Genomic DNA, 55,190 nt, shown 5'->3' with positions numbered 1-55,190 from the left:
GGCCGTGGCCGACAGCCACAGCCAGCGCATCGCCCAGGCCATCGGCTGGCTGCGGGGCAACTTCGACAAGCCCCTGTCCATCGACGAGCTGGCCAGCACCGCCAACATGAGCAAGTCGTCCCTGCACCAGCACTTCAAGGCGCTCACCGCCATGAGCCCGCTGCAATACCAGAAGCACCTGCGTTTGCAGGAAGCACGGCGCCTGATGCTGACCGAAATGCACGACGCCGCCTCGGCGGGCCATCGGGTCGGCTACGAAAGCCCTTCCCAGTTCAGCCGCGAATACCGCCGCCTGTTCGGCGCACCGCCCTTGAAGGACATGGCGCGCCTGCGTCAGGGGGCTTAGGTATTGAAGAGGAGCGAGTGGGACTCAATGGTGAAGTGAACTTGGTCGCAGAGATTGCTGGGAGTCGTCACTTCTTACTGCTCTTTCACGAAGATAGCTGTTTCAAAATGTGGAAGCTGTGTTGGTTCGGGGCACATAAAACTTGATCCATGCCATGGCCCTGAAAAGTCCCCGCCACCACGTCCATAGATGACTAGTTCACCCAAAATCTTCCCGTCCGAGCGTCGCACAATCCAACATTTATCACGGGAAAGTTCCGGGTTTCCTTTCATGTAGTAATGAACTTCGCATTCATCGTAGTATTCATCTGATGCTTTTGCCTCGTTTTTTCGTGGAATCTTGAGGCGGCCAAATTTATCCAGCAGCTTGTTGTATTTCTCTGGCGGTAACTTCACTTTTTCATAAACCTTTACCCCGCCATCCATGGCGCACAGCCGCCTGACCTCGGCATCCAGTTCGGCCTTGGAAGGCGACGTACTGCATGCGGCAAGACCCAGCAGCAGAAGGATTGAAATCAATAGCCTCACAAGGCGCCCCTTTCATTTATGCCATGCCAATGATCCTGGCGGCCATGTTACTGCCCGGCTGGTGGCGATGGGCCGCGCTGCAAGAATCGATGCGTGGGTCCGTGCGGTGGCGCACTGATCGGTGCCGGGTCTCATGGATGGCGAGGGGGATGGCCTGGACCTACAATGGCGGCGATCCCCACCGCTGCGAACGGGGACGTCGACGCCTTGAGGAGAATCGTCATGACCGTTCTGTCCCGCATCTTGCGCCTGCTGGTGCTGTTGTCCTGTTGCGTGTTGTGGTCCGCCGCCGGTGCCGCCGGATCGGTGGGCGTGGTCTTGCTCCACGGTAAGGGCGGTACGCCCGATAACGTGAAGGGCCTGGGCGAGGCCTTGAGCGCGGCGGGCTATCGGGTGGTGGCGCCGGAAATGCCCTGGTCGAAGTTCCGCCTCTACAACCTGCCCCTGGCCCAGGCCCAGGAGGAGATCGACCGTGCTTGCGAGCATCTGCGTCGCCAGGGCGCCCGGCGCCTGGTGATCATCGGCCACAGCATGGGCGGCAACATGGTCCTGGCCTACGGCGCGGTGCGTCCTGGCCTGGCCGGCATCGTCGCCCTGGCGCCGGGTCATACCGTGGAGCGGGCGGAAACCCGCAGTCTGTTCGCCGATAGCGTGGCCCGGGCGCGGGAGCAGGTGCGGGAAGGCAAGGGCCGCGAGCCGGACGAATACGACGACATCAGCCAGGGCAAGGTGGTGCCGGTGGTGACCAGCGCCGAGGCCTATTTGAGCTATTTCGATCCCGAGGGACAGGCCAACATGCCCGCCGCCGCGAGAAAGCTGACGGCGCCCCTGCTCTGGGTCGCGGGCAGCCGCGATGCGATGGTGATGAACCTGGGGCCCGACTATGCCTTCGCCCTGGCGCCGAATCGGGGTCTCAACCGTTACGCGGTGGTGGACGCCGACCACATGGGCACGCCCGATGCGGCCAAGGAAGTGGTGTTGGCCTGGTTGAAGCGGGTGCTGGCGAAGCGCTGAAGATCGTGAGACGAGGACGGTCGTCGTCCCCGCGCAGGCGGGGACCTGGTGACTTGGCGGAGAGAGGACACGCCCCTGGATTCCCGCTTGCGCGGGAATGACGGACGTGGAGGAATGACGGCAATGGTTGGCGTGGCGGCAAGCAACGCTACGCGCCTATTCTTTTCCGCGTTCGCTGGATGGACGCGAGCCTGGACGGCGTTCCGTTTCGACCTGCTGATGAAAGCGTCGCGCGGGTGTGACGGGCTTGATTCGGGCCTTATTCAGAGCGCAGGGCCTCGATGGGGTCGAGACGGGCGGCGCGGCGCGCGGGCATCACCCCTGCTGCGAGGCCCACGGCCACGGCGCTGATTTCCGCCACCAGGGCATAGGCCCAGGGCAGTTGCACCGGCAGGGCGGGAATCAGCAGGTGCAGCAGGCGGCCGATGCCCCAGCCCAGCAGTAATCCGCTGGCGCCGCCCAGGGCCGCGAGGGCGGCGGCCTCGCCGAGGAAGAGGGCGAGGATGCGCCGTTGGGTGGCGCCCAGGGCGCGCAGCAGGCCGATTTCCGCCGTGCGCTCGGACACCGCGATGGTGAGGATGGTGAGGATGCCGATGCCGCCCACCAACAGCGAAATGCCGCCGATGGCGGCGACGGCGAAGGTGATGGCGCCGAGGATGGTGTCGAAGGTTTCCAGCATCTTGGCCTGGGGCGTGATGGTGAAGTCCTCGCGGCCGTGGCGCGCGATCAGGGCGTGGCGCAGGCTGGCCTCCACTTCCGCCAGGGGCGTCAGCGGGTCGTAGCTGACGTGGATTTCCGCCAGGCTTTCCCGATTGAACATTTCCAGGGCGCGGCCGACGGGGATGTACACCATGTCGTCCAGGTCCATGCCCAGCACCTGGCCCTTGGGCGCCATGACGCCGATGACGCGGTAGCGTTCGCCGCCCACCCGCATGCGCTGGCCGAGGGGGCTTCGCTCGGGGAACAGTTCCTCCGCCGCCTTGGCGCCGAGGACGACGAAAGCCCGCGCAGCGCGGGGGTCGTCGTTGGGTAGGAAGCTGCCCTGGGCCACTTCCATTTTCACTACGTCGGTCATGGCGTGGCTGACACCGTAGATCATCACCCGCCGCGAACGGCGGCCACTGTCGCCTTCCACCGCGATTTCACCGTTACCCTGCACCGTGGGGTCGGCGGCAAGGATGTGGGGGGCGCGACGCAGGGCCAGGGCATCGTCGATGGACAGGGGGCGCACGGTGTTGATGGCGCCCACCGGCCCGCCCCGGGTGTCGGTGTGGCCCGGGGCGATGCCGATGATGTTGGTGCCGAACTGGGTGAATTCGTCCACGATGAAGCGTTGCAGCCCCTGGCCGATGCTGGTGAGCAGGATCACCGCGGCGATGCCGATGGCGATGCCGAGGGCGGACAGGAAGGTGCGCAGCCGGTGGGAAGCCAGGGACTGGAAGGCGAAGCGGAAGAAGTCGGCGCCGCGCATGGGAGGGGGTCAGCGCACGTCGTACTCGAAGGTGGCGGCCAGGCGGCCTTCGACGAAGACTTGCAGGCGCCGGTGGCCCGCCGGTTCGTTCTGGCCCACGGACCATTCACCGTAGATCTGGCCGTCCACCGGCGCCAGTTGGCGCTGGCTGACCTGGTTGCGGCGCTGGGGCGGCTGCTTGAAGCCTTCGAGGAACTCGTCCTTTGCCGCGCCCTCCGTCGCCTTGGCATCGGCCTTGGCGGGCAGGGCGATCAGGTATTCCTCCCGCACCGAGACGTTGCGCTTGGCGGTTTTCAACTCGATGATCCAGCCGTAGCGCTGGCCCACGATGCGGGGCACCAGGTTGGTGGGTTCGAAGGACAGTTCGTTGGGGGTGCTGGCGTCGAACAGGCCGAACTGGCTGGAAACGATTTCCACCGGCCCGTCCGTCGGCGGCGCGGCGAAGCCCGGCGCGGCGAACAGCCAGCAGGCCAGGGCGAGGAGGATGGCGAGGGGATGGAAGGGGCGATGCGTCATGGGCAGTGGTCGGCGCGATTGCGCGGAGTGGGATGTCGTCCGCGATGATAGCCGAGGCCGGGGCCTGACCGTCCGTGATCAGTCCTCGTCGCCGCCCGCCACGGCGATGGCGTCGGCGATGGGCACCGGCACGTCCTTCAGGCGGCTGATGGTCTCGCCTTGGCAATAGCGCTTGCCGCGCATGACCCGGTCTTTTTCCACCACCAGGCCATCGCCCCGGCCGGGAATGCTGAAGACCACGAAGCCCATGTTTTCGACGCCGAAGCGCAGGTAGGCGCCCAGATGGCCGTTGATGAAGACCGCGCCCTTGGTCACGGACTTTCCCTTGTCCCCGGCCTCGGGCAGTTCCAGCAGCAGGGCGTCGCTGGTGCCGTAGCGAAAGGTTGGCCGGGAAATTTTTTTGCCCAGGCTGTGGGCGCAGACGGACACCAGGCGCTGTTCGATGGCGCAGGCGAAGAGGACGATTTCGCCGGTCTGGCACAGATGCCCGGCCGCCCGCGCCGGCGTCGCCCAGGCCAGACTGCCGGCCACAAACAGGGCCGGGAGCCAGGACGATAGGAAAAGGGGAGCGGCGGGCATGGTGCGGATGGCGGGCGAAATCCCCACGGGCAGGATGCGCTGTGCGGCGGACTGCGGTGAGGAAGAAACGTCGGAACCGGCATTGTGCAGCGGATCGCCACAAACAAAAAGCCCCGGCCGGGGGCCGGGGCTTTTTGTGGTGGGCCGTGTCGCGGCCGTACCGGGGGCGCGTGGGCTTAGCCGCAGGCACCCACCGCGCCGCAGGCGGAGCAGAAGTCGCAGCCGTCTTTGCGGATCACGGTCATGTTGCCGCACTCGCTGCACAGGGAGCCTTGCATCACCTTGACGCCGCCCTTTTCGGGCGCGGCGCCGGGCACTTCAAGGATGCCCATTTCCCGGGTGGGGTAGCCGTGCTCGTCGAGGATGCCCAGCATGGCGTAGCGGTGCATGATCAGGCGGGCGATGTAGGCCACGGTGGAGGGCCAGTTCTGCTGCTTGTTGCTGCCGGGCACGCGGGCCATGAAGTCGCCCAGGGGCTCGGCGTAGTTGGTCAGCTTGCGCAGCTTCATGCCGATCCAGGCCGGATCCACGACGCGCATGTCGAGGGACAGCAGCTTGGTCAGGCCGTCCAGGGCGCGGGGATAGTGGCCGGACAGCCACACGGAGTAGGGCCGGGTGACGCCGTCGGGCAGGGTGATTTCCTTGACGCCCAGGACGAACTCCTCGCCGGAGGCCGGGTTGGTGATGTCCACCGTCCAGGACAGGGTGCCGTCGGTGCCGGTCTTGGGCTCGTCGCGGCTGAACATGGCGTCCAGCACGGGGGTGGCCTCGTCGCCTTCCAGTGCGCCGAGCTTTTCGCAGCGGTAGCGCACGGCCTGGGCGAAGGCGGACACCACGCCGGGCATCAGCTTGAGCTCGCCGACGGGCGGGAAGGGCATTTCGAAGGATTCCTCGCCCACGGTCTTGGCCAGCACGTCGAGCTTGAGCTTGAGGAAGGCCTTGTCGTTGGCGCGCATGTCCATGGACAGGGTCTTGGCCACGGCGCCCAGGCCACGGGGCTGCTCGGTGCCGTTCACCCACACTTCGAAGGGCAGGGCGCGACCCATGTCGTTCTCGGTCTGGCCGACGAACAGGGCGAACTCGCCTTGCGGGGTTTCGATCATGTAGGACCAGGCGGTGTTGCCGTCGGTCATGCGGGGACGGCCGGGCCAACGCAGGGAGGCCAGCACGGGGGCGGGCAGGGCGCCGATGGACATGCGGCGGTTGGCGCTGTCGATGGTGACGTCCTGGGGCTGCTTCTGGGTGCTGGCGGCACTGGCGTTGCTATCCACGGACAGCACCGAGCCCAGCACGCTGTTGGGACGGTAGGTGGCCAGGCCCTTGAGGCCGGACTTCCAGGCCTTCATGTAGAGGTCTTCGAAGTCGGCGTAGGGGTAGTCGGCGGGGACGTTCACCGTCTTGGAGATGGAGGTGTCCACGTAGGGGGCGACGGCGGCGACCATTTCCTCGTGGGCCTGGGCGGAGATTTCCAGGGCGGTGATGAAGTACTCGGGCAGCTTGCTGGTGTCGCCGCCCATGTGCTTGTACAGGCGCCAGGCGTAGTCCTCGACCGCGTATTCCTTGTGGGTGCCGTCGGCCATGCGCTTCTTGCGGGTGTAGGTCCAGGAGAAGGGCGGTTCGATGCCGTTGGAGGCGTTGTCGGCGAAGGCCAGGCTGATGGTGCCGGTGGGGGCGATGGACAGCAGATGGGAGTTGCGCAGGCCGTGCTTGCGGATCTGGTCCTTCACGTCCTGGGGCAGGCGGGAGGCGAAGTTGCCGCCGGAGAGGTACATGTCGGCGTTGAACAGGGGGAAGGCGCCGCGTTCCTTGGCCAGTTCGACCGAAGCCAGATAGGCCTTGTCGCGCATGAACTCGGAAATCTTGGTGGCCATGGCCTGGGCTTCGGGGGTGTCGTACTTCAGGCGCAGCATGATCAGGGCGTCGCCCAGGCCGGTGAAGCCGAGACCGACGCGACGCTTGTTCATGGCTTCCTGGTGTTGCTGTTCCAGGGGCCAGTGGGTGGCGTCGAGCACGTTGTCCAGCATGCGCACGGAGGTTTCGATCACCTTGGCGAAACCGGCGAAGTCAAAGCTGGCCTGGTCGCTGAAGGGGGCTTCGACGAACAGGGTCAGGTTGATGGAGCCCAGGCAGCAGCAACCGTAGGGAGGCAGGGGCTGTTCGGCGCAGGGGTTGGTGGCCTCGATGGTTTCGCAGTAGTAGAGGTTGTTGTCCCGGTTCATGCGGTCCAGGAACAGGATGCCCGGTTCGGCGTGGTCGTAGGTGGAACGCATGATCTGGTCCCACAGGTCGCGGGCGCGCACCTTGCGGTACACCCACAACCCGTCCTCGCGCTGGTAGGCGCCATCGGCCATCACGTCGGCGGAGGGCACGGCGCGGTGGCTCAGTTCCACGTCGCCGTCGGCTTCCACGGCCTTCATGAAGACGTCGGTGACGCCCACGGAGATGTTGAAGTTGGTCAGGTCGCCGCCATCCTTGGCGTGGATGAATTCCTCGATGTCGGGATGGTCGCAACGCAGCACGCCCATCTGGGCGCCACGACGGGAGCCGGCGGATTCGACGGTCTCGCAGGAGCGGTCGAACACGCGCATGTAGGAGACGGGGCCGGAGGCGCGGGACTGGGTGCCCTTGACGTGGGCGCCCACGGGACGGATGGAAGAGAAGTCGTAGCCGACGCCACCGCCGCGACGCATAGTCTCGGCGGCCTGTTGCAGGGCGGTGTAAATGCCGGGGCGGCCGTCCACCACTTCGGAGATGGAATCGCCGACGGGCTGCACGAAGCAGTTGATCAGGGTGGCGGTCAGGTCGGTACCGGCGGCGGAGTTGATGCGGCCGGCGGGAACGAAGCCCTGTTCCTGGGCTTCGAGGAAACGGGTTTCCCAATACACACGCTTGTCGTCGGCTTCAAGGGAGGCCAGGGCGCGAGCGACACGGGCGCGGACTTCATGGACATCGCGTTCATTGCCCTTGGCGTATTTTTCCAGCAGCACTTCGCCGGAAATCTCTTGGGGCAGGGGCAGGCCCAGTTGGCCGGTGTGTTGGTCTTGAGACGTTTCGGCAGTGTTCAGTTCTGTGGTCATCGATCAATCCCAAAGAAAGAAAAATTCTGGAAAAAAATGAAGCCGAAAAACAGCTAGGCGGGGGAGGATAGCCCGACCTTTTTTTGAAGAAAAGGAAAAATTTCTGCTTCTCGACAAAACAAAGACTTGCACTAAATATTGTGAGCGTTTGTAACGCTGACACTAGATATAGTAGGTTTGGTCGGTGAAAGCTTAAGGAGAAAAAGCCGGGAATTCAGGGGGTTGATCGGTCGACTTAAAGGGTCTTGGCAGGCACGAAAAAAAGAGATTCGTGCAAGTGTTTGATTTGACGGGATGCCGGCGCTGGCCGGAGAGGAAAAACCGGGGTGTGAATGCGGGTTTAGCGTCCCATGCGGGCACGCTCTTCCCGTTGGACGTGGGTGATGAGCAACTGCAATTCGGTTTCCTGGGCGGCGGTGATGTTCTCGAAGTTGCAGCCGAGGCGGATGGCCTGGCGGACGCCCCGGGTCACTTCGCCCATGTAGCAGACCTTGATGTCCACCTGGAGCACGCCCTGGTCCTTGATGTCGATGCGCGAGTCGGGAAAGACCGTGCCCAGTTCGCAGGGGATGGTCAGTTCCGGCGCTTCCAGGCCGATGCCGCCGATGCCGATGTCCACCGCTTCCAGCTCCATGGACTGGCCGTCGGCGGTGGTCAGGGTGCACAGCGGGCGCATGGTGAGGGGCAGGGACAGGCGGAAGAACTCGCGCCGTTGCAGGCGGATGTATTTTTCCGGTAGGTCGGCGGCGAAGGCGCGCCGACCGTTGTAGCTGATTTCCCGCACCGGGCCGGTGGCGAACTGGTTGCGCACGCCCTGGGGGCGGGAGATGAAGTAGTTCTTCGGGCTGTTCAGCAACAGGGCATTGGCTTCCTCGCTGCCGCCCCAGTCGAAGATCACCAGGTTCTCCTCCTCGTCGATGTCCAGCAGCACGGTGAGCATGGTGTTCTTGCCGCCGTCGAAGACGATGCTGGTCTGGGCGGCCTCGTTGATCAACTGGCGCATGTAGAACAGGATTTCCCGGCGAAAGGTGATGGTGTATTCGTCCAGGTTTTCTTCGGTCAGGATCATGGCTGGGCTGCGCGGGCGATGAAGCGTTCGGTTCGGTCGAGAATATGCGATTGGGTTGCGGCGTCGATGCTGTCGAAGAGTGTAACGTCGGACAGGGTATTGAACCAAGTCAACTGCCGCTTGGCGAATTGGCGGGTGGCGAAGATGCCTCGGTCGCGCAGTTCGTCGGCGCGCATTCTACCTTCCAGCAGGTCCCACACCTGGCGGTAGCCGACACTGCGCATGGCGGGCAGGCCTTCGTGCAGGCGGTATGTGCGCCGCAGGTTTTCCACTTCTTCCACCAGGCCGGCGGCGAGCATCGCCGTGAAGCGGTCGGCGATGCGCTGGTGCAGCCAGCCCCGGTCGGCGGGGACCAGGCCCATGGACAGGACCCGGTAGGGCAGGGGATTGCGCTTTTGCGCGGCGTAGAGGACGCCCATGGGTTGGCCGGAAAGGGTCACCACCTCCAGGGCGCGCTGGATGCGCTGGGCGTCGTTGGGGGCCAGGCGGGCGGCCGTTTCCGGGTCCAGGGCGGCCAGCTCGGCGTGAAGGGCGGGCCAGCCCCGGTCGGCGGCCCGGGCCTCGATCTCGGCCCGCAGCGCCGGGTCGGCCTTGGGCAGGTCGGCCAGGCCGTCCATCAATGCCTTGAAATAGAGCATGGTGCCGCCCACCAGCAGGGGCACCTTGCCCCGGGCCGTGATGTCGGCCATGAGGGGCAGGGCATCCTCGCAGAACTTGGCGGCGGAGTAGCTCTCTTCCGGGGTGATCAGGTCGATCAGGTGGTGGGGGTAGCGGACCAGGGTTTCGGCATCGGGCTTGGCGGTGCCCAGATTCATGTCCTTGAATACCTGGGCCGAATCGACGCTGATGAGTTCCACCGGAAAACGGTCGGCCATGTCGAACGCCAGGGCGGTCTTGCCGCTGGCCGTGGGGCCCATGAGGAAGATCGCCGGCGGTAGCCGACGATCTTCCTCATGGGGGCCTGGGGCCCCATGAGAAGGTGATTGCCCATCCCCCATCCCCTTCCCCGGGGGAAGGGGCGGCTGATTGGCGGCATCCAGCGGATGCCGTGGTTTTGCTTGTTCTGCCACGCTCTACTGCCCCCGCATGAACAGCTTGTCCAGGTCGGTCATGGACAGTTGCACCCAGGTGGGGCGGCCATGGTTGCACTGGTCGGCCCGTTCGGTGGCTTCCATGTCCCGCAGCAGGGCATTCATCTCGGGAATGGTCAGGGGGCGATGGGCGCGCACGGCGCCGTGGCAGGCCATGGTGGCCAGCAGTTCGTTGCGGCGGGCCTCGATGACCCTGCTGGCGGGGAACTCCTTGAGGTCCGCCAGCAGGGCGCGGATCAGGGTGGGCAGGTCACCGGCCGCCAGCAGGGCGGGCACGGTGCGCACCGCCAGTTCCTGGGGGCCGGCGGCGGCCAGTTCGAAGCCTAGCTGCGCCAGGTCCGCCTGGTGGTCGGTGGCGGTGGCCATTTCGCTGCTGCTGGCGTTGAGTAGCAGGGGCACCAGCAGGGGCTGGGTGGGGGGCGGGCCGGCGTCGAGCTGGTTCTTGATGCGCTCGTAGAGTATGCGCTCATGGGCGGCGTGCATGTCCACCACCACCAGGCCGGCGGCGTTCTGGGCCAGCACGTAGATACCGTGCAGTTGGGCGATGGCGTAACCCAGGGGCGGCGGACCGTCGGCGCCGGTGTCGGGCAGGCCCTGGGCAGGCGTCGTCGTGACGGGGGCGAACGCGGCCCTGGCGAAATCCAGATAGGACGCGCTGGCGGCTTGTTCCTGCACGCCCAGGCTGCCCTGATGGGGGCGGTAATCGGCGGAGAAGCTGCCGGCGGTGGGGTAGCGCACACCGTCTTCCTTCGCGGTGACGTCATCCGGGGTGGCCGCCGCGGCCACGGCGCTGACGGCGGAGCTGAGGGGCGCCGCCAAAGCCCGTTGCACGGCATGGAAAACGAACTGGTGTACGCCACGGCCATCGCGGAAACGCACCTCGGTCTTGGCCGGGTGCACATTTACGTCGACGCCGGCTGGGTCCATGTCCAGGAACAGGGCGTAGGCCGGGTGGCGAGCACCGTGGAGCACGTCGGTGTAGGCCTCGCGCACGGCGTGGGAGAGCAGCTTGTCGCGGACGAAGCGGCCGTTCACGTAAAAGAACTGGTCGTCCCGGGAGGCCTTGGAATAGGCGGGCAGGGCGGCAAAGCCGGTGAGGCGCAGGGGGCCGGCACTGACGTCGATGGACCGCACGTGGCCGAAAAAGTCTTCGCCCAGCAAGTCCCGGGTGCGTCGTTCCAGGTCGCCCTGGTTGTAACGGCGGCGCGGCGTGCCGTTGTGGCTGAGGCTGAAGGCCACGCCGGGGTTGGCCAGGGCCATGCGGCGCAGGGCTTCGTCGCAATGGGCGAATTCGGTGGCCTCGGTCTTGAGGAACTTGCGCCGGGCCGGGGTGTTGAAGTACAGGTCGGCCACTTCGATGACCGTACCCGCACCCAGGGCGGCCGGCTCGATGGTCATGGTTTCGCCGCGGATGCGGCTGGCCCGCTGGGCCTCCGCCGTGCGGGAAGTGATGCTGACCCGGGCCACCGAGGCGATGGAGGCTAGGGCCTCGCCGCGAAAGCCGTAGCTGGCGACCCGCTCCAGATCGTCCAGGCTGGCGATCTTGCTGGTGGCGTGGCGGGCCAGGGCCAGGGGCAGGTCCTCGGGGGGCATGCCGCAACCGTCGTCGGTAATACGCAGCAGCCGCACGCCGCCTTCCTCCAGGGCCACGTCGATGCGGCGGGCGCCGGCATCGAGGCTGTTTTCCACCAGTTCCTTGAGCACGGACGCGGGCCGTTCCACCACCTCGCCAGCGGCAATCTGGCTGATGAGCAGGTCGGGCAGGGGGTGGATGCGGGGGAGTTGGGAAGGTGTCGCCATGGAGGCCGGATTATCCCAGAGTCTCCGCGCCGGCGGGCTGTTAAGCTGTGCATCCCGCCATAGTTCTGAGAGGAATGACCATGCGTATTCTCCTTTGTGGCGCCACGGGGTTCATCGGACGCCATCTGGCCGAGCGGCTGCGCCGGGCCGGCCATGACGTCGTGCCCGCCAGTCGCCATCCCTTGCCCGGGGGCGTGGCCATGGACTACATGACGGATACCACGCCAGCCGCCTGGCTGCCCCGCTTGCAGGGCATCGACGCCGTGGTGAACGCCGTGGGCATCCTGATCGAATCCGCCACGGCGACCTACGACCCGATCCATCACCGTGGTCCCTCGGCCCTGTTCGACGCCTGCGTCCAGGCCGGGGTGCGGCGCGTGGTGCAGATCTCCGCCCTGGGGGCGGAAACCGCCACGACACCCTATTTCGCCACCAAATTGGCGGCCGAGTCCCACTTGCAGGGCCTGCCCCTGGATTGGCAGATCGTGCGTCCCTCGCTGGTCTATGGGCCCGATGGCGACGCGGCGCGGATGTTCCACCTGTTGGCGGCCCTGCCTGTGGTGAGCCTGCCGGCGGGGGGGCATCAATCGATGCAGCCGGTGCATGTGGACGACCTGGCCGAGGCGGTGCTGGCTCTGCTCCAGGCGGACGTCCCGGCGCGGCAAGTGGTGGAGGCGGTGGGCGCCCGCCCGGTGTCCTACCGGGAGATGCTGGCCTGTTACCGGCGCGGCATGGGCTGGGGCCCGGCCCTGGGGGTGCCGGTGCCGGGCTTCCTGGTGGCGCTGACGGCGAGGCTGCTGGATTTCGTGCCCGGCTCGGTGCTCAATAGCGACACTTGGCGCATGTTGCAGCAGGGCAGTGTCGGCGCGGCGTCGGCGCTGGCGACCATGACCGGCCTGCTGGGGCGGCTTCCCCTGGGGGTGGATCAATTCATCACCGCGGACAACGGCCCCGCCCTGCGCCGGGAAACCCTAGCGCGCTGGCGGCGTGTGCTGATACCGGCCCTGGCCGGCGCCTTTACCCTGGTCGTGCTGCTGGCCTGGCTAGCGTCGCGGGCGTCCTGAGGCAGAATGCCGGTCTTTGAAACCAAAACAATCAGGAGACATCATGAGTGACGCGAACTTCGCCACCTGCGACCTTTGCGACGAACACAAGAACGACAGCGACGGCGCCTTCCGCGTGCTGCCGCCGATCTTTCGCGACTTCGGCAAGCGCATCAAGTTTTCAGGTCCCGTCAGCACGGTGAAGTGCTTTGAGGACAACACCCTGGTCAAGGCCGCCGTGGATTCTCCGGGCAATGGCCGGGTGTTGGTGGTGGATGGCGGCGGTTCCCTGCGCCGCGCCCTGGTGGGCGGCAACCTGGGCAAGGCGGCGGCCAAGAACGGCTGGGCCGGCGTCGTGGTGTATGGCGCCGTGCGCGACAGCGCCGAGCTGGCCGAGTGCGACACCGGCATCCGCGCCATGGCCACCATGCCCCTGCCCACCGAGAAGCGCAATGAAGGGCAGAAGGACATCGCGGTGCAGATCGAGGGCGTCTGGATCCGTCCCGGCGACAGGCTCTACGCCGACGAGGACGGCATCGTGGTGATGCCCGCCTAATCCACCTAACGCCTCAAACGCCCACCCTGCGCGGAGCAGGGCGGGCATTCTCAGTGCTTGGCCGGGTACATGTAGTCCCGGGTCAGGGGTAGGTGGGGCTGGGCACCGGCCGCCGACTTGACCGCCAGGATCTGATGCAGGGCGATCCAGTGATGGCTGAAACCGTAGGTGCAGCCGGCCAAGTAGGCGCGCCAGATGCGGTAACGCTTTTCCCCCACCATTTCGCGGATCTGCGCGCCGTGGTTTTCGAAGCGCCGGCTCCAGTGGGCCGTGGTCAGGGCGTAGTGGCGGCGCAGGTTTTCCACGTCGCTCACTTCCAGGCCGGCGGCGGCCATTTCCTTGAGGGCGAAGCTCAGATGGGGCAGTTCGCCGTGGGGGAAAACGTAGCGCTCGATGAATTCGCCACCGCCCAGGGGCGTTTCGGCGGAGTCGGGGTCGGTGGAGGTGATGCCGTGGTTGAGGCAGAGGCCATCGTCCGCCAGTAGGTCGTGCAGCTTGGCGAAGTAGCCGCGCAGGTTTTTGAGGCCGACGTGCTCAAACATGCCGACGCTGACGATGCGGTCGAACTTGCCCGTCACGTCGCGGTAGTCCTGGAGGCGGATTTCCGCCCGGTCCGCTAGCCCCGCCGCCGCGATCCGCTGTTGGGCCACTTCCCGTTGGTGCTGGGACAGGGTGATGCCCACCGCTTCCACCTTGTAGTGTTCCACCGCCCGCTTGACCAGGGCGCCCCAGCCGCAGCCCACGTCCAGCAGCCGCTGGCCGGGTTTCAGGTGCAGCTTGGTCAGGATGTGGTCCAGTTTCTGGATCTGGGCCTGCTCCAGGCTGTCGCCGGGGTGGCGGAAGTAGGCGCAGGAGTAGAGCATCTCCGCGTCCAACCAGAGCCGGTAGAAGTCGTTGGAGACGTCGTAGTGGTAGGCGATGGCCTCGGCGTCGATCTTGCGGGTGTGGCGCACCATGCGCGGCCCGTGGCGCACCGGCTTGCCGCCGTGGGCGGAAATGCCCACCGCCACCGCGATCACGTCGTCGATGGCGCCCTCCACGTCGATCTCTTCATCCACGTAGGCCTGGCCGAGGGAGGCCATGGAGGGCCGCAGCAAATGGCGCAGGGCGGCGACGGACTTGAGGTGGATCGTGACCTTGGGTTCGGGGCCGAGGGCCACCTCGCCGCCGTTCCAGAGCTTGAGACGCAGGGGCAGGTGATGGTGGGAGAGGCGGGCGACAAAGTCGTTGAACCGTTTTTGCCAGAACATCCTGCGCTCCTTTACGACGAGCCCAAGCTTCCACCGGCCGTGGTGGGCACGGCCGGCGTCGGGTTTATTTCACCGGGCCGAACTCCACGGGGATCCAGCTATAGACGCCCTTGCCCTCGGCCCGGACGTGGCCCAGGCCGGGGAAGGGCAGGTGGGCGCCGGCCACCAGGGTGCGTTCCGCGGCGGTCTGGGCGAAGGTCTTGCGGCGGCTGGCGGCGGCTTGTTTCTGGTCGGTGTCGAACTCGATGGTCACGTCGGGCTTGGCGAACTGGACCGCCGTGCTGTGCACCAGGTCGCCCCAGAGCAGCAGTTTTTGTCCTTCCGATGTCAGCAGGTAGGCGGTGTGGCCCGGAGTATGGCCGGGGGTGGGCACCGCCGTGAAACCGGGCACCAGTTCGTCGCCCGGCTTGAAGGTCTTCCATTGGCCGGCGGCCTGCAAGGGCGCCGCGGCGTCGCGGGCCAGCTTGAAGAAGCCGCGCTTGCCCTCGGGTGCCTGGGCGGCGCTGTCGGCGGACAGCCAATAGTCGGCGTCGGCCTGGGGCACCAGGACCTTGGCCTTGGCGAAGGTGGGCTTGCCGTCGGCGCCGATCAGGCCGCCGAAGTGGTCGGCGTGGAGGTGGGTGATCAGCACCGCGTCCACCTGCTCGGGGCCATAGCCCGCCGCCTTGAGGTTGCCCAGCACCTGGCCCAGGGTGGGACCAAACAGCTTGGCGGCGCCGGTGTCCACCAGGACCAGTTGGCTGCCGGTGTTGATCAGGAAGGCATTCACCCCGGTCTGCATCTTCGGATAGTTGGCGAACAGGCGGGCCAGCAGGTGCTGGATTTCGTTGGGCGTGGCGTTCTTGAGCAGGGCGCTGTCCAGTTCGATGGCGCCGTCGAAGAGGGCGGTGACCTCGGCCTTGCCCACCATCAGCCGGTAATAGCCGGGGACCTGGGTCTTCACCTGGGGGGCTTCGGCCCGCACCGGGGCGGTCGCGAGCAGGCCGGCGGCGGCCAGGCCGAGGGAGAGGGCGGCGGCCTGGGCGAGTCGGGCGAGGCGGGGACGGAAATTCATGGCGGTCCTTTCTTGGCGGGGTGGGGAGGGGGTACTGTATAGCCTCACCATGACAGGAGCAATATGCCGGCGGCCAGCGGCCATCGGGTAAACTCCCGGGGTTTTATTTCTCGGCCCCACCCCGTGGAACTCATCGCCCAATTCTTCGACATCATCCTCCATCTGGACAAGTACCTGCCGCCCTTGATCCAGCAGTACGGGCTCTGGATTTACGCCATCCTGTTCGCCGTGATCTTCGCCGAGACCGGCTTCGTCGTGTTTCCCTTCCTGCCCGGCGATTCCCTATTGTTCGTGGCGGGACTGGTCTGGGTCCAGGCCGACATGGACATTGTCGCCCTGATGGCGGTGTTGTCTTTGGCCGCTGTCAGCGGCAACTCCCTCAACTACGCCATCGGCCGTTACCTGGGCAACAAGGTGTACCAGTGGCCCGACTCCCGTTTCTTCAAGCGGGCGGCCCTGGAAAGGACCCACGCTTTCTACGAGCGCCACGGCGGCAAGACCATCATCGCCTCGCGCTTCCTGCCCCTGTTCCGCACCTTCGCCCCCTTCGTGGCCGGTGTCGGCGCCATGCCCTTCGGCCGTTTCAGCCTGTTCAACGTGACCGGCGGCGTGCTCTGGGTCGCCTCCCTGACCCTGGCCGGGGTGTGGTTCGGCAACATTCCCGTGATCCGCAACAATCTGTCCCTGATGGTGGTGGCCATCGTGGTGGTGAGCCTGTTGCCCGCCGCCATCGGCTGGTGGAAGCACACGCGGCAGGTGCGCGCTTGAAAGCGGCGCTGCCCTGGGTCCTGGTCCTGGCGCTGGGGGCGTGCAGCACCAATCCCCAGCCGGGCAAGCCGTCTTCCCGGAGCGCCGGGATGGAGCCCAGCCAGCTGATCAAGTCGGACCTGGACCGGGTGTCCGAGGCCCATTTGCAAGATGCCCTGGCTTCCCTGCGGCTGCTGACCGAGAAGCTCTACAAGCGCAACCCGCGGGAGCTGAAAAAGAGCGGCTTCGCACGCGCCGAGGACGCGGTGGAGCGCCTGTTCGGCAGCCAGCACAACTGGCGCTTCCCCGAGTTGGGGGGTAAATGGGGCACCGACGCGATGCAGCTGGCCTTCAAGGCCGATTACGGCGGCGACCGGGTCTTTGCCCTGATGGCCGGCCTGGGGGGCATGACCCTGGCGGCCTTCGGCGACCGCTACGAGTTCTACCTGTTCAACGAATTGAATGCCCAGCGCTTGTACAACGCCGCCCGCAACGTGGAAATCGCCGTCTGGAAAATGGGCCATGACCGGGACGCCGAGGGCAATCTGCTGCTGCTGTCCAACGAGCTGGGACCGACGCCGAACCTGAGCTTCGAGCGGGAGTTCGGCAAGGTGATCGGCAATCTGGACACCCTGTCCCGGGTCATCGAGGACAAGACCAACCGCACCGTGGTCAAGGTGGTGCAGAGCATGGCCTCGGCGGTTTTCCTGCCGGTGGCCGCATTGAAGTAAGACGAGATGAAGAAGTACGTGATTTTGATTTCCGGCCGGGGCAGCAATATGCGCGCCCTGCTTGATGCCTCCCTGCCCGGCGTCTGCGCCGGAGTGATCAGCAACCGGCCGGGCGCGCCGGGCCTGGACTTCGCCCGGGACAAGGGGGTGGCGACCCGGGTGGTGGACCACAAGGCCTTCCCCGACCGGGATAGTTTCGACCGGGCCCTGATGGCGGAAATCGACACCCTGGCGCCGGACCTGGTGGTGTTGGCGGGCTTCATGCGCATTCTGACGCCGGCTTTCGTCCGCCACTACCAGGGCCGCTTGGTGAACATCCATCCCTCCCTGCTGCCCGCCTTCCCCGGCCTCGATACCCATGCCGCCGCCTTGGCGGCCGGCGTCCGCCTGCATGGCGCCACGGTGCATTTCGTCACCCCGGAACTGGACGTGGGCCCGGCGCTGATCCAGGCGGCCGTGCCGGTGCGGCCCGACGACACGGCCCAGGCCCTGGCCCAGCGCGTCCTGGCCCAGGAGCACCTGATCTATCCCCGTGCCGTGTCCTGGCTGCTGGCCGGCCAGGTGCGCCTGGAGGGGAACCGGGTGGCGTTCGACCTGCCCGCCGCCGACCTGGCCGGCGAGGCCTTGCGCTTCCCCGGCCCATGACTCCTTCCTGGCGTCGGCGCGGACTGCTGGCGGCGCTGCTGCTTTCCCTACTGCTGCACCTGGCACTGGTGACGTCGCCGGGCTGGCACCTGGGGCTACTGACGGCGGAGACGCCCGAGCTGCTGGAAGCCACCCTGGCACCGCCACCCCCGCCGCCGGCCCCCAAGCCGGCGCCGCCCAAACCCGCTCCCCGCCCCGCGCCGTCGGTGGCATCGACGCCAGTGCCGGGAAGCGTTTCCACCGCCGCGCCGACCCCGCCGGCGACGCCCGTCGCGGCGGAACCCAGCCCGCCGCCGGCGCTCCAGGCCAAGGCCGAGGAAGCACCGGAGGCACCGATTCCCCTGCCCCGTCGGGGCAAGATCCGCTTTGGCGTGTATAAGGGAGCAAGCGGTGAGCGCAGCCTGTTGGTGGGGCGCGCCATCCATGAGTGGCAGCACGACGGCAAGCGTTACCGCCTCAGCGCCACTACCGAGACCGTGGGCCTGGCCGCCCTGTTCAAGAACGTCAAGATCCTCCAGAGCAGCGAGGGGGGCTTCCTCAAGGGGGAATTGAAGCCTACCCTGTTCCGTCAGGATCGCGGCGAGGGCGACGTGGTGGAGTCCGCCTTCGATTGGGCCGCCGCCAGCGTGAGCCTGCAAAACGGCCAGACGGCGGCCATCGGCGAGGGGGCGGAGGATGTGTTGTCCATGTTCTACCAACTGATGCAAGCCGCCCAGCGCGGCGAGGGCTTCGTCATGGCGGTGGCCAATGGCCGCAAGGTGGAGCGCTATGCCTTCGAATGGCTGGGCGAGGAGCGGCTGGAGATCAAGGCCGGCCAGTTCCGCGCCTGGCACGTGCGGGTCCGCTCCGCCGTGGGCGGCGCCGGCGACGGCCGCGGTGTCGACGTGACCGAAGTCTGGCTGGGCAAGGAGGTGGCGGGTCTGCCGATCCGCATCCGCTATACCGACCGCAAGGGCGAGGTGGGCGACCAGATCGCCGAAGCCATCGAATACGACCAATGAGAAAAGAGAACCGAACTGTGAATGCATCTGCTTCCCGCAACAAGCCCGCCGCCGCCCAGCAACACCTGAGCGTGGGCCTGATCGACGACGCCCTGGCCGCCCTGACCGCGCTGCTGGATTTCAGCTTTCCCGCCGATGCGGTGCTGTCGCGCTTTTTCCGCGAGCACAAATCCCTCGGTCCGCGGGAGCGGGCCTTCGTCGCTGAGTCGGTGTATGCCGTGCTGCGGCGCAAGCGCAGTCTGGAGCGGGTGTGCGTGCTGAGCGGAGAAAAACCGACGCCGCGTCGTCTGTTTCTGGCCGCCCTGGTGCGCCACATGGGGCTCAGCCAGCGCCAGTTGAGCGACGTGCTGAAGAGCAAGGAACTGGACTGGCTGGCCACCCTCAAGGGACAGGACGAGACGGCGCTGACCCTGGCAGAGCAGGCGGATTTTCCCGACTGGCTGGTGGACAAGCTGCGGGCCACGCAGCCCGAGGCCAGCGACGCCGACTTTGCCGCCGGATTGCTCGCCCTGGCCCGCGGCCTCAACCAGCCGGCGCCCCTGGACCTGCGGGTGAACAGCCTGAAGGCCAACCGCGAGGAGGTGCTGGGCCATTTGCGCAACGAGGGCATCGAGGCCGAGCCGACGCCCTATTCGCCCCTGGGCATTCGCCTCAAGGGCAAGCCCTCCCTGGCCCGCCACGCCCTGTTCCTGACCGGGGCCTTCGAGATACAGGACGAAGGCAGCCAACTGCTGGGCCAGTTGCTGGCCCCCAAGCGCGGCGAGATGGTGGCCGACTTCTGTGCCGGCGCCGGCGGCAAGACCCTGCTGTTGGGCGCGCTGATGCGGTCCACCGGCCGGCTCTACGCCTTCGACGTGTCCGACAAGCGCCTGGCCAAGCTCAAGCCCCGTGCAGCCCGTTCGGGGCTGTCCAATATCCATCCGGCGGTGATCGCCAACGAGCACGACCAGCGCATCAAGCGCCTGGCCGGCAAGTTGGACCGGGTGCTGGTGGATGCTCCCTGCTCGGGCCTCGGCACCCTGCGGCGCAATCCCGATCTGAAGTGGCGGCAAAGTCCCGAGAGCGTGGCGGAGCTCACCGCCAAGCAGCGGGACATCCTGGCTGCGGCGGCCCGTCTGGTGAAAAGCGGCGGCCGCCTGGTGTACGCCACGTGCAGCCTGTTGGCCGAGGAGAACGCCGCCGTGGTGGATGCCTTCCTCGCCGCCCATCCCGACTTCAAGCGCCTGTCCTGCGCCGAGCTGCTGCACAAGCAGGGCATTGCCCTCGACACCGGCGAGGACCTGCAACTGCTGCCCCACGTCCACGGCACCGACGGCTTTTACGCGGCCGTGCTGGAACGGGCCTGACACATGGCATCGCGTCTCCCCGGCTGGTTGCTCGGGACGGCGCTGACCGTACTATCGTCGTTGCCGGCGGCGGCAACGACGACCCTGCCCGCGACCGGCTCGCTGGAGGTCGCCTTCTCTCCCTGGGACGACGCGGAAGGCCTGGTGCTGCGCACCCTGGCCGGGGCGCGTCATTCGATCCTGGTCCAGGCCTACGTGCTGACCAGTCGCAACATCGCCACCGCCTTGCAGGAGGCTAGGGCGCGGGGCGTAGACGTGCGCATCCTGGCGGATCGGGAGCAAATGGAGCGCAACGACAATTCCCTGGTGCCCTTCCTGGCCGACGCGGGTATTCCGGTGCGGCTGGAAACCCGCTACAGCGCGGCCCACAACAAGATCCTGGTGGTGGACGAGGGCCATGCCCATCCGGTGGTGGTCACTGGCAGCTACAACTTCAGTTGGTCGGCCCAGGCCCGCAACGCGGAGAACCTCATGGTGCTGCGGGACAACCCGCGCCTGGCGCGGCTCTATCGCGACAACTGGCTGCGCCATTGGCAGGAAGCCGAGCCCCTCGTCTCGACCGGCGGCGATGCGGGGGCGGTCGCGCCCGGTACCGGGGCGTCCCGGCGCGGTCGGGGCGACGCGACGCTCTGTCCCTGGCTCACGCCCCAGGAGCGGCGCGTGATGGAAGGTTGCCGCGCCCGCTAGTCCACGCGTCATTCCATTAGTTCGGTGCGAAGCGGTGCCGGCCGCTGCCCGTACGGCGGGCGTCCCTGGATACAGAAAAGAAAAAACGGATAAAAAAAACCCTGGTCGGAAGGACCAGGGTTTGAAACCAACCCCTTTGCGGGGCTGGAGGAGGAGACAAACTGATTAGGCAGCCTTCTTGGCCTTGGGCGCGGCGGAACCGACGGCCTTGACGGTGGCGCTGGTGGCAGCGGCAACGTTGGCTTCGGCGATTTCAGCCACTTGCTTGGCAGCCTTGTTGATGCTGTCGTAGGCGGAGTTGGCGGCAGCCAAGGCGGACTTGACGGCGGCCACGGCCACGTCGGAGCCAGCGGGGGCGTTCTTGGCGGCCTTTTCCAGCACGGTGCCGACGTTCTTGTTCACTTCGGCGTATTGGGCTTCGAACACTTTGCCCAGTTCTTCCTGGGTTTGGGTGGCGATTTCATAAACGCTACGGGAGTAAGCGACAGCCTTTTCCAGGGCGGGCTGGGCCAGGGTGGCTTGCAGAGCCACCAGTTCTTGCACGTCCTTGGCGGACAGCACGGTCTTGGCGCTGCTCACCACGTCTTCCAGCACGGAACGGGCGGTGTTCAGGTTCAGCGCAGCCAGGCGCTCGGCGCTGGCGAAGGCGGTGTTGGCGATGGTCAGCAGGGTTTCCACATTGGCCTTGTTGGCGGTGGAGAATTGCTCGGGAATAGCGTAGGTCATGGTGTTACTCCTAAATAAGAGAGAGGAAGTTTCCGTTGTCTAATGATTAGCTACTAGTACTGCGAGCTCCTGTTGGCTACCGGTTACATTTTCTTTGCATCCCTGAATTACCGGCTGTTGTGTTTATTGCGTTGCAACATGAGTTCATTATAGAACTGAAACTTTCCTTGTCAAGCACTTTTATTGCGTTGCACAAAAAAATGTTTGACGGTGTTAATTCTTTTTAATTCATATAGTTATGTAGTTTTTCTGCGGTGGGTTGCGATCATTTTGTTGTATCGCAACAGCATTTTCTGATTATTTATTTGTCCTGATTGCGGGGCTGGATGACGGCCCGTACCCGTTCCTGCTTGCCTGTGCTTACGGTGCCGTTGGGGCCGTTGGTGACGGTGTAGTTCTCCGATTTGGCGTCGTAGATGATGTATTGGCCGCGTACGTCGTCCTGGCCGCTCTTGACGTGGGCCTTGCTGAAGAATTCACTTTTCTCCGTCTTGCTGTCGTGCTCGATGCGTTCCGCCTCGCCTTCGACGTATTCGTTCTTGCCTTCGCGCTTCTGTTTGAACCAGGCCAGGCCGTTGGGGCCACCGGTGGCGACGCCCTTCTGGAAGCCGCCGCCATCTTCGACCACCACCAGCTTGTCGGACTTGATGATCAGGGTGCCCTGGGTCAGCACCACGTTGCCTTCGAAGACGTGGGTCTTCTTGGCTTCGTCCACGAAGACGCGGTCGGACTCCAGATTCACCGGTTTTTCCCGGTCGGCTTTTTCCGCCAGGGCGGGCAGGGCGGAAAAGGAGAGGGCGAGGGCGGTCAGACGCAGGAAGGGAGTGGCGTTCATGGGGTCGCTTTCTTGAAGGTGCCGTGGACACGCCCTTGCAGTTGGGCCGTCTTGTCTTTGCCGAGATATTCGATGCCGCTGCCGTGCATGACGTTGCCGCCACGGGTGATGGTGACGGGCACGCTGCCGACGGTGCGCTCGTCGTCGGGATAGACGGTCAGGGCCTCGGTTTCGATCAGGGTGAAGGGCATGGCGCCCACTGCGGGGCGGGAAACCCGGACGTTGCCCTTGAGCTGGATTTCCTTGCCGTCCTTGCTCAACCAGGCGGTTTTCGACACCACTTGGGTGGGCCGGTCGCTGCGGTGGATGGTGAGGTTGGGGGCCGTCAGTTCGGTGGTGTCGTCGTCGGGGAAGTGCACCATGTGCTTGGCCACCAGGGACTGGATCAGTTGTCCGGTTTCGTTGAAGCGGCGCACGGTGAAGTTGTCCACCATGTAGTCGGGGTCGTGGCGGGCGTTGGCGTTGTTGCGGGCCTCCTGCGCCGTGGTGGCTTTTTCCAGCCAATAGCTGAGACCGGCCACCAGGGCCAGCAGGGCGACGGGGAGCAGGGAGGCGCCGGAGATGCGCATCAGATGACCTTGGCCCGGAACAGGTCGTGCATGTTGAGGGCGCCCTGCAGGACGCCGTCGTCCACCACCAGCACCTGATTGATCCGGCCCTGTTCCATCATGGCGACGGCGTCCATCGCCAGGCGACGGGATTCGATGCTGCGCGGAGCCGGCGTCATCAGTTGTCCCACCGGAATCTGGCGCAGGTCGCCGTGTTTTTCCAGGGCGCGGCGCAGGTCGCCGTCGGTGAAGATGCCGGTGATGGCGCCTTGTTCGTCGGTGACCACGGTCATGCCGAGGCCGCCCCGGGTCATGGCCAGCAAAGCGGCGGGGATCGGTGTCGTGGCGACCACCACCGGTACCTCGGCGGCGGGCCGCATCACGTCGCTGACATGGGTCAGCAGCTTGCGACCCAGGCTGCCGCCGGGATGGGAGCGGGCGAAATCTTCGGCGCCGAAGCCGCGCAGGTCCAGCAAGGTCACCGCCAGGGCGTCGCCCAGGGCGAGGGCCGTGGTGGTGCTGGCGGTGGGCGCCAGATTGAGGGAACAGGCCTCCTGGACGACACCGGCGTCGAGGTGAATGTCCGCTTCCCGCGCCAGGGACGAAGCGGAGTTGCCGGTGACGGCGATCAGGGTGCTGCCCAGGCGGCGGAGGTGGGGCACGATGATCAACAGCTCGTCGTTTTCGCCGGAATTGGACAGGGCGATGAACACGTCGTCGGCGGTGACCATGCCCAGGTCGCCATGGACCGCCTCGGCGGCGTGCACGAAGAAGGCGGGGGTGCCGGTGCTGGCCAGGGTGGCGGCGATCTTGCGGGCGACGTGGCCCGACTTGCCGATGCCGCTGACGATGACGCGACCGCGACAGGCCAGCATGACCTGCACGGCCTTGACGAAACTGTGGTCGAGACGCTGTTCCAGGGCCTGCACCGCCTCGGCCTCAATGCGCAGTACGCGACGGGCACGGGCGAGGATTTGATCGGGGGAAGGCGCAGGAATCATGGGGAAGTGCGGTTATGATGAAGGCGGATTATAACCAAGCCCACTCTTCGCCCCGGATTGCCTCCGATGGATTCCGCCCTGACCCTCGTCCTCATCCTGCTGGCTTCCGCCGTGTCGGTGGTGGTGGTGTTCCGCCGCCTCAATTTGCCGCCGGTGCTGGGTTATCTATTGGTGGGGGCATTGATCGGGCCCCAGGCCCTCAATTGGGTGCCGGACACGGAAGTGGCCCGCCACTTGGCGGAGTTCGGCGTGGTCTTCCTGATGTTCACCATCGGCCTGGAGTTTTCCCTGCCGCGCCTGTTCGCCATGAAGCGCATCGTCTTCGGCCTGGGCGCGGTGCAGGTGGTGGCGACCCTGCTGCTTGCCATGGTGCTGGCCCGGGGCTTCGGCCTGCCCTGGGCAACCGGCTTCGCCCTGGGCGGCGCCCTGTCCATGTCGTCCACCGCTGTCTTGTCGCGTCTGCTGGCGGATCGGCAGGAGCTCGACTCCCGTCACGGCCAGGAGGTGATGGGGGTGTTGCTGTTCCAGGACCTGGCCGTGGTGCCCCTGTTGATCCTGGTGCCGGCCCTGTCCCAGACCGCCGGGGAAATGGCGGAAACCCTGTCTCTGGCTCTGGGCAAGGCGGTTCTTGCCCTGGTGGTGGTGGTGTTCCTGGGCCAGAAGTTGATGCGCGGCTGGTTTTTCGTGGTGGCCCGGGGTAAGTCCGCCGAGTTGTTCATTCTCAACGTGCTACTGATCACCCTGGGCTTGGCCTGGCTCACCGAGCAGGCGGGCCTGTCCCTGGCCCTGGGGGCTTTCCTGGCGGGGATGCTGATTTCGGAAACCGAGTACCGCTACGAGGTGGAAGAGGACATCAAGCCCTTCCGCGATGTCTTGCTGGGTCTTTTCTTTGTCACCATCGGCATGTTCCTCGACGCTTCGGTGGTGTTCCATCAATTGCCCTGGGTGCTACTGGTCTTGGTGCTGTTGCTCGGGGCCAAGCTCGGCATTGCCTGGGGAGCGTCCCGTCTGTTCGGCTCCAGCGCCGGGACTGCCTTGCGTAGCGGGTTGTGGCTGTGCGCCGGCGGCGAATTCGGCTTCGTGCTGCTCGCCCAGGTGCGGCAGGAACACTTGGCCGAAACGCCCGTGCTCCAGGTGGTGCTAGCGGCCCTGGTGCTGTCCTTGCTCTTGGCGCCCCTCATCGTTCAGGCTTCGGACAAGCTGGTGCTGCGCTTCGTGGCGTCGGAGTGGTTGCTGCGCTCCATGCAGTTGACCCAGATCGCGGCCCGTTCCATGGGCACCGAAAAGCACGCCATCCTTTGCGGCTATGGCCGGACCGGGCAACACCTGGCCCGCTTTTTGGAGCAGGAGAACATTTCCTGCATGGCCCTTGATCTCGACCCGGATCGGGTGCGGGAGGCCGCCGTGGCCGGAGAGACCGTCACCTACGGCGACTGCGCGCGACGCGAGACCTTGATCGCCGCCGGCATCGGTCGCGCCAACGTACTGGTGATCACCTTTTCCGACCGTCACGCGGCCCAGCGGGTGCTGCATCACGTGCGCGAACTGCGCCCCGACTTGCCGGTGGTGGTGCGGGCCCTGGAGGACAGCGACGTGGAGCGCCTGGCCGCCGCGGGCGCCACCGAGGTGGTGCCCGAAGCACTGGAATCCAGCGTGATGCTGGCGACCCACGCCCTGGCCCTGCTGGGGGTGCCCATGTCGCGGGTCATCCGTCGCCTGCGGGAATTGCGGGAGCAGCACTATGTCCTGTTGCGCGGGTTTTTCCATGGCGCCACCGATGTCGATCATCTGGACGAGGCCAGCCAGCCCCGCTTGCATGCCGTCACCCTGACCGAAGGCTCCTTTGCCCTGGGGCAGGCCGTGGCCGAGCTGGAGCTGGGGCAACTCGGTTGTTCGGTATCCGCGGTGCGCCGCCGGGGCAGCCGGGGCAGCAACGAGTCCTTGTTGATGGTCGGCGACGTGGTGGTGTTGCTGGGGGTGCCGGCAGCCTTGACCGCCGGCGAGGCCCGCCTGCTGCGGGGAAAGTAATCGGCCGTCAGGCCTAGATTGCCATGCAGACGGTGAAGGACTTACCGTCGCCGTAGGCGGCATCGCCGCCCTTGCTGCTGTCCCAGGTTTCCTGGGCGCGCACGGTGCCCTTGTCGGGGGCGCCATCGTCCAGCGTCAGATCCAATTGCTGTGCCAGCTTGCCGTTGATGCCGCTGGAACAAAGGTAGTAGTTGCCGCTCATGCCGACAATCGGTGCGGACATCTGCACCCCCAGTTGGCCCCCTTCGGCATTGGCGGGCAGGCTGGCCTTGGCGGCGTTGGAAAAGTCGATGGAGCCGGCGGCGAATCCGGCACCCCGGACATGCTGCCAGAACAGGACGTTCTCACTGGTGATGTCGGTGCTGTTCCATTGCCCTTCGATGATACCGTTGCCCTGGGTCTGGCCGCCGGCGCCGGCCTTCTTGAAGCCGGAAAAGCGGCTGTCGTCGGCGGCAGGGTCGTCCCCGGGCAGGCGCTTGAAGCGATCCTGATAGCCGTAGATGAACACCGGAACGGCGCGGAAGTCGTTGGCGAGGTTTTTCACCTTCGCGCTGTTGATCAGTTCCTGGCCCTTCAGCACGCCCGTCAACAGCAGGCCGATGATGACGAGGACGATGGCGATTTCCACCAGGGTGAATCCCTTTTGCGTGCCGGGCATGCCGCTCTCCTTGCGTTATGGAGGGAAAACGAAGAGGCTCAGGATATCACCATGTCATTTCCCGGGTTGGGGAAGGGCTTCGCGTATACTTGCCGGCCAGTCCGCGAGGCCGGACATTTTTGTTGGATCTGCTGATTTATGTGGTTTCGTAATTTGCGTGCTTTCCGCCTGGATGCGGGCTGGACATACGACCTGGAGCAATTGACGACCCTGCTGGACAAGGCGCGGTTCCAGCCCTGCGGGGCGACCGACCTGCAAAGTCACGGCTGGGTGCCGCCCCGGGGTATCGAAGGCGAGATGGTGATTTCCGTGGGGCGGCAGCAGTTGATTGCCCTCGGTAGCGAGCAGCGTCTGCTGCCGGGATCCGTGGTGCGCCAGCATGTGGCGGAACGGGTGGATGCCCTGGAACAGCAGCAGGGCTACAAACCCGGGCGTGGCCAGTTGCGGGAAATCCGTGAACAGGTGACGGCCGAATTGCTACCCCGGGCCTTCGTCCGGCGCCGGCTCACCTATGTCTGGATCGACCCCGTGGGGCGCTGGTTGGGCATCGATGTTGCCAGCGCCGCCAAGGCCGACGAAGTGGTCGAGCAGCTCAAATTGGCCCTGGATGCCTTGCCCTTGCTGCCCTTGCGTACGGCCCTGGCGCCGTCCACGGCCATGACCCAATGGCTGGCGGAGGGCGATGCGCCGGCCGGGTTCAGCATCGACCAGGATTGCGAATTGCGCTCGCCCCTGGAAGACAAGGCCACGGTGCGTTATTGCCGGCACTCCCTGGACGTGGAGGAGGTGCGCCACCACATCGAGGCGGGGAAGAAGGCGACCCGTTTGGCCCTGACCTGGGACGACAAGGTGTCCTTTGTTTTGACCGAGGATATGCACGTCAAGCGCCTGGCTTTTCTGGACGTGCTCAAGGAGCAATCCGAGCAGCAGGCCGGGGATGCCGAAGGCGCCCTGTTCGAGGCTGACCTGGCCATCATGGCGGGAGAGTTTTCCCGCTTTCTGCCGGCGTTGCTGGCAGCCTTGGGTGGCGAAGCGGAAGCCTGACGCCGCTGTTTCCTCCGGCCCAAGTAGTCGTCGATCTCGCGATCGACCAAGAAAAAAGCCCGTCCGAAGACGGGCTTTTTCGTTGAAGAAGTAAAAAGCTTACTTCTTCTTCTTGCCAGCAACCGCAGTCTTGAACCCTGCACCAGCAGTGAACTTGGGAACGGTGGTGGCGGGAATCTTGATCGATGCGCCGGTTTGGGGGTTTTTGCCAGTACGGGCAGCGCGCTTGGCAGACTTGAAAGTGCCAAAACCAACCAGAGTCACGGTGTCGCCCTTGGAGACGGCCTTGACGACGGCATTGATGATGCCATCCAGGGCCTTGCCGGCGGCAGCCTTGCTGATGTCAGCCTCTTTGGCGGCGATTTCGATCAGTTCCGCTTTATTCATAATCACTTCCTTTCCAGTGGGTGAAGGTCACATGACCTGAATGCGATTTTAACCACGTATTGTCTGGCCGTGGCAAGCGCTATATGCGAAATTCCGCACCATGAGAGGATTTGCGCAAGGTGGTGGAGAAAAACGCAGGCGGGGAGGGCCTTTCCAGAGATGGTGTCGTGCATTTTCATTGACCCCCCAGTCGCTTGACGGCTAAAATTCCGGCCCTTTGATATGCCCTCCACCGAGTTCCCCTTCCCATGAGACAGCGCCTCGTTATCGGCAATTGGAAGATGCACGGCCGTCTGGCCTCCAATCTGGGTTTGCTGCACGCCGTGAAAAATGCCGCTGGACGAGGTGTCGAGGTCGGGGTTTGCGTGCCCTACGTCTATCTGGCGCAAGCGCGTTCCGTGCTGGGTGGTTCGGCGGTGGCGTGGGGGGCGCAGGATGTTTCTGCGTTTGCCGATGGTGCCTTTACTGGCGAGGTGAGTGCGCCGATGTTGGCCGACCTCCAGTGCAAATATGTGTTGGTGGGGCATTCCGAGCGGCGTACCCTGTTTGGCGAAACCGATGCCGAAGTCGCGGCCAAAACCGCCGCTGCCCTGAAGGCGGGGCTGCGGCCCGTGGTGTGCGTGGGGGAGACCCTGGTTCAGCGCGATGCCGGCAAGACCGAGGCAATCGTGCTCGGCCAGTTGGATGCGGTCATCGGGCATTGCGGCGTCGCCGCCCTGGCTCGATGCGTGGTGGCCTATGAGCCCGTATGGGCGATTGGCACTGGCAAGACGGCGTCGCCGGAGCAGGCCCAGGACGTCCATGGCTTGATTCGGCACCGTGTCGCCCAGGCCGATGGTAAGGTGGCGGCCGGCTTGCAGATTTTGTACGGGGGTAGCGTTAAACCGGAAAGTGCTGCCCAACTGTTTTCTTGTCCGGATGTTGATGGTGGTTTGATTGGTGGCGCATCGTTGAAGGCTGAGGACTTTTTGGCCATTTGCGCCGCTGCTTGATTTCTTGAGGTCTTGATATGAATTTTCTGCATTCCCTGGTTTTGACGGTTCACATTCTGGTTGGGATTGGTGTCATCGTGCTGGTGCTGCTTCAGCACGGCAAGGGCGCCGACATGGGCGCCGCCTTCGGCAGTGGCGCCTCCGGTAGCCTGTTTGGTGCCACGGGCTCCGCCAATTTTCTGTCCCGTGCTACTGCGGTGCTGGCTGCCATTTTCTTTGCGACCAGCCTCGGCTTGGCCTATCTCGCCAACGGTCGTTCCGCCGCTGCCCCGGCGAGCGTGATGGATCGCGCGAATGTTGCTCCCGCCCCGGTTCCCGCGCCGGAAGCGGCTCCCGCTGCTGGTTCCAAAGCCAGCGACGTGCCCAAATAAGCAGGCTTGGCGTAGCGCTTTACGTGTGACAAAAGTTCCTTTTGTGCGGCTTCGGTGATATGATTCGCGCCGCCCTGAAGGGTGCCTGTGCCGACGTGGTGAAATTGGTAGACACGCTATCTTGAGGGGGTAGTGGCGAAAGCTGTGCGAGTTCGAGTCTCGCCGTCGGCACCATGTAAGTAGTCGTTCGAGTCGTTCCTTTCAATCAAGTTGGGAATTAAATCTGCGGTTTGCTCCGCTCTCGTTATGTTGGAAAACTACTTCCCCGTTTTGGTTTTTGCAGTGGTCGGCTTATTGTTCGGCTGCGTTCCTCTTCTTCTGGGGCGTATTCTCGCCCCCCACCGTCCCGACAGTGAAAAAACCTCCGCCTACGAATGCGGTTTCGAGGCCTTCGAGGATGCGCGCATGCAATTCGACGTGCGCTATTACCTGATCGCCATCATTTTCATTTTGTTCGATCTGGAAATCGCTTTTCTCTTCCCCTGGGCGACGATCTTCAAGGAAATCGTCAATACCGAGGCGGTCAAGATGTTCGGTTTTGTTGAAATGCTGGTTTTCCTCGGCATCCTGGTGGTGGGCTATGTCTATGCCTGGGCCAAGGGTGCACTGGACTGGGAATAAATCATGAGTATTGAGGGCGTTTTCCAGGAGGGCTTTGTCACCACGTCGCTGGACAAGCTCATCAATTGGACCCGCACCGGCTCCCTGTGGCCGATGACGTTCGGTCTGGCGTGCTGTGCGGTGGAAATGATCCACGTCGGTTGTTCCCGTTACGACCTCGATCGTTTCGGTTCCTTCTTCCGTCCCAGTCCCCGTCAGTCCGATGTGATGATCGTGGCGGGCACCTTGACCAACAAGATGGCTCCCGCCCTGCGCAAGGTATACGACCAGATGCCCGAGCCCCGCTGGGTGATTTCCATGGGGTCCTGTGCCAATGGTGGTGGCTACTACCACTATTCCTACTCCGTCGTGCGCGGCTGTGACCGCGTCGTCCCTGTGGACATCTATGTGCCTGGTTGTCCCCCCACCGCCGAAGCCTTGATCTATGGGGTGATCCAGCTCCAGAACAAGATTCGTCGTACCAACACCATTGCCCGCTGACAGGAGAGCCGAGCATGAGTATCCGGCTTGAAAAGCTGAGCGAGAGTCTGAAGGCGGTGCTGGGTGGTCGCATCCAGGCAAGCAAGGTGGCTTTGGGCGAGGTGACCATCGAGGTGGCTGCGGCCGATTACCTCGATGTGGCCAAGACCCTGCGTGATCATCCTGACCTGGCCTTTGAGCAATTGATCGATCTGTGTGGCGTGGATTATTCCGGCTACGAAGGTTGGCAGGGCAAGCGTTTTGCCGCAGTTTCCCATTTGACTTCCGTTGCCCACAACGTGCGGCTGCGGTTGCGCGTCTTTGCGGAGGACGATGGTTTTCCCGTCCTGCCTTCGGTCAATGATGTCTGGAACAGCGCCAACTGGTACGAACGCGAGGCCTTTGATCTGTACGGCATCCATTTCGAGGGGCATAGCGACCTGCGTCGCATCCTGACCGACTACGGTTTCGTCGGCCACCCCTTCCGCAAGGATTTCCCGATTTCCGGTTATGTCGAGATGCGTTACGACGATGAGCAAAAACGGGTGATCTATCAGCCCGTCACCATCGAACCTCGCGAGGTGACGCCGCGCATCGTGCGTGAAGACAATTATGGTGGAGTAGGCGGCCGTGGCTGAGATTCGTAACTACACCCTGAACTTCGGTCCCCAGCACCCGGCCGCTCACGGCGTGTTGCGTCTGGTGTTGGAATTGGACGGCGAAGTGATCGTGCGTGCCGATCCTCACATCGGTCTGCTGCACCGGGCGACGGAAAAGCTGGCTGAAACTCGTACCTGGATTCAGTCCGTTCCCTACATGGATCGTCTCGACTACGTGTCCATGATGTGCAACGAGCATGCCTACTGTCTGGCCATCGAGAAGATGCTGGGCATCACGGTGCCCGAGCGCGGCCAGTACATCCGGGTGTTGTTCGACGAGGTGACCCGTGTCCTCAACCACCTGCTGAACATCGGTACCCACGCGCTGGACATCGGCGCCATGGCGGTGATGCTCTATGCCTTCCGTGATCGGGAAGACCTGATGGATGCCTACGAGGCGGTTTCCGGCGCCCGTCTCCATGCGGCCTACTATCGTCCCGGCGGCGTTTATCGCGACCTGCCCGATCGCATGCCCAAGTACGAGGTCAATCGGTTCAAGAATGCGGAGAAGGTGCGCAGCCTGAACGAGGCGCGGGAAGGCTCCCTGCTGGACTTCCTGGATGATTTCTGCAACCGTTTCCCCGCCTACATCGACGAATACGAAGAGCTGCTGACCGACAACCGGATCTGGAAGCAGCGCACCGTCGGCGTTGGCGTGGTGTCTCCCGAGCGTGCGCTGCAAATGGGCTTCACCGGCGCCATGCTGCGCGGCTCCGGCATTGAGTGGGATTTGCGCAAGAAGCAACCCTACGAAGTGTACGACCGCCTCGACTTCGACATTCCCGTCGGTGTGAACGGTGACTCCTACGACCGGTATCTGGTCCGCGTCGAGGAAATGCGCCAGTCCGTGCGCATCATGAAGCAGTGCATCGATTGGTTGCGCAAGAATCCCGGTCCGGTCATCGCCGACAACCACAAGGTTGCGCCCCCCGCCCGGGAAAAGATGAAGTCCAACATGGAAGAGCTGATCCACCACTTCAAGCTCTTCTCCGAAGGCATCCACGTTCCCGCCGGCGAAGCCTATGCCGCGGTGGAGCATCCCAAGGGTGAGTTCGGCGTGTATCTGATTTCCGACGGGGCCAACAAGCCCTATCGCATGAAGTTGCGGGCCCCCGGCTTCGCCCATCTGGCAGCGCTGGATGAAATGGGCAAGGGGCACATGATCGCGGATGCCGTGACCATCATCGGCACCATGGACGTCGTGTTCGGCGAGATTGACAGATAATCATGTTGAGCCAGGAATCCCTTAAGAGAATCGACCGCGAGGTCGCCAAGTATCCGGCGGATCAAAAGCAATCCGCCGTGATGGCCTCCCTTGCCATTGCCCAGGAAGAGAAGGGCTGGTTGGCCCCGGAAACCATCGAGTTCGTCGCCAAGTATCTGGAAATGGCGCCGATGGCGGCTTATGAAGTGGCCAGCTTCTACAACATGTACAACCTGGAGCCCGTGGGCAAATACAAGTTGTCCGTGTGTACCAACCTGCCTTGTGCCTTGTCCGGTGGCGTGCATGCCGCCGAATACCTCAAGCAGAAGCTGGGCATCGACTTCAACGAGACCACGGCCGACGGCCGCATCACCCTCAAGGAAAGCGAGTGCATGGGCGCTTGCGGCGATGCACCGGTGATGATCGTCAACAATCATCGGATGTGCTGTTCCATGCACCCCGAGGAAATCGACAAACTTTTAGCGGAGTGCAAGTGAGATGGCGCTGATCGACACCATCAATCCCGTGCTGTCCGCTGGTTGGGGCAAGGGCGATGCCGGTTGGGGCATCAAGGAATACATGGCCCGGGGCGGCTACGAAGCCCTGAGCAAGATTCTGGCGGAAAAAACCACGCCGGACGACATCATCGCCACCATGAAGGCATCCGTGCTGCGCGGCCGCGGTGGCGCGGGTTTCCCCACCGGGCTGAAGTGGAGCTTCATGCCCAAGGGCATTCCCGGCGACAAGTACGTTGTTTGCAACACCGACGAAGGCGAGCCCGGTACTTTCAAGGATCGCGACATCATGCGTTTCGATCCCCATTCCGTGATCGAAGGCATGATCATCGCCGGCTACGCCATGGGCGCATCCCGTGGCTACAACTACATCCACGGCGAAATCTTCGAGCTGTACCAGCGGTTTGAGGCTGCCCTGGACGAGGCGCGTGCCGCCGGCTTCCTCGGTGAGAACATCAAGGGTTCTGGCTTCAGTTTCGACCTGTTCGCCCACCACGGTTACGGCGCCTATATCTGCGGCGAGGAAACCGGCCTGCTGGAATCCATCGAAGGCAAAAAAGGCCAGCCCCGCTTCAAGCCGCCTTTCCCCGCCAGTTTCGGTTTGTATGGTCGTCCCACCACCATCAACAACACCGAGACTTTCGCCTCCGTGCCCTTCATCCTGCGCATGGGGGGCGAAGCCTTCCTGAATCTGGGCAAGCCCAACAACGGCGGCACCAAGCTGTTTTCCGTGTCCGGCCATGTAAACAAGCCGGGCAACTATGAAATTCCCCTGGGCACCCCCTTCTCCAAGCTGCTGGAAATGGCCGGCGGCATGCGTGGCGGGCGCAAGCTCAAGGCGGTGATTCCTGGCGGCTCCTCTGCGCCGGTGCTGCCTGCGGACGTGATCATGGATTGCACCATGGATTACGACTCCATCGCCAAGGCGGGCTCCATGCTGGGTTCCGGCGCCGTGATCGTCATGGACGAGACGGTCTGCATGGTCAAGGCCCTGGAGCGGCTGTCCTATTTCTACTGGGAGGAGTCCTGCGGTCAATGCACCCCCTGTCGTGAAGGCACGGGCTGGCTGTACAAGATCGTCCACCGGATCGAGAACGGCCTGGGGCGTCCCGACGACCTGGACCTGTTGCTCAGCATCACACCCAAGATCATGGGTCGCACCATCTGCGCCCTGGGGGATGCGGCATCCCTCCCGGTGAACGGCTTCCTCAAGCACTTCCGGTCCGAATTTGAGCATCACATTGAGCACAAGCAGTGTCTGGTGCCCAAGGATGTGCAATGGGCCGGTAGTACCTTCCATCGCAGTCCTCAGTCCTGATACGGCCCGTCATGCTAGACATCGAAATCGACGGTAAGCAGCTGCAAGTCGAAGACGGCAGCACCATCATGGATGCCGCCCACAAGGCCGGCACCTACATTCCCCATTTCTGCTACCACAAGAAACTGTCCATCGCGGCCAACTGCCGCATGTGTCTGGTGCAGGTGGAAAAGGCGCCCAAGCCCATGCCGGCCTGCGCCACGCCGGTGACCAACGGCATGAAGGTGTTCACCCATTCCGACATGGCCCTCAAGGCCCAGGAAGGGGTGATGGAATTCCTCCTGATCAACCACCCGCTGGATTGCCCGATCTGCGACCAGGGCGGTGAATGCCAATTGCAGGATTTGGCGGTGGGCTACGGTGCCAGCCAATCCCGCTACGAGGAAGAGAAGCGCGTCGTCAGCAACAAGGACCTGGGGCCCTTGGTGTCCACCGACATGACCCGCTGCATCAATTGCACCCGTTGCGTCCGCTTTACCCAGGAAATCGCCGGTTTCATGGAAATGGGCCAGGCTTTCCGCGGAGACCGCGCCGAGATCATGCCCTTTGTGGAAAACACGGTGACCACCGAGCTTTCCGGCAACATCATCGATCTCTGCCCCGTCGGCGCCCTGACTTCCAAGCCTTTCCGCTTCTCCGCCCGTACGTGGGAATTGTCCCGCCGCAAGTCGGTGGCTCCCCATGACGGCCTGGGCAGCAACCTCATCGTTCAAACCAAGCACGACAAGGTCCTGCGCGTTCTGCCCCTGGAGAACGAAGACATCAACGAATGCTGGCTGTCCGACCGCGACCGTTTTTCCTATGAAGGCCTCAACTCCGCCGATCGCCTGACCAAGCCCATGGTGAAGCAGGGCGGTGAGTGGAAAGAGGCTGACTGGAACGTGGCCCTCGACTACGTGTCCCACGCCCTGCGTGACGTGGTCAAGACCCACGGTGGCGACAGTGTCGGTGCCCTGGTCAGCCCCAATGCCACTCTGGAAGAAATGAGCCTGGCCGCCAAGCTGCTGCGCGGCATCGGTTCCGACAACATCGACTTCCGCCTGCGTCAGTCTGACTTCCGTGCCGACGGCAAGCGCGCCGGCACCCCCTGGCTGGGCATGAAGATCGCCGATGTTTCCAAACTGGATCGCGTGTTGGTCGTGGGCTCCTTCCTGCGCAAGGAACATCCCCTGCTGGCCCAACGTCTGCGCCAGGTGGCGAAGAAGTTCGCCCAGGTCAGCGTCATCCATGCCAGCGACGACGATTTGCTGAGCAAGCTGTTCGCCAAGGCCATCGTCAAGCCTTCCCTGTTGCCCAACGTGTTGGCCCAGGTGGTCAAGGCCGCGGCCGAGATCAAGGGTGCGGCCGCCGATGCCGCCCTGTCCAATGTCACGGTGGGCGCCGATGCCCGCAAGATCGCCGAGAGCCTGGCTTCTGCTCGCTCGGGCGCAGTGTTCCTGGGTAATTTCGCCCAACAACATCCCCAGGCCGCCACGCTGCAAGCCCTGGCGACACAACTGGCCGCCATCACCGGCGTCAAGCTCGGCCTGCTGGCGGAAGCCGCCAACAGTGTCGGCGGTTACGTTGCCAAGGCCTTGCCCCAACAGGGTGGTCGCAACATCTCACGCTTGCTGAGCGAGCCGCGTCAGGCCTATGTGCTGCTGGGTGTCGAGCCGGAACTCGACACCGCCGATGGCCGCGCCGCCCTGGCCGCCCTGAAGCAGGCCAAGACCGTTGTGGTGCTTTCCCCCTTCAAGTCGGCTGCGGCCCTTGAGTATGCGGACGTGCTGTTGCCCGTGTCTCCTTTCTCCGAAACCTCCGGCACCTTTGTCAATGCCGAGGGCCGTGTGCAGAGCTTCTATGCCGTCACCAAGCCTTTGGCGGAAACCCGTCCGGCTTGGAAGGTGCTGCGCGTGCTGGGCAATCTGCTGGATGTTCCCGGCTTCGACTACAACAGTAGCGAAGAGGTGCGGGATGAAGTCCTGGCGGGCAAGCCCGAATTCGTGACCGGTCTCGACAACGGCCTCAGTGGCATCACCCTGGATTTGTCGGCGGCCGCCGAGCAAATCGAACGCGTGGCCGATGTGCCCTTGTACTTCAGCGACGCGCTGGTGCGTCGTTCCGCCAGCTTGCAAGCAACTCAGGATGCTGCCGCACCGGTGGCCCGCGTGAGTGCGGCGACCCTGGCCCGCTTCGGCGTGGCCGATGGCGCGGAAATCGTCGTCAAGCAAGGGGAGGGCAGCGTCAAGCTGACCACCAAGCTCGACGCCACGGTTCCTGACAATGCCCTGCGGATCGCCGCTGCCCATGCCAGTACCGTGGCACTGGGTGCCCAATTCGCTGCCCTGACCGTGGAGAAACTGTGATGAACGAAATCATCCAAAGCGGCCAGGCACTGTTCGGCCCCCTCTGGCCGGTGGTGTGGACCCTGGCCAAGATCGTCGGCATTCTCGCTCCCTTGCTGGGGGGCGTCGCCTACCTGACCTTGGCCGAACGCAAGGTGCTGGCCTGGATGCACATCCGTGTCGGGCCGAACCGTGTCGGTCCCCTGGGTCTGTTGCAACCCATTGCCGACGGCGTGAAGCTGATCTTCAAGGAGATCATCGTTCCCGCCCGCGCCGACAAGAAGCTGTTCTTCCTCGGCCCCATTCTGGCCATGGCGCCTGCCCTGGCAGCCTGGGCCATCGTTCCCTTCTACAAGGATTGGGTGTTGGCCAACGTGGATGCCGGGGTGCTGCTGGCCCTGGCCATCACATCCTTCGGCGTCTATGGCGTGATCATCGCCGGTTGGGCCTCCAACTCCAAGTATCCCTTCCTCGGCGCCATGCGTGCGGCTGCGCAAATGGTTTCCTACGAGGTGGCCATGGGCTTGGCGGTGATCGTGGTGCTGATGGTTTCCAACAGCCTGAACTTGACCGACATCATCGAAGGGCAAATGAAGGGTTTCTTCGCCGACCGCGGTGTTGAATTCCTTTCCTGGAACTGGCTGCCCCTGCTGCCCATGTTCGTGGTCTATCTGATCTCCGGCGTGGCTGAAACCAACCGTGCCCCCTTCGACGTGGTGGAAGGGGAGTCCGAAATCGTCGCCGGCCACATGATCGAGTATTCGGGCATGTCCTTCGCCCTGTTCTTCCTGGCTGAGTACGCCAACATGATGCTGGTGTCAGCCATGACCGCGATCTTCTTCCTCGGCGGTTGGTCGTCCCCCCTGAGTGCGTTGGCGGACCTGCCGGTGATCGGGCCGATTTTCTGGAACGGGTTCCATTGGTTGCTGGTGAAGATGTGCGCCTTCCTTTTCTTCTTCCTCTGGATTCGCGCCACTTTCCCCCGTTACCGTTATGACCAGATCATGCGTCTGGGTTGGAAGGTTTTCGTGCCGCTGTGCCTGGGCTGGATCCTGGTCGTCGGCGTCTGGATGATGTCGCCGCTTAACATCTGGAAGTGAGATAGGAATTATGGGAGCCAGGGACTTTATCGGCAGCCTGTTCCTCAAGGAACTGCTCAAGGGCATGGCCATCACCGGCCGCTATCTGTTCGCCCGCAAGATCACCGTCCTCTATCCGGAGGAAAAGACGCCGCTGTCGCACCGCTTCCGCGGCCTGCATGCCTTGCGCCGCTACCCCAACGGCGAAGAGCGCTGCATTGCCTGCAAGCTGTGCGAGGCTGTGTGCCCGGCCATGGCCATCACCATCGAGTCCGCCGAGCGGGACGATGGCAGCCGCCGTACCACCCGCTACGACATCGATCTGACCAAGTGCATCTTCTGCGGCTTTTGCGAAGAGGCTTGCCCGGTGGATGCCATTGTCGAAACTCGCGTGTTCGAGTACCACGGCGAAGAGCGGGGCGATTTGTACTACACCAAGCAGATGCTGCTGGCCAACGGGGAACGCTATGAGTCCCAGATCGCCGCGGATCGTGAAGCCGACGCCAAGTTCCGGTAAGCCGCCATGGAATTCAAGACACTTCTCTTTTACGTTTTCTCGGTCGTGATGCTGGTCGCCGGCCTGCGCGTGATCACCGCCCGCAATCCGGTGCATGCCGTGCTCTACCTGGTGCTGGCCTTTTTCAACGCCGCGGGCATCTGGTTCCTGCTCCAGGCAGAGTTCCTGGCGATCGCTTTGTTGGTGGTCTATGTCGGCGCGGTGATGGTGCTGTTCCTGTTCGTGGTGATGATGTTGGACATCAACATCGAGTCGCTGCGCAAGGGCTTCTGGAGCTATCTCCCCTTCGGCGCCACGATCGGTCTGTTGATGGTGGCGGAAATGAGCATGGTGCTGGGCGGTCGTTATTTCGGCCTCGACACCCTGCCCGAGCCCCCCGTCGCGCCTGGCTACAGCAACACCAAGGAGCTTGGCCGGGCCTTGTTCACCGACTACGTGTATCCCTTTGAGCTGGCGTCCGTCATCCTGACCGTGGGCATCGTTGCCGCCGTGCTGCTGACCAACCGCAAGCGCAAGGACACCAAGGCCATGCACCCCTCCGATCAACTCGTGGTGAAGCGTAACGAGCGTCTGCGCATCGTCAAGATGGAGGCCGTCAAGGACCTGCCCGCCGAAGTCCCCGCTGAAGCGGCCAAGGGAGAGTAATCATGTTGAGCCAGTCCTTGTCCCTGTCCCATTACCTGATCCTCGGCGCCATGCTGTTCGCCATCAGCATCGTCGGTATTTTCCTCAATCGGAAAAACCTGATCGTTCTTCTGATGGCCATTGAATTGATGTTGTTGGCGGTGAACATCAACTTCGTCGCCTTCTCCCATTACCTGAACGACACCGCCGGCCAGATTTTCGTGTTTTTCATCCTGACGGTTGCGGCCGCCGAATCCGCCATTGGCTTGGCGATTCTGGTGGTGTTGTTCCGCAATCTTTCGACCATCAACGTGGAAGACCTGGATAGCCTCAAGGGCTAAGGTAGACGACAAGAATGGATATGCAGACTATCTACCTGCTGGTACCCCTGGCCCCCCTGTTCGGGGCCATCGTCGCCGGCTTGTTCGGCAAGACCATCGGCCGCGCCGGCGCCCATACCGTGACCATCCTCGGGGTGGCGGCGGCCTTTGTGCTTTCCATCCTGGTCTTCCAGGACGTACAAGCCGGCCATACCTTCAACGGCACGGTCTACACCTGGCTGGAGTCCGGCGGCCTGAGTCTCCAGGTCGGTTTCCTGATCGACAAGCTGACCGTAATGATGATGCTGGTGGTGACCGGCGTCTCCCTGATGGTGCACATCTACACCATCGGCTACATGGCGGAAGATCCCGGCTATCAGCGCTTCTTCAGCTATATCTCGTTGTTCACCTTCTCCATGTTGATGCTGGTGATGAGCAACAATTTCGTCCAATTGTTCTTCGGCTGGGAAGCCGTGGGTCTGGTGTCCTACCTGTTGATCGGTTTCTGGTACACCCGTCCCACCGCCATCTACGCCAACCTCAAGGCCTTCCTGGTTAACCGCGTTGGCGACTTCGGCTTCCTGCTGGGCATCGGCCTGGTGGCTTCCTACGCCGGCAGCCTCAACTACGCCGATGTGTTCGCGGTCAAGGATCAATTGGCTGCCCAGGTGTTCCAAGGCACCGACTGGTCCCTGATTACCGTCATCTGCATTTGCCTGTTCATCGGCGCCATGGGCAAGTCCGCCCAGGTGCCCCTGCACGTGTGGCTGCCCGATTCCATGGAAGGCCCGACCCCGATCTCCGCCCTGATCCACGCGGCCACCATGGTGACCGCCGGTATCTTCATGGTGACCCGGATGTCGCCCCTGTTCGAACTGTCCGAAACCGCCTTGTCCTTCGTGCTGGTGATCGGCGCCACGACGGCCCTGTTCATGGGCTTCCTCGGCCTGATCCAAAACGACATCAAGCGCGTGGTGGCCTATTCCACCCTGTCCCAACTTGGCTATATGACCGTTGCCCTGGGCGTGTCCGCCTACTCGGTGGCCGTCTTCCACCTGATGACCCACGCCTTCTTCAAGGCGCTGCTGTTCCTCGGTGCCGGTTCGGTCATCATGGGCATGCACCACGACCAGGACATGCGCAACATGGGCGGCTTGTGGAAATACATGCCCATCACCTGGTTCACCTCGCTGTTGGGTTCCCTGGCCCTGATCGGCTTTCCCTTCTTCGCCGGTTTCTACTCCAAGGACTCGATTATCGAAGCCGTGCAGGCCTCCCATCTGCCCGGTGCCAGCTACGCCTATTTCTGCGTGATCGTCGGTGTCTTCATCACTGCCTTCTACTCCTTCCGCATGTACTTCCGGGTGTTCCATGGCAAGGAAAACTTCGGCCATGACCATCATGATCACCATGGCGACCATGACGACGAAGAGGCCAGCACCGACCACCACCATGGCCTGGCCCCCGGTCAGAAGCCCCACGAATCGCCCTGGGTGGTGACCCTGCCTTTGGTGCTGCTGGCCATTCCTTCCGTGATCATCGGTTTCATCGCCATCGAGCCCATGCTGTTCGGCGACTGGTTCGGCAATGCGGTCCAGATCAATCTGGAGAAGCACCCGGCCCTGGAGGAACTCGGTCATGAATTCCACGGCGCAGTGGCCATGGCCCTGCACGGCTTCACCTCCTTGCCCTTCTTCCTGGCCATGGCCGGTGTGGTTCTGGCTTGGTTCTTCTACCTGGTGAAACCGTCGATCCCCGAGACGATCGCCCGGGTTGCCAAGCCTCTGTATGTCCTTTTCGACAACAAGTACTACTTCGACAAGTTCAACGAGGTGGTCTTCGCCGGTGGTTCCCGCTTGTTGGGCCGCGGCTTGTGGAAAGCGGGCGACCAGACCCTGATCGACGGTCTGGTGGTCAACGGCTCCGCCAAGGTGGTGGGCTGGGTTGCCGGTTTGGTGCGTTTGTTCCAGTCCGGCCACATCTACCAGTACGCCTTCTCCATGATTATCGGTGTCTTCGTTCTGCTGACGCTGTGGTTCAACCGCGCCTGACAAGAGAAAGAATTTGATGAGTTCCCACCTGCTCAGTCTGTCCATATGGGTTCCCATCCTTGGGGCCCTGCTGGTCTTCGCTGTCGGTTCCGAACGACGCAACGCCGCCCGCTGGCTCGCCCTGGGTGTGGCCTTGGCCGGTTTCCTCGTGACCCTGCCCATCTACGCCGGCTTCGACGCCAAGCAGGCGGGCATGCAACTGGTGGAACAGGCGCCGTGGATCGTGCCTTTCCGTATCCAGTACCTGCTGGGGGTTGACGGCATTTCTATGCCCTTCGTCCTGCTCAACAGCTTCATCACTATCATGGTGGTGTTGGCCGGCTGGGACGTGATCGAGGAAAAGCAAGCCCAGTACATGGGCGCCTTCCTCATCATGTCGGGTCTGATGAACGGCATCTTTGCCGCCCTGGACGCCGTGTTGTTCTACGTCTTCTTCGAGGCCAGCCTGATTCCCATGTACCTGATCATCGGTATCTGGGGTGGTCCGAACCGGGTGTACGCCGCCTTCAAGTTCTTCCTCTACACGCTGCTCGGTTCCCTGCTGATGCTGGTGGCCTTCATCTACCTGTTCGCCAGTTCCGGCAGCTTCAATATCCTCGACTGGCACCAGTTGCCCATCGACCTGGGCGTGCAGAAGCTGATCTTCATCGCCTTCCTGCTGTCCTTCGCCGTGAAGGTGCCTATGTGGCCGGTGCACACCTGGTTGCCGGATGCCCACGTGGAAGCGCCCACCGGCGGTTCCGTGGTGCTGGCCGCCATCGCCCTGAAACTGGGCGCCTACGGTTTCCTCCGGTTCTCCCTGCCCATCGTGCCGGATGCCAGCCAGTTCTTCCAGCCAATGATGATCGGCCTGTCCCTGATCGCCGTGATCTACATCGGTTTCGTCGCCCTGGTCCAGGCCGACATGAAAAAGCTGGTGGCCTATTCCTCCATCTCCCACATGGGCTTCGTCACCCTGGGCTTCTTCATCTTCAACCAGTTGGGGGTCGAAGGCGCCCTGGTGCAGATGCTGTCCCACGGTTTCGTTTCCGGTGCGATGTTCCTCTGTATCGGCGTCATGTACGACCGCATGCATAGCCGCCAGATCGCCGACTACGGCGGCGTGGTGAACACCATGCCCAAGTTCGCCGCCCTGTTCCTGCTGTTTGCCATGGCCAACTCCGGCCTGCCGGCCACCTCCGGCTTCGTCGGCGAGTTCATGGTGGCCCTGGGCGCCGTGCATTTCAACTTCTGGACCGGCTTCGCCGCCGCCACGACGCTGATCGTCGGTGCCGCCTACACCCTGTGGATGTACAAGCGCGTGGTGTTCGGTGCCGTGGCCAACGACCACGTGGCCGAGTTGGAAGACATCAACAACCGCGAGTTCCTGATCCTTGGCGTGCTGGCCGTCTGCGTGCTGGCCATGGGTCTCTATCCCTTCCCCTTTACCGACGTGATGCATGCCTCCGTGGATAACCTGCTCAAGCATGTTGCCACCGGCAAGCTGATGTAAGAAACGGCGCGAGAACGAGATGCTGAATAACTTCGTAGCCCCCGATCTCTATCCGGCCGCACCGGAGATCTTCCTGCTCGTCATGGCGGGCGTCATCCTCTTCGCGGACCTGTTGGCCGGCGCCAAGCACCGTTGGTTGCTGCCCTTCCTGACCATCGCCAGCCTGGTCGGCGCCGCCGCCATCACGGTGGGCACCTTCAGCGAACAGACCGTGCTGACCTTCAGCAACATGTTCGTGGACGACGCCCTGGCGGACATGCTCAAGCTGTTCACCTACCTGGCGGTGATTTTCGTCGTCGTCTATAGCCGTGGCTATCTGCAAGCCCGCAACCTGGACAAGGGCGAGTACTACCTGTTGGTGCTGTTCGCCACCCTGGGCATGATGGTGATGATTTCCGCCGCCCATTTCCTCACCATGTACCTGGGTGTGGAACTGCTGTCCCTGTCCATGTATGCCCTGGTGGCCATCGACCGCGATTCGGCCCGTTCCACCGAGGCCGCCATGAAGTACTTTGTGCTGGGCGCCCTGGCCTCCGGTCTGCTGCTCTACGGCATGTCCATGGTGTACGGTGCCACTGGCACCCTGGAGGTCGGCGGTGTGGCCCAGGTGCTCTATCACGGTGCCGCCAACAAGACCGTGCTGGTCTTCGGTCTGGTCTTCATCGTCTCCGGCATCGCCTTCAAGCTGGGGGTCGTGCCCTTCCACATGTGGATTCCCGACGTCTATCACGGCGCGCCCACGGCCATCACCCTATTCCTCGGCTCCGCTCCCAAGCTCGCCGCCTTCGCCATGGTGATGCGCCTGCTGGTGTACGGCATGTTCGAACTGGCCCTGCAATGGCAGTCCATGTTGTTGATCCTGGCGGTGCTCTCCATCGCCCTGGGCAACCTGGCCGCCATCGCCCAGACCAACCTGAAGCGCATGCTGGCCTATTCCGCCATTTCCCACATGGGTTTCATGCTGCTGGCCATGATGAGCGGCGTCATCGGTGACAACCGTGGTCCCGCCTTCGCAGCCTACACCACCGCCATGTACTACAGCGTGGCCTACGTGATGATGTCCCTGGCCACCTTCGGCATGATCCTGCTGCTGTCCCGGGCCGGTTTTGAAGCCGAGGAAATCAGCGACTTCAAGGGCCTCAACAAGCGCAGCCCCTGGTTCGCTGCCATGATGCTGATCCTGATGTTCTCCATGGCCGGCATCCCCTTCTTCATCGGCTTCTTCGCCAAGTTCTCCGTGCTGGCCATCGTCGTCGCTACTGGCCACACCGCCATTGCCGTGTTCGCGGTGCTGCTGTCCCTGGTCGGCGCCTTCTACTACCTGCGCGTAGTGAAGGTCATGTACTTCGACAAGCCGGAAGATGCTGCCCCCTTGCAGGCTGGCGTGGACATGAAGTTGCTGCTCTCCGTGAATAGCCTGGCCGTGGCCTTGCTGGGGCTTTTCCCCCAGTCCGTGATCGGTCTTTGCCAGTTCGCTCTGGCCCGCTCCCTCTAAGTCGGTTCCAGGATGACGGCTGCCCAGTTCCTTGTCGTCGTCCTGGCCGTGCTCGCGGCCAATCTGCCCTTCATCAGTACGCGTCTGTTTTTCTTTGGCCGCCCCTTTGCCGGGGGGAAACATCTGGGCTGGCACTTGCTGGAACTGCTTTGTGGTTATGGCTTGGTCGGCCTCTTGGCGGCTTTGTTGGAGTCCCGCGCCCACGGTAGTGTTTATCCCCAGCATTGGGAGTTCTACGCGGTGACCCTGTTCCTGTTCTTCGTCTTTGCCTTTCCTGGCTTCGCCATGCGCTATCTGTGGCGCCAACGCCGGGCCTGAGCCCAATGCAAGACGAAGACCTGATCGAAACCGAGCTTTCCAGCGAAACGGTTTATTCGGGGATATTCCTCAAACTCAATCAAGACAAGGTTCGCTTGCCCAGCGGCAAGGAAGGCCTGCGGGAATGGATAGACCATCCCGGCGCCGTGGTGGTGATCGGCGTCCTCGACAATGGCAAATTGCTGTTCGAGCGCCAATTCCGTTATCCCCTGCACCGGGTGTTTCTTGAATTGCCGGCGGGAAAGATCGATGAAGGCGAACACCCCCTCGACACCGCCCGGCGTGAGCTGAAGGAAGAAACCGGTCACAAGGCCAAGAACTGGTGCCACTTGGGCACCTTGCATCCCTGCATCGGTTATTCCAACGAGCGCATCGAAATCTTTCTTGCCCACGGCTTGAGCTTTGTCGGCGCCTCATTGGACGACGGCGAACACCTGGAAGTGATCGAGCTTTCCCTGTCCGATGCCCTGCTCGCAGTGCGCGACGGTGAAATCACCGATGCCAAGACCATCACCGCCCTGATGTGGGCGGAAAAAACCTTTTCCGGCGAGTGGCCCCTGCCGGTCTAGGCCTGCGTCCAGGAATGGACTCAACCGCGCCCAGGCGAGGCCGGTTTCAGTAGGTTTCCTCTTTCCAGCCCAACTTATGCCGAAGTCCGACCACCTGGCCGATCAGGATCAGGGTAGGCGCCCGTAGTCCGGCCTCTTGGGCCAGGGTGGGCAGGGTATTGAGCGTGCCCACCACCGTCCTTTGTTGGGGCGTCGTACCCTGTTGCACGATGGCGGCCGGCCAGTCGCCAGGCAGGCCGTGGGCAATCAGACGTTCGCAGAGCACGGGCAGGCCGGTCAGGCCCATGTAAATGGCGATAGTTTGCCGTGTGCGGGCCAGGCCTTCCCAATCCAGGTCCATGGAGCCATCTTTGAGATGGCCGGTGACGAACACGCAGGATTGGGCGTAATCGCGATGGGTCAGCGGAATGCCGGTATAGGCGGCGATACCGGCCGCCGCCGTGATGCCCGGTACCACCTCGAAGGGGATGTGGTGTGCCGCCAGCACTTCGGCCTCCTCACCGCCGCGGCCGAAGGTGTAGGGGTCGCCACCCTTGAGGCGCAACACTTTCAAGTGCTGACGGGCGAGATCGACCAGCAGCAGGTTCAATTTGTCCTGGGGCAGGGTATGGTTGCCCTGGCGCTTGCCGGCGTAGATGCGTTGGCAGGTGGCCGGCGCCATTTGCAGTACGGCCGTGGACACCAGGTTGTCGTAGACGACCACATCGGCCTGGGCAATCAGGTGGGCGGCCCGCAGGGTCAACAATTCGGGATCGCCGGGGCCTGCGCCGACCAGGTAGACGGTGCCGGGTTGTGCGTCACGGTGACTCATAAATCAAGTGTTATAAGATGCCAAAGCCCGAGTATCCCTTTTTCGCGGTGGCGTGTGAACTTTGCCCCATTCTGCAACAGTGTTTGCCACTGAAACGCCCGGTGCGATTAGCAGGCGTATTTCACGGTGTCGGCGGATGGGGGCCTTTATAATCGGTCGATGTCCGTTATGCAGCGGAAATTTCCGCAACGGCGGCGTAGCCTATTGAAAGAGCGAGTCACTGAGTGAGTCAACTATCTCCAGAACTTGAGAAAAAACTGACCATCGCCGTGGAGCGCATGCCCGCGTTTCCCCGCAGCGTGCAGAAGGTTCTGGAAATGACCCGGAACATCAACTGCCTGCCCAAGGATCTGGTGGGGGTCATCGAGAAGGATCCGGTGATGACCATGAAGATTCTCAAGGTCATCAACTCTGCCTACTACAGCATCCCGAACAAGATCAATTCGGTGAACCAGTCGGTGGTGTTCCTGGGCATCAACACCATCAAGAACCTGGCCTTGTCCTTTGCCGCCGTGGGGATTCTGCCCAAGGTGAACAACGCCGGTTTCGACATCCAGCGCTATCTGGTGCATTCCTTGTCCACCGCGTCCGTTTCCCGCCAGTTGTGCGCCCGTTTCGGCGGTGGCGACCCGGGTGACAGCTACGTGGCCGGCCTGCTGCACGACTTCGGCAAGGTGGTGTTCGCCCAGTACATGCCCCAGGATTTCCATGAGGCCCTGGTCCTCGGCGAGGCCGAGAACATTCCGTTATACGAGGCCGAACGCCGCATCATCGGTGTGGATCACGGTTTCGTCGGCGCCATGCTGGCCAAGCGTTGGCAATTCCCCCTGCGCCTGGTCAAGTGCATCCGCGACCACCACAAGACGGACGCCGAGCCTTCGGCCATGTTGGATTGCGTGCGTCAGGCAGACCAGATCTGCCGCAAGGTTTACCTGTCGGCGGAGGAACGTGCCCAGTATTTCAAGACCGAGAAGCCCGTCGTGCCCCGTTTCGGCGACAGCCTGGAGGCGATCGTCGCCAGCCTGGAGGACTTCGACAACATCGTCGCCGAGGCGATGGTGTTTGCCGCGGTGGAAAGCCATCAGGATGCTCCCGAGGAGAAGGAGGCCCCAGCCGAGGGTGCGTCCCAGGAGGCTGCACCGGATGGCCAGCAAGCCGCCCCAGCGGCTGCGCCCCAAGGGGCCAGCCAGGAGAGTAGCCAGTGATTATCCGTTTCTGGGGCGTGCGCGGGTCCATTCCCTCGCCCGGCCCCAACACCGTCCGCTATGGTGGCAACACCACCTGCATCGAGGTGCGCAGCGACAACGGCGAGTTGATCATCCTCGATGCGGGCACCGGTATCTTCCCCCTGGCCCAGAGCCTGCTGAAGGAACAGCCCGTCAAGGCCAACGTCTTCATCACGCACACCCATTGGGACCACATCCACGGTCTGCCCTTTTTCATTCCCTTCTTCATTCCGGGCAACAGCGTGCGCATCCACGGCGCCTTCGACGTGATCAGCAGTCAGGGCATCGACCAGATCATGAACGTGCAGATGCAGTACAGCTATTTCCCCATCCGCGAAGCCGAGCTCCACGCCCGCATCGACTACCAGACCCTGGACATCGGCGAGAGTGTGACGGTGGGCGACGCCACCGTGACCAATACCCTGCTCAACCATCCGGTCATCGACTTTGGCTATCGCATCGAGTGCAACGGCAAGTCCATGTTCTTCACCGGCGACCACGAGCCCTGGTTCAACATCTACGAAGATCATGACGAGGGCTATGCCGAGTACCAGGCCCTGGTGGAAGAGAAGCAGGCCGCCATGGACGACATGGTGCGCGGGGTGGACGTGCTGATCATGGATTGTTCCTACACCCAGGGCGAATATGGCGCCAAGAAGGGTTGGGGTCATTCCACCTTTGATTACGCCATGGACCTGGCTTGCCGCACCGGCGCCAAGAAGCTGATCTGCACCCACCACGAGCCCACCCGTTCCGACGACGAATTGGAACGGGTTTTTGCCGAGGCCCTGGCCAACAATACCTGCGACCGCCACGGTCTGGAAGTCCAGCTGGCCCGGGAAGGCCTGGAAATCCAGCTCTAGGCCTAATGGCCCAGGCCGGCGCCGCTTAACGGCCAGCGATCAACTTGCGGAAGTGCTCAAGCCGTCGCGGATGGATCAAACCCTCCGCCACGGCTTTTTTCACGGCACAGTCAGGCTCCGCGCCGTGGTGGCAATCGCGGAAGCGGCAATGCCCCACGTGGGGACGGAATTCCGGGAAGGCGTTCTCGATCTCGCCCACGGTCAAATGGGCCAGGCCGAATTCCTGCAAGCCCGGACTATCGATGATGGCGCTATTGCCATCCAGGGCGTAGAGCCGGGCGTGGGTGGTGGTGTGCTTGCCCGAGTCCAGGGCCTCGGAAATTTCCCGGGTCGCCGCCGCCGCCCCGGGCACCAGGGCGTTGATCAGGGTGGACTTGCCCATGCCCGACTGCCCCACCAACACGCTGATATGGCCCGCCAGCAGCTGCTTGATGGCCGAGGCGTCTTCCTTGGCCGACAGTTCGACGATGGGGTAGCCCAGGGCGGCGAAGGGGGCCAGTTGCTGGCGGGCGGCCGCCAGGCCGGCCGTCAGGTCGCACTTGTTGAGCACGATCACCGCCTTGATGCCGTCATGCTCCGCCGCAACCAGGGCGCGGGTCAGCAGTTCGTCGGTGAACCCAGGTTCCGTGGCGCAGACCAGTACCAATTGCGTGGCGTTGGCAGCAATCAGCTTCTGCTTCCATTCGTCGCTGCGGTAGAGCAGAGAGGTGCGCTCCAGGTTGCGCAGGATCTGGCCTTGGTTGGGGGAGGAGAGCTCCACCTCCACCCGGTCGCCGCAGGCGTAGGGGCTTTTCTTGCCGAGGGGAATGCCGGCGATGGTGCGGTCGTCGTCCAGCAGCACTTCGTACTGGCGGCCGAAGGCGGCAACGATGCGGCCTTGTAGATGGGCCGCGCTCAAAGCTCGAACAGCGCGTCGATCTTGGCGGCGCAGATGAAGTCGTTGCGGGACAGGCCGCCAATGGCGTGGGTGCTGTAGCGCACCGTACACTGGTTGTAACCCACCTCCAGGTCCGGGTGATGGTCTTCCCGGTGGGAAATCCAGGCGCTTGCATTCACGAAGGCCAGGGTCTCGTGGTAGTTGCGGAAGGCGAAACGCCTCACGATCGTGGAGCCTTCCCGTCGCCAGGCGGGAATCTGTACCAGCAGGGCGTCCGCTTCCTGGTCTGAGAGGGGCGGTACGCCACCCTCGCAGGGGGCGCACTTTCCCTGTTTGAGTTCGCAAACTTCGGCATTCATGGCGTCAGTCCTTTCAAGTGGGCGATGCGCAAGGCGGCCGGCGGGTGGGAATCGTAGAAGGCCGAGTGCAGCGGATCCGGCGTCAGGGTGGCGGCATTGTCCTTGTAGAGCTTGACCAGGGCGGTGATCAAGTCCGTTGCGCTGGACTGCTGCGCCGCATAGGCGTCGGCCTCGTATTCGTGACGGCGGGACAGGGCCGAGAACAGGGGCGAGAAGGGGAAGGTGAAAACCCCCATCACCTGGGAAAACAGCAGTAGGGCCATGGCCGTGCCCGTCGTATGCACGCCGAGGCCCTGGAAGAACCAGTCCTGGCCCATCAGCCAGGCTAGAAGCCAGAGGAAGGCCAGACTCAGGGCGGCCATCATGGCGATGCGCTTGACCACGTGGCGGCGCTTGAAATGGCCCAGTTCGTGGGCCAGCACCGCCTCCACCTCGCCGGGGCTGAGCTTGTCCAGCAGGGTGTCGAAGAAGACGATGCGCTTGTTGCGGCCGATGCCGGTGAAGTAGGCGTTGCCGTGGGCCGAACGGCGGGAGCCGTCCATGACGAACAGGCCCTTGGCGGCAAAGCCGCAACGGGCCAGCAGGGCCTCGATGCGGGCTTTCAGATCATCGTTCTCCAGGGGGCTGAACTTGTTGAACAAGGGGGCGATGACCGTGGGGTAGAGCAGCAGCACCAGCAGGTTGAAGCCCATGAAGAACAGCCAGACGTAGAACCACCAACGCTCGCCCATCTGTGCCATGAGCCAGAGCACCGCCAGCAGCACCGGCCCGCCGATCAGCACCGTCAGCAGCAGTTGCTTGAGCAGGTCGCTGATGAACAGGCCCGGCGTCATCTTGTTGAAACCGAAGCGGGCCTCCAGGCGGAAGGTGCGATAGAGGCCGAAGGGTAGGTCCACCACGAAGCTGATAACGCCCACCAGGGCGAACAGGGCCAGGCCGAAGACATAGCCCTGGTGGTCGAACCAGCCGGTGGCCAAGTCGGCGCAGGCCTGGAGTACGCCGCCAAAGGTCAGGGCCATCAACAGGCCGCTGCCGACGATGGTTTCCAGCAGGCCGAGGCGGACCCGGGCGCCGGTGTAGTCGGCTGCTTTCTGGTGGTCGGCCAGGCACACCTGGTCGGCGAAATCCACCGGCACGGCAACCCGGTGGCGACCCACGTGGTGCAGATGGCGCAGGCCCAGCCACAGGCGCAGGGCGAGGGAGGCGACGAGGGCGGCGAAAAAGACGAGGTTGAAAAGTTGGTTGGCGGTCACGGAAAGGTCGGCGGCAAGGGGTTGGGAGGCGGGGCGGGAACTATGCCAAAATCCCCGCCTTTACAAAGCAGGCAGGCGCCATGGCGCCGGGAAAATTATGGCACAAGATCAAAACGCCCTCGTCTGGCTGGACATGGAAATGACCGGCCTATCCCCAGATAACGACCGCATCCTGGAACTGGCCATGGTGGTCACCAACAGCAATCTGGAAACCATCGCCGAAAGTGTGGTCTGGGCTGTGCACCAACCCCAGTCCGTGTTGGACGGCATGGACGAGTGGAACCAGAAAACCCACGGCAAGTCCGGCCTGATCGACAAGGTGAAGAACTCGGCCCTGTCGGAGGCCGAGGTGGAAGTGCAAGCCATCGAATTCCTCAAACAGCATGTGCCCCAGGGCAAATCCCCCATGTGCGGCAATTCCATCTGCCAGGACCGCCGCTTCATGGCCCGCTACATGCCCAAGCTGGAGGACTACTTCCACTACCGTAACCTGGATGTGTCCACCCTCAAGGAACTGGCCAAGCGCTGGGCGCCGGAAATGGCCAAGGGCGTCAAAAAGCACGGCAAGCACGAGGCCCTGGCGGATATTTACGAGTCCATCGAGGAGCTGAAGTACTACCGGGACAACTTCCTCAAGCTACCCCAAGCGTAAAAGTTGTCCACCTACTTGAAATCAAGCAGGGCCTAGACGTACGTTGGTTGGAGATGAAAAAAGGCCGGAATTTTCCGGCCTTTTTGTTTTGGGGCATGGGTGAAAATTAATGCGACTGCTGATTGCTTAGTTCGTCTGGGCAGTTTGGGTGGGTTGCGTACTCGGTTTTTTATCGACAACAACGGACTCGCCCATCTTTACTTGCAATTGATCAGGATAGTCGTAGCCAGTGCCCTTGTTGTGATCAATGATGGCTCCAATGCCACCGCCAAAGACAATGTTCCCCCACATCGAACCGGCGGCGCGGGAGATGGCCTTGAGCAGACCATCTGGCATTCCATCTTTCTTGCAAGTGACTTCGAGATCTTCGCCTGACTTTCTGACGGTCACGTTGGCTGGAGCTTTCGAGTCCCAACTACCTTTGTCGTTCTTGATTTGGCACACTGGCTCAACAGGTTTGCCTTCATAGGTGGCGGTAAGCGCCAAGGATTGGTTTTCACTTTGCGTGATGGTAGAGCAGCCGACACTGAGGCTGGCTGCGATAAGCATGGTGCCAAGAACACGGACTCTCATTAAAACTCCCTTTTGTAGTTGATGCGGTAATGGTTTTGTTGAGGGACTGCCGCCATAAGGGCACTGTTTTTATAGACCATAAGCATACTTTAAAAGGCCGGGCCTCTGGGGAGAAAAGGCAAGGGTCGTTTTAGGCAGTGAAAGACATGGCCCACATGTCTTTCCTGTTGAATGGCTCAACAAGCTCGTCTTGGTACAAGAGGGTGGTTGTTCCTGGACTAGGTTCCCCCACAAAAAAGCCCGGCATTGCCGGGCTTTTTTGTGGGAAGAACAACAGGTGTCAGTTCAGTCTTGCCAACTGTGCCTTGAGCTTTTCCACCAGGGCGGTGAAGTCCGCCAGCCGGGTCTTCTCCTGTTCCACCACCGCCGCCGGGGCGCGGGCGACGAAGGTTTCGGTGGAGAGCTTCTTCTCGGCCTTGGCGATTTCGCCTTCGACCCGGGCGATTTCCTTGCCTAGGCGTTCCTTCTCGGCGGCCACGTCGATTTCCACCTTCAGCATCAGGCGGTAGTCGCCGACGATCTGCACCGGGGCGTCGGAATCGGGCAGGGCATCGCCGCTGGCGGTGACTTCGGACAGCTTCGCCAGGGCGGCCAGGTAGGGCCCGTAGGCTTCCACCTTGACCTTGTCGCCGGCGGCCACCAGGGGCACCTTCTGGGCGGGGGAGAGGTTCATTTCGCTACGCAGGCTGCGGCAGGCGGTGACCATCTGCTTGAGGGCATCGACCCAGGCTTCCGCCTCGGGGTTGATGGCGGCCTCGTCGGCCTTGGGATAGGCCTGGGTCATGATGGACTCGGTGCCGTCACCCTTGGCGCGGCCGGCCAGGGGAGCCACGGTCTGCCACAGTTCCTCGGTGATGAAGGGGATTAGCGGATGGGCCAGGCGCAGGATGGTTTCCAGGACCCGCAGCAGGTTGCGGCGGGTGCCGCGCTGCTGGGCCTCGTTGCCATTCTGCAATTGGACCTTGGCCAGTTCCACGTACCAGTCGCAGTACTCGTCCCAGACGAATTCATAGATTGCCTTGGCCAGCAGGTCGAAGCGGTAGTCGGCAAAGTGCTGGGCCACTTCGGCTTCCAGCTTTTGCAGGCGGCTGACGATCCAGCGGTCGGCCTGGGACAGTTCGATGGCACCGCTGCCGCCGCAGGCGCCGGCAGGCGCGACACCGCAGTCCTTGCCCTCGCAGTTCATCAGCACGAAGCGGGTGGCGTTCCACAGCTTGTTGCAGAAGTTGCGGTAACCCTCGCAGCGCTGCATGTCGAACTTGATGTCGCGGCCGGGGGAGGCGAGGCTGAGGAAGGTGAAGCGCAGGGCGTCGGTGCCGACACCGGAAATGCCCTCGGGGAATTCCTTGCGGGTGCGCTTTTCGATCTTTTCCGCCTGCTTGGGGTTCATCAGGCCGGTGGTGCGCTTTTTCACCAGGTCGTCGAGGCTGATGCCATCAATGAGGTCGATGGGGTCCAGCACGTTGCCCTTGGACTTGGACATCTTCTGGCCTTCCGCATCGCGGATCAGGCCGTGCACGTAGACGTGCTTGAAGGGAATCTTGCCGGTGATGTGCTTGGTCATCATCACCATCCGGGCGACCCAGAAGAAGATGATGTCGAAGCCGGTCACCAGCACGGTGGAAGGCAGGTAGAGATCCAGGGCGGTATTGCTCTTGGCCGGCCACTCCGGCGTCCAGTCCAGGGTGGAGAAGGGCCACAGGGCGGAGGAGTACCAGGTGTCGAGGACGTCGGCATCCCGTTCCAGGCCGCCGCTGTAACCGTCGGCCTTGGCCTGGGCGTAGGCCTCTTCCTCATTGTGGGCGACGTAGATGCGGCCGTCGTCGCTGTACCAGGCGGGAATCTGGTGGCCCCACCAGAGCTGGCGGGAAATACACCAGTCCTGGATGTTGCCCAGCCACTGGTTGTAGGTGTTCACCCAGTTCTCGGGAACGAACTTGATCTCGCCGGAGGCCACGGCCTCGATGGCCTTGCCGACGATGGAGGTGCCGTCGGGACCGGCCTTGCTCATGGCGACGAACCATTGGTCGGTGAGCATGGGTTCGATCACCGCATTGGTACGGTCGCCACGGGGCACCATCAGCTTGTGGGGCTTGACGCTTTCCAGCAGGCCGGCGGTTTCCAGGTCGGCCACGATCTGTTTGCGGGCGTCGTAACGGTCCATGCCGCGATATTGCGCGGGGCCGTGCTCGTTGATGCGGGCGTCCAGGGTGAAGATGCTGATGGGCGTCAGGTGATGGCGATGGCCCACCTGCCAGTCGTTGAAGTCGTGGGCCGGGGTGATCTTGACGCAGCCGGTGCCGAATTCCTTGTCCACGTAGCTGTCGGCGATGATGGGGATTTCCCGGTCGCACAGGGGCAGCTTGACGTGCTTGCCGATCAGGGCGGTGTAGCGCTCGTCCTCGGGGTTCACGGCCACGGCCACGTCACCCAGCAGGGTTTCGGGACGGGTGGTGGCCACCACCAGTTCACCACTGCCGTCGGCCAGGGGATAGCGGATGTGCCAGAGGGAACCGTCTTCCTCTTCGCTCACCACTTCCAGGTCGGAGACGGCGGTGAGCAGCTTGGGATCCCAGTTCACCAGGCGCTTGCCGCGGTAGATCAGGCCTTCCTTGTAGAGGCGGACGAAGGTTTCGGTGACGATCTTGGACAGGCCGGCGTCCATGGTGAAGCGTTCGCGGCTCCAGTCCGGGCTGGTGCCCAGGCGGCGCATTTGCTGGGTGATGGTGCCGCCGGAGTATTCCTTCCATTCCCAGACCTTTTCCAGGAACTTCTCGCGGCCCAGGTCATGACGGCTGACGCCCTGGGCGTCCAGTTGCCGTTCGACGACGATCTGGGTGGCGATGCCGGCGTGGTCGGTGCCCGGTTGCCACAGGGTGTTGTCGCCGCGCATGCGGTGGAAGCGGGTCAGGGCGTCCATGATGGCCTGGTTGAAGCCATGGCCCATGTGCAGGGTGCCGGTGACGTTGGGGGGCGGCAGCAGGATGCAGAAATTGTCCTGCTTGCTGGTGTCCATGCCGGCGGCGAAGTAATTGCGGGATTCCCAAAGGGGATACCAGCGCCGTTCGATGTCGGCGGGTTCGAAGCTCTTGGCGAGTTCCATGAATGTGCGGAAGGGGAAAAGATGAAAACGGTCCGAAAACCGCCCGACGAGGGTGAAGTCGTTGATTGTCCGGCGGTTTGTGGAAACGGCGATTATACCCGCCGTCTCCCCCGGGCTGGGCGCTTCGAGCGCTATTCCCGGCGCTAAACCCGTCTTCTTGTGAAAGAATGTCCTTCTGTTTCTCCCCCTGTTGATGGTTTGATGGATTCAACCCCGGTTTCTTTTTTTCTTGGTCGCCAGCCCATCCTGAATCGCCAGGGCGACGCGGTGGCTTATGAGCTCCTGTTCCGTTCCGGCGAGAACAACGTTGCCCTGGTGGATTGCGACGAGCAGGCCACGATCCACGTGCTGGCCCGTGCCTTCAGCGAATTCGGAATGGACACGGCCCTGGGCGATCTGCTGGGCTTCATCAACATCGACTCGGTGTTGCTGGCCGGTGACCTCAGCGACGTGCTGCCGCCGGGCCGCGTGGTGCTGGAGCTACTGGAGCACGTCGAAATCACGCCGTCCGTGGTGGAGGATTGCCGCCGGCTGCACGCCAAGGGCTTCACCTTTGCCCTGGACGACATCATGGTGCTGCGCCCCGAGCACCAGGCCATCCTGCCCTACATCAGCTACGTCAAGGTTGACGTGCTGGACATGAGCGACGAGACCATCGTCGACCTGACCCGCCAGCTCAAGCCCTATCGCCTGCAACTCCTGGCGGAAAAAGTGGAAACCCGGGAGCGTGCGGAGTTTTGCGCCAAGGTGGGGTTCGATCTGTTCCAA

Annotated in this window: 55 protein-coding genes, 1 tRNA gene and 1 pseudogene (2 of these 57 cut by a window edge); 35 read left to right on the top strand and 22 right to left on the bottom strand. The window is 63.3% G+C overall.

Annotation, left to right across the window (positions count from 1 at the left end; genetic code table 11):
• On the top strand, positions 1-346 hold the end of the coding sequence (locus ACYQ2U_RS10415) for an AraC family transcriptional regulator (RefSeq protein WP_459950300.1). 584 nt of this gene lie to the left of the window's left edge; only the last 346 of its 930 coding nucleotides appear in the window; its start codon lies off the left edge, out of view; its stop codon occupies positions 344-346.
• Positions 347-420: 74 nt separating this feature from the next.
• On the opposite strand, the gene ACYQ2U_RS10410 is transcribed toward ACYQ2U_RS10415, so the two are convergent.
• Positions 421-873 (bottom strand): hypothetical protein, encoded by a 453-nt coding sequence (locus tag ACYQ2U_RS10410; protein ID WP_459950299.1) that lies wholly within the window; start codon positions 871-873, stop codon positions 421-423.
• A 222-nt stretch (positions 874-1,095) separates the two neighbouring features.
• Between ACYQ2U_RS10410 and ACYQ2U_RS10405 the strand changes: the two genes are divergently transcribed.
• Positions 1,096-1,887, top strand: a complete 792-nt coding sequence (locus tag ACYQ2U_RS10405) for an alpha/beta hydrolase (RefSeq protein WP_459950298.1) — start codon at positions 1,096-1,098, stop codon at positions 1,885-1,887.
• A gap of 259 nt (positions 1,888-2,146) precedes the next feature.
• Here the strand turns inward: ACYQ2U_RS10405 and ACYQ2U_RS10400 are convergent, their stop codons facing one another.
• From ACYQ2U_RS10400 to mutL, 7 genes are all read right to left on the bottom strand, one after another.
• Positions 2,147-3,358 carry an ABC transporter permease gene (locus ACYQ2U_RS10400; protein WP_459950297.1) on the bottom strand — a complete coding sequence of 404 codons (1,212 nt, stop codon included), beginning with the start codon at positions 3,356-3,358 and terminating at the stop codon, positions 2,147-2,149.
• 9 nt (positions 3,359-3,367) lie between these two features.
• Entirely contained in the window at positions 3,368-3,874 is a 507-nt protein-coding gene (locus ACYQ2U_RS10395; protein ID WP_459950296.1) for a hypothetical protein, read from the bottom strand.
• Positions 3,875-3,952: 78 nt separating this feature from the next.
• Positions 3,953-4,453: a hypothetical protein gene (locus ACYQ2U_RS10390; protein WP_459950295.1), complete on the bottom strand. Its 501-nt coding sequence runs from the start codon at positions 4,451-4,453 to the stop codon at positions 3,953-3,955.
• A 176-nt stretch (positions 4,454-4,629) separates the two neighbouring features.
• Complete coding sequence (locus ACYQ2U_RS10385; RefSeq protein ID WP_459950294.1) at positions 4,630-7,530, bottom strand: adenosylcobalamin-dependent ribonucleoside-diphosphate reductase; 2,901 nt, start codon at positions 7,528-7,530, stop codon at positions 4,630-4,632.
• Between the two features lie 340 nt (positions 7,531-7,870).
• Positions 7,871-8,599 carry a flagellar brake protein gene (locus tag ACYQ2U_RS10380; RefSeq protein ID WP_459950293.1) on the bottom strand — a complete coding sequence of 243 codons (729 nt, stop codon included), beginning with the start codon at positions 8,597-8,599 and terminating at the stop codon, positions 7,871-7,873.
• A complete protein-coding gene (miaA, locus tag ACYQ2U_RS10375; RefSeq protein WP_459950292.1) occupies positions 8,596-9,516 on the bottom strand; it encodes a tRNA (adenosine(37)-N6)-dimethylallyltransferase MiaA in 921 nt (306 codons plus the stop codon). Before miaA ends, ACYQ2U_RS10380 begins: the two co-directional genes overlap by 4 nt.
• A gap of 156 nt (positions 9,517-9,672) precedes the next feature.
• The gene (gene mutL, locus ACYQ2U_RS10370) at positions 9,673-11,490 is read right to left on the bottom strand and encodes a DNA mismatch repair endonuclease MutL (RefSeq protein WP_459950291.1); all 1,818 of its coding nucleotides are present in this window, start codon (positions 11,488-11,490) and stop codon (positions 9,673-9,675) included.
• A gap of 80 nt (positions 11,491-11,570) precedes the next feature.
• On the opposite strand from mutL, the gene ACYQ2U_RS10365 reads away from it, so the two are divergent.
• Positions 11,571-12,554 (top strand): complex I NDUFA9 subunit family protein, encoded by a 984-nt coding sequence (locus ACYQ2U_RS10365; RefSeq protein ID WP_459950290.1) that lies wholly within the window; start codon positions 11,571-11,573, stop codon positions 12,552-12,554.
• A gap of 43 nt (positions 12,555-12,597) precedes the next feature.
• Positions 12,598-13,089, top strand: coding sequence for a ribonuclease E activity regulator RraA (gene rraA, locus ACYQ2U_RS10360; protein ID WP_459950289.1), 492 nt, complete (start codon positions 12,598-12,600; stop codon positions 13,087-13,089).
• A gap of 50 nt (positions 13,090-13,139) precedes the next feature.
• On the opposite strand, the gene ACYQ2U_RS10355 is transcribed toward rraA, so the two are convergent.
• Both ACYQ2U_RS10355 and ACYQ2U_RS10350 read right to left on the bottom strand, forming a co-directional pair.
• Complete coding sequence (locus tag ACYQ2U_RS10355) at positions 13,140-14,339, bottom strand: class I SAM-dependent methyltransferase (protein ID WP_459950288.1); 1,200 nt, start codon at positions 14,337-14,339, stop codon at positions 13,140-13,142.
• Between the two features lie 64 nt (positions 14,340-14,403).
• Positions 14,404-15,393 (bottom strand): MBL fold metallo-hydrolase, encoded by a 990-nt coding sequence (locus ACYQ2U_RS10350; protein ID WP_459950287.1) that lies wholly within the window; start codon positions 15,391-15,393, stop codon positions 14,404-14,406.
• Between the two features lie 123 nt (positions 15,394-15,516).
• On the opposite strand from ACYQ2U_RS10350, the gene ACYQ2U_RS10345 reads away from it, so the two are divergent.
• Genes ACYQ2U_RS10345 through ACYQ2U_RS10320 form a run of 6 tightly spaced genes read left to right on the top strand, consistent with a single transcriptional unit; the run spans position 15,517 to position 20,550 of the window.
• A complete protein-coding gene (locus ACYQ2U_RS10345) occupies positions 15,517-16,161 on the top strand; it encodes a DedA family protein (RefSeq protein ID WP_459950286.1) in 645 nt (214 codons plus the stop codon).
• A complete protein-coding gene (locus ACYQ2U_RS10340; protein ID WP_459950285.1) occupies positions 16,158-16,871 on the top strand; it encodes a hypothetical protein in 714 nt (237 codons plus the stop codon). The genes ACYQ2U_RS10345 and ACYQ2U_RS10340 overlap by 4 nt, the downstream gene beginning before the upstream one ends.
• Positions 16,872-16,877: 6 nt before the next feature.
• Positions 16,878-17,516: a phosphoribosylglycinamide formyltransferase gene (purN, locus tag ACYQ2U_RS10335; protein WP_459950284.1), complete on the top strand. Its 639-nt coding sequence runs from the start codon at positions 16,878-16,880 to the stop codon at positions 17,514-17,516.
• Positions 17,513-18,517: a DUF3108 domain-containing protein gene (locus ACYQ2U_RS10330; RefSeq protein WP_459950283.1), complete on the top strand. Its 1,005-nt coding sequence runs from the start codon at positions 17,513-17,515 to the stop codon at positions 18,515-18,517. The genes purN and ACYQ2U_RS10330 overlap by 4 nt, the downstream gene beginning before the upstream one ends.
• A gap of 17 nt (positions 18,518-18,534) precedes the next feature.
• Complete coding sequence (locus ACYQ2U_RS10325; RefSeq protein ID WP_459950282.1) at positions 18,535-19,863, top strand: RsmB/NOP family class I SAM-dependent RNA methyltransferase; 1,329 nt, start codon at positions 18,535-18,537, stop codon at positions 19,861-19,863.
• Positions 19,864-19,866: 3 nt separating this feature from the next.
• The gene (locus ACYQ2U_RS10320; protein WP_459950281.1) at positions 19,867-20,550 is read left to right on the top strand and encodes a phospholipase D family nuclease; all 684 of its coding nucleotides are present in this window, start codon (positions 19,867-19,869) and stop codon (positions 20,548-20,550) included.
• 165 nt (positions 20,551-20,715) lie between these two features.
• On the opposite strand, the gene ACYQ2U_RS10315 is transcribed toward ACYQ2U_RS10320, so the two are convergent.
• The 4 genes from ACYQ2U_RS10315 to ACYQ2U_RS10300 form a co-directional block, all read right to left on the bottom strand.
• Entirely contained in the window at positions 20,716-21,276 is a 561-nt protein-coding gene (locus ACYQ2U_RS10315; RefSeq protein WP_459950280.1) for a phasin family protein, read from the bottom strand.
• Positions 21,277-21,577: 301 nt separating this feature from the next.
• Positions 21,578-22,111, bottom strand: coding sequence for a lipopolysaccharide transport periplasmic protein LptA (gene lptA / locus ACYQ2U_RS10310; protein ID WP_459950279.1), 534 nt, complete (start codon positions 22,109-22,111; stop codon positions 21,578-21,580).
• Entirely contained in the window at positions 22,108-22,680 is a 573-nt protein-coding gene (lptC, locus tag ACYQ2U_RS10305) for an LPS export ABC transporter periplasmic protein LptC (protein WP_459950278.1), read from the bottom strand. The genes lptA and lptC overlap by 4 nt, the downstream gene beginning before the upstream one ends.
• Positions 22,680-23,660 carry a KpsF/GutQ family sugar-phosphate isomerase gene (locus ACYQ2U_RS10300; RefSeq protein WP_459950277.1) on the bottom strand — a complete coding sequence of 327 codons (981 nt, stop codon included), beginning with the start codon at positions 23,658-23,660 and terminating at the stop codon, positions 22,680-22,682. Before ACYQ2U_RS10300 ends, lptC begins: the two co-directional genes overlap by 1 nt.
• A gap of 66 nt (positions 23,661-23,726) precedes the next feature.
• On the opposite strand from ACYQ2U_RS10300, the gene ACYQ2U_RS10295 reads away from it, so the two are divergent.
• Positions 23,727-25,688, top strand: coding sequence for a monovalent cation:proton antiporter-2 (CPA2) family protein (locus tag ACYQ2U_RS10295; protein ID WP_459950276.1), 1,962 nt, complete (start codon positions 23,727-23,729; stop codon positions 25,686-25,688).
• Positions 25,689-25,701: 13 nt separating this feature from the next.
• Here ACYQ2U_RS10295 and ACYQ2U_RS10290 read toward each other — a convergent pair whose 3' ends face one another.
• A complete protein-coding gene (locus tag ACYQ2U_RS10290; RefSeq protein ID WP_459950275.1) occupies positions 25,702-26,346 on the bottom strand; it encodes a type II secretion system protein in 645 nt (214 codons plus the stop codon).
• A 138-nt stretch (positions 26,347-26,484) separates the two neighbouring features.
• Between ACYQ2U_RS10290 and ACYQ2U_RS10285 the strand changes: the two genes are divergently transcribed.
• Complete coding sequence (locus ACYQ2U_RS10285; RefSeq protein ID WP_459950274.1) at positions 26,485-27,390, top strand: recombination-associated protein RdgC; 906 nt, start codon at positions 26,485-26,487, stop codon at positions 27,388-27,390.
• A gap of 99 nt (positions 27,391-27,489) precedes the next feature.
• Here ACYQ2U_RS10285 and ACYQ2U_RS10280 read toward each other — a convergent pair whose 3' ends face one another.
• A complete protein-coding gene (locus ACYQ2U_RS10280) occupies positions 27,490-27,777 on the bottom strand; it encodes an HU family DNA-binding protein (RefSeq protein WP_459950273.1) in 288 nt (95 codons plus the stop codon).
• Between the two features lie 248 nt (positions 27,778-28,025).
• Between ACYQ2U_RS10280 and tpiA the strand changes: the two genes are divergently transcribed.
• The 19 genes from tpiA to ACYQ2U_RS10185 all read left to right on the top strand — a co-directional run bounded on the left by tpiA (position 28,026) and on the right by ACYQ2U_RS10185 (position 44,705).
• Positions 28,026-28,769 carry a triose-phosphate isomerase gene (tpiA, locus tag ACYQ2U_RS10275; protein WP_459950272.1) on the top strand — a complete coding sequence of 248 codons (744 nt, stop codon included), beginning with the start codon at positions 28,026-28,028 and terminating at the stop codon, positions 28,767-28,769.
• Positions 28,770-28,786: 17 nt separating this feature from the next.
• Positions 28,787-29,140 (top strand): preprotein translocase subunit SecG, encoded by a 354-nt coding sequence (secG, locus tag ACYQ2U_RS10270; protein WP_459950271.1) that lies wholly within the window; start codon positions 28,787-28,789, stop codon positions 29,138-29,140.
• 89 nt (positions 29,141-29,229) lie between these two features.
• Positions 29,230-29,314, top strand: a tRNA-Leu gene (locus tag ACYQ2U_RS10265).
• Positions 29,315-29,386: 72 nt separating this feature from the next.
• Entirely contained in the window at positions 29,387-29,761 is a 375-nt protein-coding gene (locus ACYQ2U_RS10260) for an NADH-quinone oxidoreductase subunit A (protein WP_459950270.1), read from the top strand.
• 3 nt (positions 29,762-29,764) lie between these two features.
• Positions 29,765-30,241, top strand: coding sequence for a NuoB/complex I 20 kDa subunit family protein (locus ACYQ2U_RS10255; protein WP_459950269.1), 477 nt, complete (start codon positions 29,765-29,767; stop codon positions 30,239-30,241).
• A 14-nt stretch (positions 30,242-30,255) separates the two neighbouring features.
• Entirely contained in the window at positions 30,256-30,858 is a 603-nt protein-coding gene (locus tag ACYQ2U_RS10250; protein ID WP_459950268.1) for an NADH-quinone oxidoreductase subunit C, read from the top strand.
• Entirely contained in the window at positions 30,851-32,104 is a 1,254-nt protein-coding gene (locus tag ACYQ2U_RS10245) for an NADH-quinone oxidoreductase subunit D (protein ID WP_459950267.1), read from the top strand. The genes ACYQ2U_RS10250 and ACYQ2U_RS10245 overlap by 8 nt, the downstream gene beginning before the upstream one ends.
• 2 nt (positions 32,105-32,106) lie before the next feature.
• Positions 32,107-32,580 (top strand): NADH-quinone oxidoreductase subunit NuoE, encoded by a 474-nt coding sequence (nuoE, locus tag ACYQ2U_RS10240; protein ID WP_459950266.1) that lies wholly within the window; start codon positions 32,107-32,109, stop codon positions 32,578-32,580.
• Position 32,581: 1 nt separating this feature from the next.
• Entirely contained in the window at positions 32,582-33,916 is a 1,335-nt protein-coding gene (nuoF, locus tag ACYQ2U_RS10235; RefSeq protein ID WP_459950265.1) for an NADH-quinone oxidoreductase subunit NuoF, read from the top strand.
• Positions 33,917-33,927: 11 nt separating this feature from the next.
• Positions 33,928-36,261, top strand: a complete 2,334-nt coding sequence (gene nuoG / locus ACYQ2U_RS10230) for an NADH-quinone oxidoreductase subunit NuoG (protein WP_459950264.1) — start codon at positions 33,928-33,930, stop codon at positions 36,259-36,261.
• Positions 36,261-37,340: an NADH-quinone oxidoreductase subunit NuoH gene (gene nuoH / locus ACYQ2U_RS10225; RefSeq protein WP_459950263.1), complete on the top strand. Its 1,080-nt coding sequence runs from the start codon at positions 36,261-36,263 to the stop codon at positions 37,338-37,340. Before nuoG ends, nuoH begins: the two co-directional genes overlap by 1 nt.
• Before the next feature lie 10 nt (positions 37,341-37,350).
• Positions 37,351-37,836, top strand: a complete 486-nt coding sequence (gene nuoI, locus ACYQ2U_RS10220; RefSeq protein WP_459950262.1) for an NADH-quinone oxidoreductase subunit NuoI — start codon at positions 37,351-37,353, stop codon at positions 37,834-37,836.
• A gap of 6 nt (positions 37,837-37,842) precedes the next feature.
• Complete coding sequence (locus tag ACYQ2U_RS10215) at positions 37,843-38,481, top strand: NADH-quinone oxidoreductase subunit J (RefSeq protein ID WP_459950261.1); 639 nt, start codon at positions 37,843-37,845, stop codon at positions 38,479-38,481.
• A 2-nt stretch (positions 38,482-38,483) separates the two neighbouring features.
• Entirely contained in the window at positions 38,484-38,801 is a 318-nt protein-coding gene (gene nuoK / locus ACYQ2U_RS10210; protein ID WP_459950260.1) for an NADH-quinone oxidoreductase subunit NuoK, read from the top strand.
• Positions 38,802-38,815: 14 nt separating this feature from the next.
• Positions 38,816-40,831, top strand: coding sequence for an NADH-quinone oxidoreductase subunit L (gene nuoL / locus ACYQ2U_RS10205; protein ID WP_459950259.1), 2,016 nt, complete (start codon positions 38,816-38,818; stop codon positions 40,829-40,831).
• Between the two features lie 16 nt (positions 40,832-40,847).
• Positions 40,848-42,323: an NADH-quinone oxidoreductase subunit M gene (locus ACYQ2U_RS10200; protein ID WP_459950258.1), complete on the top strand. Its 1,476-nt coding sequence runs from the start codon at positions 40,848-40,850 to the stop codon at positions 42,321-42,323.
• 19 nt (positions 42,324-42,342) lie between these two features.
• Positions 42,343-43,818, top strand: coding sequence for an NADH-quinone oxidoreductase subunit NuoN (nuoN, locus tag ACYQ2U_RS10195; RefSeq protein ID WP_459950257.1), 1,476 nt, complete (start codon positions 42,343-42,345; stop codon positions 43,816-43,818).
• A gap of 12 nt (positions 43,819-43,830) precedes the next feature.
• A complete protein-coding gene (locus tag ACYQ2U_RS10190) occupies positions 43,831-44,136 on the top strand; it encodes a DUF2818 family protein (RefSeq protein WP_459950256.1) in 306 nt (101 codons plus the stop codon).
• 5 nt (positions 44,137-44,141) lie between these two features.
• Positions 44,142-44,705 carry an NUDIX domain-containing protein gene (locus ACYQ2U_RS10185; RefSeq protein WP_459950255.1) on the top strand — a complete coding sequence of 188 codons (564 nt, stop codon included), beginning with the start codon at positions 44,142-44,144 and terminating at the stop codon, positions 44,703-44,705.
• Positions 44,706-44,751: 46 nt separating this feature from the next.
• Here ACYQ2U_RS10185 and cobA read toward each other — a convergent pair.
• Positions 44,752-45,492: pseudogene (gene cobA, locus ACYQ2U_RS10180) on the bottom strand (uroporphyrinogen-III C-methyltransferase); the annotation flags it as partial.
• A gap of 248 nt (positions 45,493-45,740) precedes the next feature.
• Here cobA and ACYQ2U_RS10175 point away from each other — a divergent pair.
• On the top strand, positions 45,741-46,721 hold the full coding sequence (locus tag ACYQ2U_RS10175; protein WP_459950254.1) for an HDOD domain-containing protein: 981 nt from the start codon (positions 45,741-45,743) through the stop codon (positions 46,719-46,721).
• Positions 46,718-47,605, top strand: a complete 888-nt coding sequence (locus ACYQ2U_RS10170; protein ID WP_459950253.1) for an MBL fold metallo-hydrolase — start codon at positions 46,718-46,720, stop codon at positions 47,603-47,605. Before ACYQ2U_RS10175 ends, ACYQ2U_RS10170 begins: the two co-directional genes overlap by 4 nt.
• A gap of 25 nt (positions 47,606-47,630) precedes the next feature.
• Here ACYQ2U_RS10170 and rsgA read toward each other — a convergent pair whose 3' ends face one another.
• Genes rsgA through ACYQ2U_RS10155 form a run of 3 tightly spaced genes read right to left on the bottom strand, consistent with a single transcriptional unit; the run spans position 47,631 to position 50,094 of the window.
• Positions 47,631-48,503: a ribosome small subunit-dependent GTPase A gene (rsgA, locus tag ACYQ2U_RS10165; RefSeq protein ID WP_459950252.1), complete on the bottom strand. Its 873-nt coding sequence runs from the start codon at positions 48,501-48,503 to the stop codon at positions 47,631-47,633.
• On the bottom strand, positions 48,500-48,841 hold the full coding sequence (locus tag ACYQ2U_RS10160) for a 4a-hydroxytetrahydrobiopterin dehydratase (RefSeq protein WP_459950251.1): 342 nt from the start codon (positions 48,839-48,841) through the stop codon (positions 48,500-48,502). The genes rsgA and ACYQ2U_RS10160 overlap by 4 nt, the downstream gene beginning before the upstream one ends.
• On the bottom strand, positions 48,838-50,094 hold the full coding sequence (locus ACYQ2U_RS10155) for a M48 family metallopeptidase (protein ID WP_459950250.1): 1,257 nt from the start codon (positions 50,092-50,094) through the stop codon (positions 48,838-48,840). Before ACYQ2U_RS10155 ends, ACYQ2U_RS10160 begins: the two co-directional genes overlap by 4 nt.
• A 97-nt stretch (positions 50,095-50,191) precedes the next feature.
• Between ACYQ2U_RS10155 and orn the strand changes: the two genes are divergently transcribed.
• On the top strand, positions 50,192-50,746 hold the full coding sequence (gene orn / locus ACYQ2U_RS10150; RefSeq protein WP_459950249.1) for an oligoribonuclease: 555 nt from the start codon (positions 50,192-50,194) through the stop codon (positions 50,744-50,746).
• A gap of 126 nt (positions 50,747-50,872) precedes the next feature.
• On the opposite strand, the gene ACYQ2U_RS10145 is transcribed toward orn, so the two are convergent.
• Positions 50,873-51,319 (bottom strand): hypothetical protein, encoded by a 447-nt coding sequence (locus ACYQ2U_RS10145; protein WP_459950248.1) that lies wholly within the window; start codon positions 51,317-51,319, stop codon positions 50,873-50,875.
• 280 nt (positions 51,320-51,599) lie between these two features.
• A complete protein-coding gene (locus tag ACYQ2U_RS10140) occupies positions 51,600-54,422 on the bottom strand; it encodes a valine--tRNA ligase (protein WP_459950247.1) in 2,823 nt (940 codons plus the stop codon).
• Between the two features lie 201 nt (positions 54,423-54,623).
• Here ACYQ2U_RS10140 and ACYQ2U_RS10135 point away from each other — a divergent pair, with 201 nt between their 5' ends.
• Positions 54,624-55,190 carry the 5' end (the start) of an EAL and HDOD domain-containing protein gene (locus tag ACYQ2U_RS10135; protein ID WP_459950246.1) on the top strand. 669 nt of this gene lie beyond the right edge of the window, so 567 of the gene's 1,236 nt are visible here — the first part of the coding sequence; its start codon is at positions 54,624-54,626; its stop codon lies beyond the right edge, outside the window.

Source organism: Denitratisoma sp. agr-D3, assembly GCF_054658675.1.
This window is presented reverse-complemented; position numbering and strand designations above follow the sequence as displayed.

Bases quoted from the DNA above. Each gene is read 5' to 3' on its own strand.
- ACYQ2U_RS10405 (WP_459950298.1), top strand. From the start codon at position 1,096: ATGACCGTTCTGTCCCGCATCTTGCGCCTGCTGGTGCTGTTGTCCTGT.
- ACYQ2U_RS10400 (WP_459950297.1), bottom strand. From the start codon at position 3,358: ATGCGCGGCGCCGACTTCTTCCGCTTCGCCTTCCAGTCCCTGGCTTCC.
- ACYQ2U_RS10395 (WP_459950296.1), bottom strand. From the start codon at position 3,874: ATGACGCATCGCCCCTTCCATCCCCTCGCCATCCTCCTCGCCCTGGCC.
- ACYQ2U_RS10390 (WP_459950295.1), bottom strand. From the start codon at position 4,453: ATGCCCGCCGCTCCCCTTTTCCTATCGTCCTGGCTCCCGGCCCTGTTT.
- ACYQ2U_RS10385 (WP_459950294.1), bottom strand. From the start codon at position 7,530: ATGACCACAGAACTGAACACTGCCGAAACGTCTCAAGACCAACACACC.
- ACYQ2U_RS10380 (WP_459950293.1), bottom strand. From the start codon at position 8,599: ATGATCCTGACCGAAGAAAACCTGGACGAATACACCATCACCTTTCGC.
- miaA (WP_459950292.1), bottom strand. From the start codon at position 9,516: ATGGGCCCCACGGCCAGCGGCAAGACCGCCCTGGCGTTCGACATGGCC.
- mutL (WP_459950291.1), bottom strand. From the start codon at position 11,490: ATGGCGACACCTTCCCAACTCCCCCGCATCCACCCCCTGCCCGACCTG.
- ACYQ2U_RS10365 (WP_459950290.1), top strand. From the start codon at position 11,571: ATGCGTATTCTCCTTTGTGGCGCCACGGGGTTCATCGGACGCCATCTG.
- rraA (WP_459950289.1), top strand. From the start codon at position 12,598: ATGAGTGACGCGAACTTCGCCACCTGCGACCTTTGCGACGAACACAAG.
- ACYQ2U_RS10355 (WP_459950288.1), bottom strand. From the start codon at position 14,339: ATGTTCTGGCAAAAACGGTTCAACGACTTTGTCGCCCGCCTCTCCCAC.
- ACYQ2U_RS10350 (WP_459950287.1), bottom strand. From the start codon at position 15,393: ATGAATTTCCGTCCCCGCCTCGCCCGACTCGCCCAGGCCGCCGCCCTC.
- purN (WP_459950284.1), top strand. From the start codon at position 16,878: ATGAAGAAGTACGTGATTTTGATTTCCGGCCGGGGCAGCAATATGCGC.
- ACYQ2U_RS10330 (WP_459950283.1), top strand. From the start codon at position 17,513: ATGACTCCTTCCTGGCGTCGGCGCGGACTGCTGGCGGCGCTGCTGCTT.
- ACYQ2U_RS10320 (WP_459950281.1), top strand. From the start codon at position 19,867: ATGGCATCGCGTCTCCCCGGCTGGTTGCTCGGGACGGCGCTGACCGTA.
- ACYQ2U_RS10315 (WP_459950280.1), bottom strand. From the start codon at position 21,276: ATGACCTACGCTATTCCCGAGCAATTCTCCACCGCCAACAAGGCCAAT.
- lptA (WP_459950279.1), bottom strand. From the start codon at position 22,111: ATGAACGCCACTCCCTTCCTGCGTCTGACCGCCCTCGCCCTCTCCTTT.
- lptC (WP_459950278.1), bottom strand. From the start codon at position 22,680: ATGCGCATCTCCGGCGCCTCCCTGCTCCCCGTCGCCCTGCTGGCCCTG.
- ACYQ2U_RS10300 (WP_459950277.1), bottom strand. From the start codon at position 23,660: ATGATTCCTGCGCCTTCCCCCGATCAAATCCTCGCCCGTGCCCGTCGC.
- ACYQ2U_RS10295 (WP_459950276.1), top strand. From the start codon at position 23,727: ATGGATTCCGCCCTGACCCTCGTCCTCATCCTGCTGGCTTCCGCCGTG.
- ACYQ2U_RS10290 (WP_459950275.1), bottom strand. From the start codon at position 26,346: ATGCCCGGCACGCAAAAGGGATTCACCCTGGTGGAAATCGCCATCGTC.
- ACYQ2U_RS10285 (WP_459950274.1), top strand. From the start codon at position 26,485: ATGTGGTTTCGTAATTTGCGTGCTTTCCGCCTGGATGCGGGCTGGACA.
- ACYQ2U_RS10280 (WP_459950273.1), bottom strand. From the start codon at position 27,777: ATGAATAAAGCGGAACTGATCGAAATCGCCGCCAAAGAGGCTGACATC.
- tpiA (WP_459950272.1), top strand. From the start codon at position 28,026: ATGAGACAGCGCCTCGTTATCGGCAATTGGAAGATGCACGGCCGTCTG.
- secG (WP_459950271.1), top strand. From the start codon at position 28,787: ATGAATTTTCTGCATTCCCTGGTTTTGACGGTTCACATTCTGGTTGGG.
- ACYQ2U_RS10260 (WP_459950270.1), top strand. From the start codon at position 29,387: ATGTTGGAAAACTACTTCCCCGTTTTGGTTTTTGCAGTGGTCGGCTTA.
- ACYQ2U_RS10255 (WP_459950269.1), top strand. From the start codon at position 29,765: ATGAGTATTGAGGGCGTTTTCCAGGAGGGCTTTGTCACCACGTCGCTG.
- ACYQ2U_RS10250 (WP_459950268.1), top strand. From the start codon at position 30,256: ATGAGTATCCGGCTTGAAAAGCTGAGCGAGAGTCTGAAGGCGGTGCTG.
- nuoE (WP_459950266.1), top strand. From the start codon at position 32,107: ATGTTGAGCCAGGAATCCCTTAAGAGAATCGACCGCGAGGTCGCCAAG.
- nuoF (WP_459950265.1), top strand. From the start codon at position 32,582: ATGGCGCTGATCGACACCATCAATCCCGTGCTGTCCGCTGGTTGGGGC.
- nuoG (WP_459950264.1), top strand. From the start codon at position 33,928: ATGCTAGACATCGAAATCGACGGTAAGCAGCTGCAAGTCGAAGACGGC.
- nuoH (WP_459950263.1), top strand. From the start codon at position 36,261: ATGAACGAAATCATCCAAAGCGGCCAGGCACTGTTCGGCCCCCTCTGG.
- nuoI (WP_459950262.1), top strand. From the start codon at position 37,351: ATGGGAGCCAGGGACTTTATCGGCAGCCTGTTCCTCAAGGAACTGCTC.
- ACYQ2U_RS10215 (WP_459950261.1), top strand. From the start codon at position 37,843: ATGGAATTCAAGACACTTCTCTTTTACGTTTTCTCGGTCGTGATGCTG.
- nuoK (WP_459950260.1), top strand. From the start codon at position 38,484: ATGTTGAGCCAGTCCTTGTCCCTGTCCCATTACCTGATCCTCGGCGCC.
- nuoL (WP_459950259.1), top strand. From the start codon at position 38,816: ATGGATATGCAGACTATCTACCTGCTGGTACCCCTGGCCCCCCTGTTC.
- ACYQ2U_RS10200 (WP_459950258.1), top strand. From the start codon at position 40,848: ATGAGTTCCCACCTGCTCAGTCTGTCCATATGGGTTCCCATCCTTGGG.
- nuoN (WP_459950257.1), top strand. From the start codon at position 42,343: ATGCTGAATAACTTCGTAGCCCCCGATCTCTATCCGGCCGCACCGGAG.
- ACYQ2U_RS10190 (WP_459950256.1), top strand. From the start codon at position 43,831: ATGACGGCTGCCCAGTTCCTTGTCGTCGTCCTGGCCGTGCTCGCGGCC.
- ACYQ2U_RS10185 (WP_459950255.1), top strand. From the start codon at position 44,142: ATGCAAGACGAAGACCTGATCGAAACCGAGCTTTCCAGCGAAACGGTT.
- ACYQ2U_RS10160 (WP_459950251.1), bottom strand. From the start codon at position 48,841: ATGAATGCCGAAGTTTGCGAACTCAAACAGGGAAAGTGCGCCCCCTGC.
- orn (WP_459950249.1), top strand. From the start codon at position 50,192: ATGGCACAAGATCAAAACGCCCTCGTCTGGCTGGACATGGAAATGACC.
- ACYQ2U_RS10145 (WP_459950248.1), bottom strand. From the start codon at position 51,319: ATGAGAGTCCGTGTTCTTGGCACCATGCTTATCGCAGCCAGCCTCAGT.
- ACYQ2U_RS10140 (WP_459950247.1), bottom strand. From the start codon at position 54,422: ATGGAACTCGCCAAGAGCTTCGAACCCGCCGACATCGAACGGCGCTGG.